Source organism: Rhizobium sp. 18065, from assembly GCF_902706095.1.
Taxonomy (GTDB): Bacteria; Pseudomonadota; Alphaproteobacteria; order Rhizobiales; family Rhizobiaceae; genus Allorhizobium.
On sequence record NZ_CACSJP010000009.1, the window covers coordinates 57429 to 113221 of the forward strand.

59 protein-coding genes and 4 pseudogenes (2 of these 63 cut by a window edge) are annotated in these 55793 nt (G+C 58.4%); 16 read left to right on the forward strand and 47 right to left on the reverse strand.

Annotated elements, in window-relative coordinates:
• Window positions 1-72, forward strand: partial view of a pseudouridine synthase gene (locus tag GVK95_RS19390; protein ID WP_244618824.1) — the final stretch only. 684 nt of this gene lie to the left of the window's left edge; the window shows 72 of its 756 coding nt (coding positions 685-756); the start codon falls outside the window, past its left edge; it ends in the stop codon at window positions 70-72.
• Between the two features lie 342 nt (window positions 73-414).
• Here the strand turns inward: GVK95_RS19390 and GVK95_RS19395 are convergent, their stop codons facing one another.
• Complete coding sequence (locus tag GVK95_RS19395; protein WP_159952344.1) at window positions 415-891, reverse strand: NUDIX hydrolase; 477 nt, start codon at window positions 889-891, stop codon at window positions 415-417.
• 639 nt (window positions 892-1530) lie between these two features.
• Between GVK95_RS19395 and GVK95_RS25375 the strand changes: the two genes are divergently transcribed.
• Window positions 1531-1653 (forward strand): hypothetical protein, encoded by a 123-nt coding sequence (locus GVK95_RS25375; RefSeq protein ID WP_280178083.1) that lies wholly within the window; start codon window positions 1531-1533, stop codon window positions 1651-1653.
• Between the two features lie 210 nt (window positions 1654-1863).
• Here the strand turns inward: GVK95_RS25375 and GVK95_RS19400 are convergent, their stop codons facing one another.
• From GVK95_RS19400 to rnk, 6 genes are all read right to left on the reverse strand, one after another.
• Window positions 1864-3105 (reverse strand): saccharopine dehydrogenase family protein, encoded by a 1242-nt coding sequence (locus GVK95_RS19400; RefSeq protein ID WP_159952345.1) that lies wholly within the window; start codon window positions 3103-3105, stop codon window positions 1864-1866.
• Between the two features lie 39 nt (window positions 3106-3144).
• A complete protein-coding gene (nspC, locus tag GVK95_RS19405; protein WP_159952346.1) occupies window positions 3145-4242 on the reverse strand; it encodes a carboxynorspermidine decarboxylase in 1098 nt (365 codons plus the stop codon).
• Window positions 4243-4334: 92 nt separating this feature from the next.
• The gene (locus GVK95_RS19410; protein WP_159952347.1) at window positions 4335-5162 is read right to left on the reverse strand and encodes a hypothetical protein; all 828 of its coding nucleotides are present in this window, start codon (window positions 5160-5162) and stop codon (window positions 4335-4337) included.
• A 358-nt stretch (window positions 5163-5520) separates the two neighbouring features.
• A complete protein-coding gene (gene gdhA / locus GVK95_RS19415; RefSeq protein WP_159952348.1) occupies window positions 5521-6870 on the reverse strand; it encodes an NADP-specific glutamate dehydrogenase in 1350 nt (449 codons plus the stop codon).
• Between the two features lie 192 nt (window positions 6871-7062).
• On the reverse strand, window positions 7063-7602 hold the full coding sequence (locus GVK95_RS19420) for a transcription elongation factor GreAB (protein WP_159952349.1): 540 nt from the start codon (window positions 7600-7602) through the stop codon (window positions 7063-7065).
• A gap of 226 nt (window positions 7603-7828) precedes the next feature.
• Window positions 7829-8386 carry a nucleoside diphosphate kinase regulator gene (rnk, locus tag GVK95_RS19425; RefSeq protein ID WP_244618825.1) on the reverse strand — a complete coding sequence of 186 codons (558 nt, stop codon included), beginning with the start codon at window positions 8384-8386 and terminating at the stop codon, window positions 7829-7831.
• Window positions 8387-9068: 682 nt separating this feature from the next.
• Between rnk and GVK95_RS19430 the strand changes: the two genes are divergently transcribed.
• Complete coding sequence (locus GVK95_RS19430; RefSeq protein ID WP_159952350.1) at window positions 9069-10727, forward strand: FMN-binding glutamate synthase family protein; 1659 nt, start codon at window positions 9069-9071, stop codon at window positions 10725-10727.
• 265 nt (window positions 10728-10992) lie between these two features.
• Here the strand turns inward: GVK95_RS19430 and GVK95_RS25380 are convergent, their stop codons facing one another.
• On the reverse strand, window positions 10993-11121 hold the full coding sequence (locus GVK95_RS25380) for a hypothetical protein (RefSeq protein WP_280178084.1): 129 nt from the start codon (window positions 11119-11121) through the stop codon (window positions 10993-10995).
• 504 nt (window positions 11122-11625) lie between these two features.
• Here GVK95_RS25380 and GVK95_RS19440 point away from each other — a divergent pair.
• Window positions 11626-12297 (forward strand): transcriptional regulator, encoded by a 672-nt coding sequence (locus GVK95_RS19440; protein ID WP_159952351.1) that lies wholly within the window; start codon window positions 11626-11628, stop codon window positions 12295-12297.
• A gap of 59 nt (window positions 12298-12356) precedes the next feature.
• On the opposite strand, the gene GVK95_RS25385 is transcribed toward GVK95_RS19440, so the two are convergent.
• From GVK95_RS25385 to traA, 6 genes are all read right to left on the reverse strand, one after another.
• Window positions 12357-12692, reverse strand: coding sequence for a hypothetical protein (locus GVK95_RS25385; RefSeq protein WP_280178085.1), 336 nt, complete (start codon window positions 12690-12692; stop codon window positions 12357-12359).
• Entirely contained in the window at window positions 12685-13053 is a 369-nt protein-coding gene (locus tag GVK95_RS25390; protein ID WP_280178086.1) for a DUF4143 domain-containing protein, read from the reverse strand. Before GVK95_RS25390 ends, GVK95_RS25385 begins: the two co-directional genes overlap by 8 nt.
• Window positions 13054-13277: 224 nt before the next feature.
• Window positions 13278-13886 carry a TraH family protein gene (locus GVK95_RS19450; protein WP_159952352.1) on the reverse strand — a complete coding sequence of 203 codons (609 nt, stop codon included), beginning with the start codon at window positions 13884-13886 and terminating at the stop codon, window positions 13278-13280.
• A 15-nt stretch (window positions 13887-13901) separates the two neighbouring features.
• Window positions 13902-15062 (reverse strand): conjugal transfer protein TraB, encoded by a 1161-nt coding sequence (locus GVK95_RS19455; RefSeq protein ID WP_159952353.1) that lies wholly within the window; start codon window positions 15060-15062, stop codon window positions 13902-13904.
• Window positions 15052-15618: a conjugative transfer signal peptidase TraF gene (traF, locus tag GVK95_RS19460; protein ID WP_159952354.1), complete on the reverse strand. Its 567-nt coding sequence runs from the start codon at window positions 15616-15618 to the stop codon at window positions 15052-15054. Before traF ends, GVK95_RS19455 begins: the two co-directional genes overlap by 11 nt.
• Window positions 15615-19208: a Ti-type conjugative transfer relaxase TraA gene (gene traA, locus GVK95_RS19465; RefSeq protein ID WP_159952355.1), complete on the reverse strand. Its 3594-nt coding sequence runs from the start codon at window positions 19206-19208 to the stop codon at window positions 15615-15617. The genes traF and traA overlap by 4 nt, the downstream gene beginning before the upstream one ends.
• A 255-nt stretch (window positions 19209-19463) precedes the next feature.
• On the opposite strand from traA, the gene traC reads away from it, so the two are divergent.
• Genes traC through traG form a run of 3 tightly spaced genes read left to right on the forward strand, consistent with a single transcriptional unit; the run spans window position 19464 to window position 21904 of the window.
• Window positions 19464-19760 (forward strand): conjugal transfer protein TraC, encoded by a 297-nt coding sequence (gene traC, locus GVK95_RS19470; RefSeq protein WP_159952356.1) that lies wholly within the window; start codon window positions 19464-19466, stop codon window positions 19758-19760.
• Between the two features lie 4 nt (window positions 19761-19764).
• Entirely contained in the window at window positions 19765-19980 is a 216-nt protein-coding gene (locus GVK95_RS19475; protein WP_159952357.1) for a type IV conjugative transfer system coupling protein TraD, read from the forward strand.
• Entirely contained in the window at window positions 19967-21904 is a 1938-nt protein-coding gene (traG, locus tag GVK95_RS19480; protein WP_159952358.1) for a Ti-type conjugative transfer system protein TraG, read from the forward strand. The genes GVK95_RS19475 and traG overlap by 14 nt, the downstream gene beginning before the upstream one ends.
• 156 nt (window positions 21905-22060) lie before the next feature.
• Here traG and GVK95_RS19485 read toward each other — a convergent pair.
• Window positions 22061-22297: pseudogene (locus GVK95_RS19485) on the reverse strand (hypothetical protein).
• Between the two features lie 206 nt (window positions 22298-22503).
• On the opposite strand from GVK95_RS19485, the gene GVK95_RS19490 reads away from it, so the two are divergent.
• Together GVK95_RS19490 and GVK95_RS19495 are read left to right on the forward strand one after the other, a co-directional pair.
• The gene (locus GVK95_RS19490) at window positions 22504-22773 is read left to right on the forward strand and encodes a WGR domain-containing protein (protein ID WP_159952359.1); all 270 of its coding nucleotides are present in this window, start codon (window positions 22504-22506) and stop codon (window positions 22771-22773) included.
• A 27-nt stretch (window positions 22774-22800) separates the two neighbouring features.
• Complete coding sequence (locus tag GVK95_RS19495; RefSeq protein ID WP_159952360.1) at window positions 22801-23292, forward strand: thermonuclease family protein; 492 nt, start codon at window positions 22801-22803, stop codon at window positions 23290-23292.
• A 40-nt stretch (window positions 23293-23332) separates the two neighbouring features.
• Here GVK95_RS19495 and GVK95_RS25080 read toward each other — a convergent pair whose 3' ends face one another.
• The 3 genes from GVK95_RS25080 to GVK95_RS19500 all read right to left on the reverse strand — a co-directional run bounded on the left by GVK95_RS25080 (window position 23333) and on the right by GVK95_RS19500 (window position 24576).
• The gene (locus GVK95_RS25080; protein ID WP_200844335.1) at window positions 23333-23506 is read right to left on the reverse strand and encodes a hypothetical protein; all 174 of its coding nucleotides are present in this window, start codon (window positions 23504-23506) and stop codon (window positions 23333-23335) included.
• 266 nt (window positions 23507-23772) lie between these two features.
• Entirely contained in the window at window positions 23773-23943 is a 171-nt protein-coding gene (locus GVK95_RS25085; protein ID WP_200844336.1) for a hypothetical protein, read from the reverse strand.
• A gap of 321 nt (window positions 23944-24264) precedes the next feature.
• Complete coding sequence (locus tag GVK95_RS19500) at window positions 24265-24576, reverse strand: DUF736 domain-containing protein (RefSeq protein ID WP_159952361.1); 312 nt, start codon at window positions 24574-24576, stop codon at window positions 24265-24267.
• Window positions 24577-25039: 463 nt separating this feature from the next.
• Here GVK95_RS19500 and GVK95_RS25090 point away from each other — a divergent pair, with 463 nt between their 5' ends.
• Window positions 25040-25216, forward strand: a complete 177-nt coding sequence (locus GVK95_RS25090) for a hypothetical protein (protein ID WP_200844337.1) — start codon at window positions 25040-25042, stop codon at window positions 25214-25216.
• Window positions 25217-25230: 14 nt separating this feature from the next.
• Here GVK95_RS25090 and GVK95_RS19505 read toward each other — a convergent pair whose 3' ends face one another.
• From GVK95_RS19505 to GVK95_RS19525, 5 genes are all read right to left on the reverse strand, one after another.
• Window positions 25231-26157, reverse strand: a complete 927-nt coding sequence (locus tag GVK95_RS19505) for a zincin-like metallopeptidase domain-containing protein (protein WP_159952362.1) — start codon at window positions 26155-26157, stop codon at window positions 25231-25233.
• 281 nt (window positions 26158-26438) lie between these two features.
• Window positions 26439-27026: a hypothetical protein gene (locus GVK95_RS19510; protein ID WP_159952363.1), complete on the reverse strand. Its 588-nt coding sequence runs from the start codon at window positions 27024-27026 to the stop codon at window positions 26439-26441.
• A gap of 391 nt (window positions 27027-27417) precedes the next feature.
• Complete coding sequence (locus GVK95_RS19515; RefSeq protein ID WP_159952364.1) at window positions 27418-27753, reverse strand: hypothetical protein; 336 nt, start codon at window positions 27751-27753, stop codon at window positions 27418-27420.
• Window positions 27750-28646: a hypothetical protein gene (locus GVK95_RS19520; RefSeq protein WP_159952365.1), complete on the reverse strand. Its 897-nt coding sequence runs from the start codon at window positions 28644-28646 to the stop codon at window positions 27750-27752. The genes GVK95_RS19515 and GVK95_RS19520 overlap by 4 nt, the downstream gene beginning before the upstream one ends.
• An 81-nt stretch (window positions 28647-28727) precedes the next feature.
• Window positions 28728-30506 carry a ParB/RepB/Spo0J family partition protein gene (locus GVK95_RS19525; protein WP_159952366.1) on the reverse strand — a complete coding sequence of 593 codons (1779 nt, stop codon included), beginning with the start codon at window positions 30504-30506 and terminating at the stop codon, window positions 28728-28730.
• A 384-nt stretch (window positions 30507-30890) separates the two neighbouring features.
• Here GVK95_RS19525 and GVK95_RS19530 point away from each other — a divergent pair, with 384 nt between their 5' ends.
• Window positions 30891-32012: a Fic family protein gene (locus GVK95_RS19530; protein ID WP_159952367.1), complete on the forward strand. Its 1122-nt coding sequence runs from the start codon at window positions 30891-30893 to the stop codon at window positions 32010-32012.
• Between the two features lie 22 nt (window positions 32013-32034).
• Here the strand turns inward: GVK95_RS19530 and GVK95_RS19535 are convergent, their stop codons facing one another.
• Window positions 32035-32277 (reverse strand): hypothetical protein, encoded by a 243-nt coding sequence (locus tag GVK95_RS19535; RefSeq protein ID WP_244618826.1) that lies wholly within the window; start codon window positions 32275-32277, stop codon window positions 32035-32037.
• Window positions 32278-32375: 98 nt separating this feature from the next.
• Here GVK95_RS19535 and GVK95_RS19540 point away from each other — a divergent pair, with 98 nt between their 5' ends.
• Window positions 32376-34559, forward strand: coding sequence for a hypothetical protein (locus GVK95_RS19540; protein ID WP_244618827.1), 2184 nt, complete (start codon window positions 32376-32378; stop codon window positions 34557-34559).
• A 255-nt stretch (window positions 34560-34814) separates the two neighbouring features.
• On the opposite strand, the gene GVK95_RS19545 is transcribed toward GVK95_RS19540, so the two are convergent.
• The 10 genes from GVK95_RS19545 to GVK95_RS19590 all read right to left on the reverse strand — a co-directional run bounded on the left by GVK95_RS19545 (window position 34815) and on the right by GVK95_RS19590 (window position 42559).
• Complete coding sequence (locus GVK95_RS19545; RefSeq protein WP_159952368.1) at window positions 34815-35453, reverse strand: ATP-binding cassette domain-containing protein; 639 nt, start codon at window positions 35451-35453, stop codon at window positions 34815-34817.
• A gap of 8 nt (window positions 35454-35461) precedes the next feature.
• The gene (locus GVK95_RS19550) at window positions 35462-36295 is read right to left on the reverse strand and encodes an ATP-binding cassette domain-containing protein (protein WP_081341774.1); all 834 of its coding nucleotides are present in this window, start codon (window positions 36293-36295) and stop codon (window positions 35462-35464) included.
• Window positions 36219-37064 (reverse strand): alpha-D-ribose 1-methylphosphonate 5-phosphate C-P-lyase PhnJ, encoded by an 846-nt coding sequence (locus tag GVK95_RS19555; RefSeq protein WP_062553581.1) that lies wholly within the window; start codon window positions 37062-37064, stop codon window positions 36219-36221. The genes GVK95_RS19550 and GVK95_RS19555 overlap by 77 nt, the downstream gene beginning before the upstream one ends.
• Window positions 37057-38118 (reverse strand): carbon-phosphorus lyase complex subunit PhnI, encoded by a 1062-nt coding sequence (locus GVK95_RS19560; protein ID WP_159952370.1) that lies wholly within the window; start codon window positions 38116-38118, stop codon window positions 37057-37059. The genes GVK95_RS19555 and GVK95_RS19560 overlap by 8 nt, the downstream gene beginning before the upstream one ends.
• Window positions 38102-38677, reverse strand: a complete 576-nt coding sequence (gene phnH, locus GVK95_RS19565) for a phosphonate C-P lyase system protein PhnH (protein ID WP_159952371.1) — start codon at window positions 38675-38677, stop codon at window positions 38102-38104. Before phnH ends, GVK95_RS19560 begins: the two co-directional genes overlap by 17 nt.
• A complete protein-coding gene (phnG, locus tag GVK95_RS19570; protein ID WP_070149867.1) occupies window positions 38674-39153 on the reverse strand; it encodes a phosphonate C-P lyase system protein PhnG in 480 nt (159 codons plus the stop codon). Before phnG ends, phnH begins: the two co-directional genes overlap by 4 nt.
• Window positions 39128-39643, reverse strand: a complete 516-nt coding sequence (locus tag GVK95_RS19575; protein ID WP_062553577.1) for a hypothetical protein — start codon at window positions 39641-39643, stop codon at window positions 39128-39130. Before GVK95_RS19575 ends, phnG begins: the two co-directional genes overlap by 26 nt.
• A 20-nt stretch (window positions 39644-39663) precedes the next feature.
• Window positions 39664-40416: an ABC transporter ATP-binding protein gene (locus tag GVK95_RS19580; protein ID WP_159952372.1), complete on the reverse strand. Its 753-nt coding sequence runs from the start codon at window positions 40414-40416 to the stop codon at window positions 39664-39666.
• Window positions 40413-41387, reverse strand: coding sequence for an iron ABC transporter permease (locus GVK95_RS19585; RefSeq protein WP_234614093.1), 975 nt, complete (start codon window positions 41385-41387; stop codon window positions 40413-40415). The genes GVK95_RS19580 and GVK95_RS19585 overlap by 4 nt, the downstream gene beginning before the upstream one ends.
• A 74-nt stretch (window positions 41388-41461) precedes the next feature.
• Window positions 41462-42559, reverse strand: coding sequence for an ABC transporter substrate-binding protein (locus GVK95_RS19590; protein ID WP_159952451.1), 1098 nt, complete (start codon window positions 42557-42559; stop codon window positions 41462-41464).
• A gap of 82 nt (window positions 42560-42641) precedes the next feature.
• On the opposite strand from GVK95_RS19590, the gene GVK95_RS19595 reads away from it, so the two are divergent.
• The gene (locus GVK95_RS19595) at window positions 42642-43589 is read left to right on the forward strand and encodes a LysR family transcriptional regulator (protein ID WP_210252961.1); all 948 of its coding nucleotides are present in this window, start codon (window positions 42642-42644) and stop codon (window positions 43587-43589) included.
• 111 nt (window positions 43590-43700) lie between these two features.
• On the opposite strand, the gene GVK95_RS19600 is transcribed toward GVK95_RS19595, so the two are convergent.
• The 6 genes from GVK95_RS19600 to GVK95_RS19625 all read right to left on the reverse strand — a co-directional run bounded on the left by GVK95_RS19600 (window position 43701) and on the right by GVK95_RS19625 (window position 48880).
• The gene (locus GVK95_RS19600) at window positions 43701-44552 is read right to left on the reverse strand and encodes a toll/interleukin-1 receptor domain-containing protein (protein WP_159952375.1); all 852 of its coding nucleotides are present in this window, start codon (window positions 44550-44552) and stop codon (window positions 43701-43703) included.
• Window positions 44553-44581: 29 nt separating this feature from the next.
• The gene (locus GVK95_RS19605; RefSeq protein ID WP_159952376.1) at window positions 44582-44803 is read right to left on the reverse strand and encodes a hypothetical protein; all 222 of its coding nucleotides are present in this window, start codon (window positions 44801-44803) and stop codon (window positions 44582-44584) included.
• Window positions 44800-45630: a hypothetical protein gene (locus tag GVK95_RS19610; protein ID WP_159952377.1), complete on the reverse strand. Its 831-nt coding sequence runs from the start codon at window positions 45628-45630 to the stop codon at window positions 44800-44802. Before GVK95_RS19610 ends, GVK95_RS19605 begins: the two co-directional genes overlap by 4 nt.
• Entirely contained in the window at window positions 45627-46484 is an 858-nt protein-coding gene (locus GVK95_RS19615; protein ID WP_244618828.1) for a nucleotidyl transferase AbiEii/AbiGii toxin family protein, read from the reverse strand. The genes GVK95_RS19610 and GVK95_RS19615 overlap by 4 nt, the downstream gene beginning before the upstream one ends.
• 13 nt (window positions 46485-46497) lie before the next feature.
• The gene (locus GVK95_RS19620; RefSeq protein WP_159952379.1) at window positions 46498-47118 is read right to left on the reverse strand and encodes an AbiEi antitoxin N-terminal domain-containing protein; all 621 of its coding nucleotides are present in this window, start codon (window positions 47116-47118) and stop codon (window positions 46498-46500) included.
• 631 nt (window positions 47119-47749) lie between these two features.
• The gene (locus GVK95_RS19625; RefSeq protein ID WP_200844339.1) at window positions 47750-48880 is read right to left on the reverse strand and encodes an RHE_PE00001 family protein; all 1131 of its coding nucleotides are present in this window, start codon (window positions 48878-48880) and stop codon (window positions 47750-47752) included.
• A gap of 189 nt (window positions 48881-49069) precedes the next feature.
• Between GVK95_RS19625 and GVK95_RS19630 the strand changes: the two genes are divergently transcribed.
• Entirely contained in the window at window positions 49070-50218 is a 1149-nt protein-coding gene (locus tag GVK95_RS19630; RefSeq protein ID WP_159952380.1) for a tyrosine-type recombinase/integrase, read from the forward strand.
• 81 nt (window positions 50219-50299) lie between these two features.
• Here GVK95_RS19630 and GVK95_RS19635 read toward each other — a convergent pair whose 3' ends face one another.
• The 5 genes and pseudogenes from GVK95_RS19635 to GVK95_RS19655 form a co-directional block, all read right to left on the reverse strand.
• The gene (locus tag GVK95_RS19635) at window positions 50300-50626 is read right to left on the reverse strand and encodes a helix-turn-helix transcriptional regulator (RefSeq protein ID WP_159952381.1); all 327 of its coding nucleotides are present in this window, start codon (window positions 50624-50626) and stop codon (window positions 50300-50302) included.
• A complete protein-coding gene (locus GVK95_RS19640) occupies window positions 50619-50984 on the reverse strand; it encodes a type II toxin-antitoxin system RelE/ParE family toxin (protein WP_159952382.1) in 366 nt (121 codons plus the stop codon). The genes GVK95_RS19635 and GVK95_RS19640 overlap by 8 nt, the downstream gene beginning before the upstream one ends.
• A 98-nt stretch (window positions 50985-51082) precedes the next feature.
• Window positions 51083-51301, reverse strand: a pseudogene (locus tag GVK95_RS19645) (LysR family transcriptional regulator); the annotation flags it as partial.
• 214 nt (window positions 51302-51515) lie between these two features.
• Window positions 51516-51946 (reverse strand): annotated as a pseudogene (locus tag GVK95_RS19650) (plasmid maintenance toxin (PemK-like)).
• On the reverse strand, window positions 51933-52211 hold the full coding sequence (locus tag GVK95_RS19655; RefSeq protein ID WP_159952383.1) for a type II toxin-antitoxin system Phd/YefM family antitoxin: 279 nt from the start codon (window positions 52209-52211) through the stop codon (window positions 51933-51935). The pseudogene GVK95_RS19650 and the gene GVK95_RS19655 overlap by 14 nt, the downstream one beginning before the upstream one ends.
• A 368-nt stretch (window positions 52212-52579) precedes the next feature.
• Between GVK95_RS19655 and GVK95_RS25295 the strand changes: the two are divergent.
• Together GVK95_RS25295 and GVK95_RS19660 are read left to right on the forward strand one after the other, a co-directional pair.
• Window positions 52580-53025: pseudogene (locus GVK95_RS25295) on the forward strand (tyrosine-type recombinase/integrase); the annotation flags it as partial.
• A gap of 359 nt (window positions 53026-53384) precedes the next feature.
• Window positions 53385-53903, forward strand: a complete 519-nt coding sequence (locus GVK95_RS19660) for a GNAT family N-acetyltransferase (RefSeq protein ID WP_159952384.1) — start codon at window positions 53385-53387, stop codon at window positions 53901-53903.
• A gap of 315 nt (window positions 53904-54218) precedes the next feature.
• Here the strand turns inward: GVK95_RS19660 and GVK95_RS19665 are convergent, their stop codons facing one another.
• Together GVK95_RS19665 and ggt are read right to left on the reverse strand one after the other, a co-directional pair.
• Window positions 54219-55199 (reverse strand): sensor domain-containing diguanylate cyclase, encoded by a 981-nt coding sequence (locus GVK95_RS19665; RefSeq protein WP_244618829.1) that lies wholly within the window; start codon window positions 55197-55199, stop codon window positions 54219-54221.
• Between the two features lie 429 nt (window positions 55200-55628).
• Window positions 55629-55793, reverse strand: partial view of a gamma-glutamyltransferase gene (gene ggt / locus GVK95_RS19670; RefSeq protein WP_159952454.1) — the 3' end only. 1593 nt of this gene lie beyond the right edge of the window; 165 of the gene's 1758 nt are visible here — the last part of the coding sequence; the start codon falls outside the window, past its right edge — the gene reads right to left on this strand; it ends in the stop codon at window positions 55629-55631.

Here is a 55793-nt window from a genome sequence, read left to right on the forward strand (position 1 = left end):
CAAAAAGGAGACAGCAGGCCTCTCACCACCTCTGAAATCGCCTCACTGCGCAAGCGCGCAGGGTTCGAATAGTCTATTGGGCATGTCACTTTTTGACGAGAAGCCGGCGCTTGTCGTCAATATAAAAAATGAAATCCCGCGTTCCTCCATCTCGAATATGCCAGACTATCACCGATCATTAGGTTCAGTTTTAGGCTGAAATTGCCTCGCTGCATTCGGCCTGAACTTATGAAGCAGTCCAACCTTTTATCCGCACCCCTATCCTGTGCTACCGGGTCAGTTCTCAGTGGCAATCAACAACTTGATGTAGACATTGCAGGCTCAGGGCGCGTACCGAGCAAATACGCTCGGTACGCGCCATACCAGCGAGATGCCCCACGGTTGGTTCCCCGCAAGCCGAATTGGATACGAACGCTACGCATTGAATATGCTCAGTTCCTCAGCAGCAGACTGCAATAATCGAGCGAAGTCCGGTTCAGATGCCTTCTCCACCGTTTCGCTCAATGACTGCCAACTGCGCGTCCGTTGGTGCTTCTCAGGCCATTGAAGCAGGGTTGCACGCACACGCAGTGCGAAGAGAGTGACCCGGAAAAGCGGCTTGCAGCCGTCTTCGAGATCGCGTCCATGTATGTAGCTTCCAATTGGGGCCGGATGCATATCGCCGAAGACGCCGGCCTCTTCAAACGCCTCTCGGGCAGCCGATTGCGCTGGAGTCCGGCCGTTGATGAGTGACCCTTTAGGAACGATCCAGCGACCACGCCTCCGGGACGTAATCATCAGAATTCTGACGTTACCTTGACGATCGCGGCGCCAGGGCAAAGCACCGAACTGATGCACCACTCCCGGTTGATCGAAGATGGCGGCACTTACGAACCCCTCATGTGCGTTCATGTCGTTGCCTCCCTGGTCGAGCGGTCAACACAAAATTGTCACGTGGGAAAGACACGTAGATCGACAAAAGCGCACAGCACCAAGGGCAGCGGTACGCCGCACGCGGGAGGGCGCGATTGCATGAGGGGCAGGGATTAATTTTCAACGGAGTGCTCACGGAGGGCTCCACTCACTGCAACGTCAGGAACGCCGCAAAAATGAACCGCATGAATTAAACTATCCCGGAGCAGAAGGCTTGGCGGTCTTCCAGTATCAAATCGAGTTACTGCTCCGGGCAAAGCGGCGTGCTTTACTCGTAAGCCTCGATAGTCTGATAAATGTTTCCATGCACATGTTCGTTATGTAGGAATTAGATTACGCTCTTTCAAGCCAATGAGCGAACGTCGTGCTAATTTTTGTTGTCTATCAAGAATTTGACTTTCCGCTAGAACTATCCCATGCTTCCTCAAATGATCAGTTTTGTGATTATAAGCGCTTTTCAGGTGCGGCTTCAAATTGGCCATTAGCCCTGGTTCGGACATGTTGCGATAGCGACGCCGGGCCAGGGGACCTTTCCCATTCGTGTAGTTCTCTGGAGCAGTCTCAGCCGCAGCGCGAATGGCGTCATGCGCCCTTATGGCTGCTGGAAAGGCAAAAAATATGGCCAAACGTATTGGTAACCGTGAAGTTCGCAAACCAAAGAAAATCACGGAAAAGAAGCAGGAGGCGATGTCCGTCGCAACACTAGGCGCAGGTGGTTCGAACCCCAAGAAGCGCAAATAGGTGAGACCAGGCGCCCTCACGCGATAAAATCGGAAGGACGTCTTGCGCCTAAACGCCGGCATATGCGGCATGAGGAATTGCCTGGGAAAAGCGACCGCGGGACGCCTTCAGGACGGAGCTGTAACCTGTAGATGTCCGCGATGTGGTACTTGACCACCGGTCTCCGACCGGTGGTCCTCATGTTGGAAAACCAAGCGTATCACGCGTGCTTTAGCGCGATGTCAAAGGACGGTCTCCATTGATATCTCTGATGCGTGTTGGGAGCCCCATACCGTTCAACAGTTCAAGAAGCGGGCGCGGGCGCAGTTCTTCGACATTCGCCATTCTTCCGATATCCCATTCTCCTGTTGCGACGAGCATTGCGGCTGCGACGGCCGGAACGCCAGCCGTATAGGAAATCCCTTGGGAGCCAACTTCCTCGAAAGCCTGCTTGTGATCGGCGACGTTATAGATGAACACCTCGCGCTCCACCCCATCCTTGATGCCCTTGACGAAATCGCCGATGCAGGTCTTGCCAACATAATCCGGGGCAAGGGACGTCGGGTCTGGCAACACCGCCTTGACGACCTTGATCGGCACGACCTCAAGTCCCTCCGCCGTTTTCACCGGCTGCTCGGAGAGAAGGCCGAGCGTGTTCAGCACCGTGAAGACGTTGATGTAGTGATCGCCGAACCCCATCCAGAAGCGTATATCCGCACCTTCCATATGCCTTGAGAGCGAGTGAACCTCATCATGGCCGGTCAAATAGGCCTTTTGCCTGCCGACGACAGGCAGATCGAATTCCTGACCAACCTCAAACATCGTGTTTGTCTGCCAGGCGCCTTTTTGCCAGGAATAGACTTTGCCGGTGAATTCGCGGAAATTGATTTCCGGGTCGAAGTTGGTGGAGAAATACCGGCCGTGGCTACCGGCATTGATATCGACGATATCGACGGCGGTGACCGTGTCGAAATACTCGTCCTTGGCGAGCCTCGCATAGGCGTTGACGACGCCTGGATCGAACCCGATGCCGAGAATGGCCGTTAGACCCTTGTGCTCGCACTCCTCGGCCCGTTTCCACTCGTAGTTTCCATACCACGGCGGTGTTTCGCAGATCTTTTTGGGGTCCTCGTGGATCGCCGTGTCCAGATAGGCCGCACCAGCGTCGATGCAGGCGCGCAGCACCGACATGTTGACGAAGGCGGAACCGACATTGATCACGATCTGGGAACCTGTTCTGGCAATAAGCGCCTTGGTCGCTTCCGGATCCATGGCGTCGAGCGTATGCGCCTCAAGCCTCACGTCCGTCTTCAGGCTGTTTTTCCCATGAATGGACTCCACGATCCTGTAGCATTTTTCGACAGTGCGGGATGCAATGTGAATGTCTCCCAATACATCGCTGTTCTGGGCGCACTTGTGTGCCACGACCTGAGCCACGCCACCGGCGCCAATGATGAGAACGTTCTTTTTCATTTCGGGGGATAACTCCTTGCAATACTAGAATGAATGGCCTCAGGAGAGGCTCTGCTTGTAGTCCGCATAGGTGAATTCACGGACCGTCCTGACGCTTCCGTCGAGATCCTTGATGGCGATCGCCGGCATCTTGACGCCGTTGAACCAGTTTTTCTTGACCATCGTGTAACCAGCGGCATCCTGAAAAGAGATGCGGTCGCCAACCTTCAACTCGGCCGCAAAGCGGAATTCCCCGAAAATGTCACCGGCAAGGCACGACTTGCCGCAGATCAGGGTGCTGTGTGGACCTTCGTTCGGCGAGACCTTGGCACTCTCGCGATAAATCAGAAGATCCAGCATATGGGCTTCGATTGAGCTGTCCACGATCGCCAGATGCTTGCCATTGTAAAGCGTATCGAGCACCGTCACTTCGAGGGTCGTACTGTGGGTAATCGTGGCTTCCCCCGGTTCAAGATAGACCTGCACGCCGTGGCGCTGCGCGAAAGCCAGCAGACGCGAGCAGAAAGCATCGATCGGGTAGCCGTCACCGGTAAAGTGGATGCCACCCCCAAGGCTGACCCATTCTACCCGTCTGAGCAGAGAACCGAACCTTTCCTCGATTTGGTTCAGCATCCTGTCAAAGAGGGCAAAGTTGGTGTTCTCGCAATTGTTGTGGATCATGAAGCCGCTAATCATGCTCATGATGGCTTCGACCTTGCCGGCATCCCATTCGCCGAGCCGGCTGAATGGGCGGGCAGGGTCTGCAAGGTCGAAGCTCGACGAACTGATTTGTGGATTGAGACGCAGGCCGCATGGCCGGCCGGCAGCTTTTGCGGCATACCGTTCCAGCTGGGAGATCGAGTTGAAGATGATCTTGTCGGCATGCGAGATTACGCCATCAATCTCGTCGTCGTCATAAGCGACACTGTAAGCATGTGTCTCTCCGCCGAACTGCTCGTGACCCAGGCGTGTCTCGAACAAAGACGACGATGTGGTTCCATCCATGTAGCCGCGCATGACGTCAAAGACCGACCATGTCGCGAAGCACTTCAACGCCAACAGGGCTTTGGCGCCGGATTTTTCTCTTACGTGGGCGATCTTCTCCAGATTCTGGATCAGCTTTGATGTGTCGATCAGGTAGTATGGGGTTTTCATCATGGATAGTCCGGCGTTGAGGGTGAAAAGGGGGAGGGTTCTCGGCAAACGGCGTCGGGTTGCGACGCCGTGTTTTTGAAATATGCATAAGAAAATCACCGAGGCAGCGCGGCACCCGGAATACTGACCCTGAGGCCAAGCGATCGTCGCTTCATAATGCGAGCAGCCAGGGATATGTTGATGGATATCTTGGTTCTGTAATTCGTCTCAAGCGTGGAAATCGCGGAGTTGGCCTGTTCGAAAACCGAGCTTGGTAAGCGGCGCTCTTTGCCGTTTTGAGGCGCTTGTGGCAGAAACGCTTCGCCGATGACCCGTCCGACCCAGACACGATCGTGACAAACTGATCGATTCAAACCAGCCAATTGCTGCAGGAATTCCTGCCGGGCGACGAAGTCGTGCGGATTTGCCAAAACGTGTCTTGATCGCTCGTCCAGATTTCTGGCTGTAACCAACGGCTCGATTTCTGGCCTTCGCCATAAAAGAAACCGCTCGTCGACAAGGTCCAGATACTCATCTGTCACCTGCACGGGTAGTGCGTCATCCGCAATTGTCTCGAAAAACCGGAAAGGATCGGAGCTCTCTTGGTTTTGCTGGAAATCGACGATTGCGGCCACCGAGGCGCCGATTTGCGGCCAGCTGAACACGACCTGAGCTGCGATTTCACTCGATACTCTCGCTTGTCTCCACAACGCGTGAGCGATCGCAAGATTGGCTCTCATGCCGGGGGAAAGGTCAAAGCAACGCGTGCTGCCTTTTTGTTCTTGCCGAACGAACTGGTTGAAGAATTGGCAATCCAGCAGTTCGCTGAGCGCCACTGCGTTTTCTCCCAAAGCTTCGGAAATCTGTAATTGGCTGAGCACGCCAGAGTGCCAGCCATCACCTTCGTGAAAGCATCCCATACGAACCTGCATTTCGGGCTTCATTGGCCTTCAATCGGCTGTGTCATCAGAAGGATATTCTAATCAGCCGCACTCATCTTGTCGTCACGCCGCAGCGTGCGATACGAAAAAGCGATACCCGGCCGAGGCGACCTCGTCCGGGCTAAATTCCCGCTTTGAGACGTAGAGGCTCCCGTCTCGGATGATGATTAAGTGGCATCATGGGTATATCGTAGATGGCGAAGGCTGGAAGTCAAGTTGTGTTTCAATGACCACAAATTGGAGATCCCTCCCGGTATGGGAAGGCGTCGAGATGGCCTAGCGAGCGCCGGCCATCGCTGATTTTCAACAGAGATTTTTGGTTGACGACGGTCTTGTAAATATACGACACCCAAAGCAGACTTCAGATCACGCCCAAAGCGTCCATTGCTTCTGCAACCCTGACGAAGCCGGCTACGTTGGCGCCCAGCACGTAATCGCCTGCAGCACCATATTCACTGGCTGTTTCGGCGCATCGGTCGTGGATATCACGCATGATCGTGGCGAGACGTTTCTCTGTCTGCTCGAATGTCCAGCTATAGCGAGACGCATTCTGCTGCATTTCCAGGGCAGAGGTCGCAACACCGCCGGCGTTTGCAGCTTTGCCCGGCGCAAACAGTACCCCGGCATCCTGAAAGATACGCACAGCGTCCGGTGTTGAAGGCATGTTGGCGCCTTCACCGACCGCGATGACACCATTCTTCACCAGCATTTTTGCGTCCTTGCCGGTGAGTTCGTTCTGCGTTGCAGAGGGCATGGCAATGTCACAAGGCACATCCCAGATGGAACCGTTCTCGATATAGTGGCTGCCGGTGCCCTTCAATCGCGCATACTCGGAGATCCGCGCCCGGCGGGTTTCCTTGATTTCCTTGATCAACTCCAGGTCCAGACCGTTCTCGTCAACGATGTATCCCCCTGAGTCCGAGCAGGCCATGATCCTGCCGCCGAACTCCGTGATCTTTTCCATGGTATAGATCGCGACGTTGCCCGAACCGGAAACGACCGCCCGCTTGCCTTCGAAGGTATGGTCTTTTGTTGCGAGCATTCTTTCGACGAAATATGTGGCGCCGTAACCGGTAGCTTCCTTGCGGGCGCGCGAGCCGCCATAAAACAGAGCCTTGCCGGTCAGGACGCCCGCTTCGTACCGGTTTGTGAGGCGTTTATATTGCCCGAACATATAGCCAATTTCACGCCCGCCAACGCCTATGTCACCGGCCGGAACGTCGGTATACTCGCCAATGTGGCGATAAAGCTCGTTCATGAACGATTGGCAAAACCGCATGATTTCGCCGTCCGAGCGGCCGCGCGGATTGAAATCGGATCCGCCCTTGCCGCCGCCGATCGGCATGCCGGTGAGGGCATTCTTGAATGTTTGTTCGAAACCGAGAAACTTGACGATCCCGACATTCACCGATGGGTGGAACCTTATGCCGCCCTTGTAGGGACCCAATGCGGAATTGAACTGGACACGGAAGCCCCGATTGATCTGCACCTGGCCTTTGTCATCGACCCAGGGAACGCGAAAGATGATCTGGCGCTCCGGCTCGCAGACCCGCTCGATTAGCGCATTGTCCATGTACTTGGGATGTTTGGCCACCACACGGCCCAAGCTTTCCAGTACCTCGCGGACTGCCTGATGAAATTCGAATTCACCGGCGTTGCGGCGGATAACCTCGTTGAGGATAGGTTCAAGTTTCTCGTCAATATGGACCAATCATTTTCTCCAATAGCATGCAAATATGCTCCAAAGACGAGCATCGCAGCGTTGTTAACGTATGTCCTAGGCAACGCCAGCGAAATGCTGACGGGCATCACGGGATATGTAAAAAGCAGAACGCTGCGAGACAGTTATCACCATCGCGACGGCGGCTTGCCACCTGCTCATCAGGTCTGGTCGCGCCTGTATTCAAGCCGCGAACGGGCCTGGGTCGTCGTCGTCAGGACCAGGTATGCGTGCAGCCCTCTGTTTCGGTTTAAAGGTCAATATCTGGGGAGATGGATCGACCACCGGTCGCAGCGCGCGGGAGGAAAGGGTGGCTTCCTGAAGCAACCGTGCGTTCGCCTCCGGCTGAAATTCGACAGCTTCGATATAAAGACTGTGGCGTTTGCCGCCCTCTTCAATCGTGGTCTTTTCCCCCTCTGCCAGTCCCAGCAGACTGAGCCCACGGATGGTATGGATTGAAACGGCATAATCCGGCAAATCCTCGCCTTGGCATTGGACCACTAAGTGGGGACCTTCAATCCGGCCGTTTATCCTGTAGGTGACGCGGCTGTTCAGCGTCACAGCGTCGCCGGGGATGTCGTCGCGAAAATAGATCGTTGCGTGGCTGAGCTTCTCGCGAAGAAGCGTCGCAAACGCGTCTGCCTGATCTTCGTATCTTTCCAGAATCGTGGTCAGAATGGAGACGTCTTTTGTGGTCAGTTGGGAAAAAAATTCTCTGGACAAGGGCAATCTCCCACGGGACTTCGCCGATACGGTTCCCGCGCAAAACAATAATCAGGCGTGGTGGATGTCATCCCCTGGCTCACTCTTTGAAGCCAGGGGCCACGCTCCTGCGATAACGCACCCGCCCGGAGTGGCGCCACCATAGTGCTGGCGGCGCGAACCCGTCGATGGGGAGGTCGCCCGGTGTTCGCTGTGAAGATCTGCAATCATGACGGTACCACCCTTGTTAGCTCATCGTCTCGACCACGTTAGAGACGGTGACGACCGTCAGCAGGTGCCGTCGACCGTCGCGCGCGGCCCATTCAATCGCTTGCCCTTCGGACAGCCCGATCAAGGCAGTACCGATCGGCGTGAGAATTGAGATTTTACCTTGGGCAATATCGGCATCACCCGGGTAAACCAGAGTAACCTGGCGTTTCTGGCTATCGTCAGAGGTGTATTCCAGGGTTGAGCCTATTTGAACGACCTTTTCGGGCATCAAATGATGCGGAATGATCTGGGCTCTCTCCAATTCAGCGAGAAGGTCGTCTGAAAGATCAGGCATCCGACTGGATACGGTCGCAGCAAGTCTACTCAGCCTGCTTTCATCAACATCGCTGATGACGATCACCGGTTTGTTCTGACGAGAATTGACTTCGTTGGCTGTCATTTGTGCGTTCCTGACACCACCCTGAGCCGCCGTGCGGTAAACGCCTGCGTCTACACCCGTGATGCGCGAGTGATTTGCGTCCAGCCGTTCAAATCCGGTCTGGAACAATAGATTCGTAGAATTCTTGATGGTCACGCCGCCCCCGCGCTCGGAGCGTTTATGCCGGGCCGGGGGCTACAGTCCTGCGATCGGGCAACCCCGATGGGCAAGGATGAGCAACATATGAGCGTGCGTCGGTTTCATTGCAACAGGGTGGCGTATTTCTACGCATTGTCAAGGCAGGTGCCGCAACGTGCTTCCTTCCTTGCTTGACTGATCTGGTGCTACTCAATTAAACGTAGTCAAATGAGATCCAGAATCGTGCCCCACACTTGGCGAGAGTCTAAACTCTCGAAAACCGGCTCCTAGCCCGAACGTTTGACAGGCCCTGGCTTGACGTTCGGGTTTGCCAGGAAGAATCCACAATCAATTTCACAGCTGTTTTGTGCCGATTGCAATCGACAAAGCTCGTTTCTGCAAAGCTCCAGCTGTCAGTTTTCCCGGACTTCATCACCGTGGTACCACAGGCATTTGACATAACGTGCCGCCTTGTAAGCATCTACCGAGCCCTAGCTCACATACAAACCGAGATCTTGTTGGTGAAGCTGGCGGGCGTGGAGTTCGAAGGCGAGGGCAGGCCGCTGGTCTTTAACCGCCCATAAAACTTTTGGTCATCGCGGGTCTCACAGGAGCAGGCGTGGTGTCCGCCATCGGGTTTCAAACACTTACAGATACGCCGGTATTCCTTGGATGCCGATGACTTTTAGGATTAGATCCAATGTTAAAGGTTCTTGCTTCCAATCAGCGCTACGCCGTGTTCCTAGGTGCTGGTGTGGCCGCGTTGGCGGCTCTTGGAGGTGGCCTATTCTATAGCAGCTGGCTGCTCGTTGTCGCTCTGATCTGCGGCGCGCTGTTTCTTCTCGGCATTCACGATCTGCATCAATACAAACACGCGATCCTGCGCAATTATCCGATCGTGGGGCATCTTCGTTTCCTCCTGGAAAGCATCCGGCCGGAGATCCGCCAGTATATTATCGAAAGTGATAACGATGCTGTTCCGTTCAACCGCCAGGATCGCGGCCTCGTGTACCAGCGTGCCAAGGGCGTGGAAGACAAGCGGCCCTTCGGCACCATCGAGAATGTCTACGGCTCAGGCTATGCCTGGCTCACCCATTCCGCCACACCGGTCACCATTGCCGATACGAACTTCCGGGTACGTGTCGGAGGCTCTGCCTGCAAGCAACCCTATGATGTCAGCCTTTATAATATCTCGGCAATGAGCTTCGGCTCGCTCTCAGCCAGCGCCATCCTCGCCCTCAACACCGGGGCCAGGAAGGGTGGTTTCGCCCATGACACGGGTGAGGGCAGCATCAGCCGTTACCATCGGCAAGGCGGCGGTGATCTGGTCTATCAGGTCGCGTCAGGTTATTTCGGCTGTCGTGGCGCGGATGGCGGGTTTTCTCCGGGGAAATTCGCTGCGCTTTCCGCAGATCCCCAGGTGAAGATGATTGAAATCAAGCTGAGCCAGGGTGCCAAGCCAGGCCATGGGGGCATGCTGCCGGCCTCGAAGATTTCGGCCGAGATCGCCGAAGCGCGTGGTATTCCGATGGGCGTAGATTGCACGTCGCCCGCCGCTCACAGTACGTTTTCGACGCCGATCGGCCTTATGGAGTTCGTCGGCCAGTTGCGTGAACTTTCCGGCGGCAAGCCGGTGGGTTTCAAATTGTGCATCGGGCATCGCCGGGAATTCATGAGCATGGTGAAAGCGATGCTGCTGACTGGAATCTTCCCCGATTTCATCGTGGTCGATGGCGCCGAGGGCGGGACAGGCGCTGCCCCGGTTGAATTCGCTAACCGGGTCGGCATGCCGATGCTTGAGGGGCTCACTTTCGTCCATAACACTTTACGCGGCGCGGGCATTCGCGACCAGATAAGGATCGGTGCTGCGGGAAAGATCGTGTCCGCTTTCGACATCGCCCGCACGCTGGCACTTGGTGCTGACTGGTGCAATGCTGCGCGAGGCTTCATGTTCGCCATCGGCTGCATTCAGGCGCAGTCATGTCACACCAACCGGTGCCCGGTAGGGATCGCCACACAGGACCCGGTACGCCAGCGCGCTATCGACCTCGACGATAAGAGCGACCGCGTTGCGCGATTTCACCGCAATACCATGCTGGCGCTGGGCGAAATCGCTGGTGCTGCCGGCCTGGCCAATCCCAGCAACTTCATGCCCTATCATTTCATGTTCCGACAGAAGGATAACGAATTCCTCGACGGCAACGAAGCCTTCCCCTATCTGCCAGAGGGATTCCTAGTGTGCGGCAAGGAAATCCCGGAACTCGCCACCTGGCACGACCGCTGGGACCGCGCCAGTGCCCAAACTTTCGCGCCACCCGAGATCCCGCACGGGCCATTCCGCAAGCGCATTTCGAAGTGAAGGTCTGAGGATTTCCCCCATGAGGATCTCCGTCAGGCTCTTATGCTGCAATGCATAATTTGAGTACCTGCGCCCGACTGAGCAGTGTGCTAAGGAAATTGTCATATATAGATCACCTCACAATGACTTGATTCCAAACTCGGAACACAGAATATATCACTACGTGCAGATACAGATCTGTCAGTTAACCAGGATGACCAAGCTATTGGGGAAGTTACTCTTTATCCGGCTTGATTGGGCCAGATCTGTGCGATGCTGAAGGCTCTCACAGCGTCGTTTTCCGTTGCTTCACCATCACCGCCCGATAGTTGGAAAACAAGATAATCCCACCTCCGAGGAAGACCCAAAGATCGATGGCTTCGGCGTAAGCGCAATAGCCGACGATGGCAGCCATTGGTGTTGAATTTCAGCAGAATTTGATCCGTTTTTCCACGTTGCGCCGCCCCACCTAAACCGGCGTGACCGTCTGCTTCTAAACAAATGTTTGGAGTTGAGCCGGGTCACGGCGCAATGAAAAACTGGATCAATGTCACCCGGGATAGACGGCCACCACTTTCCAAAATCACAGAATGTCGAGAAGGCGCGGAGTTCGAATCCTTGCCTTCTCTATCCGCTAGTTCCATAAATAGGCGCTATCCCAAGAAGTATTTCCTTTCAGGCACTTAAGCAGTCTGACCAATCTGTCGCCGGTTCGATTCCGTTCAACGCGCACGGCTCGAACCTCTGTGTGATGGTTATTCTGCTGCGTTTATGGAATCCATTGAAGGAAAATCCTGGATTCGGATGTGCCGAGGGCCGATACGGTGGTGATAGCTATGGACTGTTATCGAGGTAACCACTATTTGCGATGCTAAGCACGTCGCCGAGACCTCCTGTCTATACACCAAGGCCGCTTGAAATGAAAAAAATCCAACGCAGTTTTGCCGTCGAGTATAAATCCGGGCGGCGGAAGACCGGTTCCAAGTCCAACTCGATCTGGGGCAACGTGGACCTTAAGTCCGTTGCGCGCGACGTAGAGGAAGAGGTAACGTCATGTCTGTCGGGCGGCCCTCAGGAGCAGGAAGCTATCGGCGAAGTGCCTTTACCTGCAGCACAACAGGCCGGGCCATTGTTGACACTGCTGCACGGGCAGGAGTCAACTGCATCGGCTTTAAAGGAGATAATGATGGCCGACGAAACCGATTCGATGACCAATACCGATGCGACGGCCGTTGTCGAAGCCGAACTTGCGCCAAAGAAGCAGCGTAAACCCCGCGCCAAGAAGACAACCCCTGAAACGGTGCTTGTGGAGGTAACCGCGGAACATGCCGCAGCTTCGAGCGTAGCGGCTGGAAGTCAAAAGAGGGGACTCAAGGCCAAGTCGGGTGAAGCTGCGAGCAGTGCCAAACGCGCGCCTGCGAAACGCAAGACTACCCCCGCGCAAACAGTAACGATGGCCTCGACGGCGGCGGGCGATGAGATGGCGGATCTCCTGCAGTTGGAACAGGAAAACCAAAGTCTGCGCAAGCTGCTAGCCGAACAACTCCGTGCTGAGAATGCCGATCTGCGAAAGCGACTTAAGCTCGATTGATAATAGCCGGCCAATCGTAGCCGCATTTCCACGCTTATCGGGCTATGAATTTGCGGCCGTTACGGCTCTCGCCGAGGCCGGTCCTTGCAGCCTGCATACGGGAAAGAACGCGAGGTCGAATATTTGGCGTCTCCATGGTGTCCTTCTGACGCGTGAAGTGCCATGGCGTGGTTGTATGGAGCTGCAATGAGGAGAGCCGTCCACCTCTTCAAGCCAATGTTGGCCACTGGATCATGCAGGATCGCCCAGATGAATTGACTGTGGCGATGTTTGATTGGATCGAGAAATTGACGTAACCCGCGAAAATCATCGGCCTTGACGGTCGCAGACGCCTTCACTTCAATACCGATGATCCGACCACGCCTATCTTCAATCACGACATCGACCTCATCCATATCTTTCGTTCTGTAATGCGAAAACGACACGCGCCTCTCGGACCAGGACGCCAGATCGGGTCTTGTCATCGGATAGCCTAGCCAGTTCGTCTTCGCGTAGCGCCGCCAGAAGTCCTGTATCGATGAAATGGAGCTTTGCCATTTTGACAAGCCGGCTGAGCCGGTTGTTCGACCATGGCGCCAAGGTTTTGATAAGGAAGAGCCGCTCCAGGATGGCTATGTATTTCTGAGCGGTGACCCCGGACAATCCCCGCGCCGAACCGAAGCTGCTATTGTTGATCAATTGCCCGGCATGTTCCGCGAGGATGTTCAGGAGGCGCGGCAAACGGTCGAGCTTATCGATGTTGGCAATATCGCGCACGTCGCGGTCCAGGATCAGGCCGACATAGTCTTCGAGCCACGAGACACGTCGGGCCGACCTGTCCGCGAACATGCGCGCAAGCGTCGTTTTTCCCGCCTGCCTTGGCCCTGATATCAAGACGACACGGGTGTCAGTGAGAGCTGTCACCACAAGAGGCAACGCTTTGCGAGCGACGAGGGACTTCGTCCATTTTTAATCTATCGGACTTCCAATCTTGAGCACCATCACTTCTGGCCCCCGATCCTTGTGAGATCAATCCGGATACCAGCTTCATCGGGTTTGATCGGAGCTTCCTCCTTTTTCTCAGCAGTTCTGTCGTCTTCAACCTGGTCAGCATCGTCACTTTCCACAACTGACCGCTGCACCACCGCGCCACCGGGATCCTCCGCCTGAAACACACTCTCGCCCTCGAACTTTCCGGTTTGCCAGGCGTGCACCGCATCGTTGAAGAGCTGCGGGAACACCACCTCGCTCGTCGGACTTCCGTACCATTTCGCGACAATGCGAAGGATTTTGGCGAACATCGCCGTTCCCACACGCAGGTTGGCGCAGGGGTCTACGAGATCGGCCTTCAGTTCGGACGCGTCTTTCAGACCAATGCCGGCCGGGATCTGGGTGAGGCCGACCCGCACGACCGAGCCACCAATGTTCTCGCGAACCATCTCGATTGCTTCTTCTGGCGTTTTCGGTTTGGGAAAGAGGATCAGACGGCCACTGGACTTCACGGTGATGGCAAGCGGATCATCCGAGCCGACCGCCTGAACGAATTGTTCGACAATGGCCGGCTTTAACGAAGGGTCGGCACATTCCTTGATCAAGGCAGCATCCAGCATACGAACCCCCAAATCCTAAGTGTTGAACGAGATGACGAGTGGCACGTCGAACAGGCGGGCCCAGGCCTCGCTACTTGCCCGCTGAATGCCGATGATAGACGTACCTGTGGTCCACCAGCCGTTTCCGACTGCGACGATGGCGTCAGGGCGGTGGAATGCCGATTGCAACACTGGCCAGACAAGGAGCTGCTCGTAGCAGATCAGTGGCGCGACTTTTGCACTTCCGATCTCGACGACAGGGTTGGCGAAAAAATGTGCCCGCGCGCCGCCTTGAACGCCAATCCAATCCCGCCATGGCTGCCACATCGAGCCGGGAACCGGCATTCGTTCCCGGTAGAGAACCTCGTTCCCGTCGGCCGACAGTTTCACGAGCACATTGTCATAGCCCTTCGGCTCAACGATCGTCGCTCCTGCAATAACGGTGATGCCCGTTCCGGTGAGAGCTCGTTGCCAGACGCGACCAGCCGTCGGCGTCCAGAAGCCGAGAGCGCTTTCCGGCAGCACGATCGTCGTACCCGGCGGGTGACGGCGTAAAATATCGAACAGCTCCCTTTGGCGGTGGAGGCCTGCTTCGCGGCCGAGGGACGCACCCATTTTCAGATCGACACCGATCCACGACGCAGGTAACATCGGCTGCGTCCACTCAGCGGCGGACCAGAGCCATAGGCCTGTCATGGCTATGGTTGCAGCCGGCCGATATCGCGTCGTCAAGACCACCAGGCCGGCTGCCATCGCTGAAAGCCCAAACCATCCCCACCCTGGGAAGAGCACGCCTGCAGCAGTGATCGGATGCGCCCATCCGAAGATCCCGAGAGGCGGGATCGCCATGGCGCCACTAGCAGCCAGGTAGAGAAGCGGCTTCTGCCATCCCGCTCGGTTCGTCCAAAGCACTGAATGGACCGCCACGAACGCGGAGGAGGCCATCAGCCATAACAGAAGACCGGGCCAGATATCTTGTTCGTAAAAGTTTGCCACGCCCTGCGGCAATCCACGCGATGCGGAAAGAAAATAGACCGCAGAATGGGTCGCTGCCTGCAGGCGCGTCGTCGCCAGGGACCAGAGAAGCGGGAAAGCGACTGCTACCGGAAGAAGGAGCACATGACCGCTCCAACCGATCCATCCGGCGCTCATTGATAACGCGACTAGGACACCAGCTCGGAAGAGCTCACGGCTCATAGGTCCAGACCTCCTGCGCCAAACCGAGGATTACATTCATCGGAAGAGGGCCGAAATATCGGCTATCGAACGACCCCGGAAATTCGGAATGGAGAAAGACCGTGCCCGGCGGAACGCAACCACCGTGGTAGTGCTTCATCTCACGCCCCTGGCCGTCAGCACGGGCAACACGCGAGTGAGGAAGTGGCCGACCGTCGACGCGGACATCGTCTTGGATTTCGATCACCTGTCCGGAAGCTGCAACGACGGTCTTGATCAGTGGCGCCACGCGGCCGGCGCAAAGCCCGAAGCGTATGTATCCACGCGCGCGCGCCTCACGCATCTCGTCGGTCGCGGGTGGGCAGATAAAGATCAGATCGCCAACCAGGATCGGACGATCGGGTTTGACGATCCGCCAAATCCCGAGAGGTTCGCTCGGCGTAAGGTTGACCCTGAAGCCTGCCCCTCCGAGCAGCACAATGATGCCAAGCGTGAAGAGGCTGACGCTGCTGATCCGATAGAACCCGACAAGCCGGTTGAGGCGCCGATGGGTCTTTTGTCGATGGCGTATCTTCATTTGAGAGTGAGCCCCTGGGATCTCGTCTGACGCAGTGCTTCAGCCTGGTCGAGTGACGTCACACTGCGCTCATGGGCGGACAGCTGCTGCACCGTTCGCATCGTTTTCCAGGCCTGCTGGAGCTCGCTTTTCTGCGCGGCATTCATGCCAGACGTCACCCGCTGGAACGCCTCGCCACTGGCGTCCTTCGCTGCGAGGGGCAAGAAAGTCCTCTCTCCAAAACGTTCGGTGACCACCTTCGCGAAACCATCGAGTTCAGCCTTCACCATTTTGTCGGCGAGTGCATACTCAAGACCTGAGGGTAGGTCGTTCCTGTCGATGGCGTCACGCACCCGTTCCAGCACGTTTTTGGCATTGGCGGAGAGGGCAGGGATCTCCAGAGCGACTTTTCTACGAAAGGCAAGTTCCAGTGCATGATTGCGGCGTTCGGCCTCGCCGCGCTGACGCAGGTAGTCGCTGATACTGTCGGCCAGCGGCGTGACATTCTTCAGCGCCCGATCCCTGTCCAGTTTGTCGGCAAGGCTGGCGAGCAGACCGGTTTTACCCTTGAGAGCGCCAAAGGCTTCAGGCTCCGCGACCATGGTTGAGATTGTCCTTGTCGCGGTCTCCTGATCGCGCAACATCGCATCGACGTCGACAGCCTTGAAGGCGGCTTCCGGGTTGGCGAACACATGGTGAAAGCGCATCGATACTTCATCCCACTGCTTCCTCAAGGCAGGGTCGGCGGCAATCCTGTCTTCAACTGCCTGGTCGATTGATCTGGGGAAGGTGGTGATGCCTGATACCATCGGCTTTTCCTCCTTGGCTGTGTTCGGGATGGAGATGTTGCGGCTGCCACGCGCCAGGCCGACCCTCGCTGCGAGTGCCGCGAGCCGGTGGGCAAGGTCGACAAGCCGCTGCTTCTGCCGGACAGTCCAGGCGAGCCGGTCTCTGGAGATGGTGCGCGCGACATTCATCAGATGCAGACCACGCGCCTCTGCAAATCGGAGCGCGGCGCGATAGGACGATGCACGCTCATAGTCAAGGGTAGTTTCCTTCGATCCATCGCGGGCGAGCCGCTCCTTGAGCTCCTCCATCGCCAGTTCCGCGACGTGAATGACCTTCCAGGTATTGCGCTCGGCCGTCGTGCCATCCGGCAATGTGACAGTCTCCGATCCATCGTGCTTAAGACCGATGCGATCACCGATGTTCGGCTGAGCCTCCTCGATGGCACGCTTGAGATCGACACCCCAGATCGTGCGTTGCTGTCCGTCGCCATGCTCGAGCGTCACGAAATAGCTGTCGCGGTTCGCAAGCTTGTGTTCGTAGGGCGCGACACCATGTTCGACGAGTATACCGCCGCGCCGGTTGGTGAACTCCTCCATCCCGACATGGAGCTCGGCTGCCTCGCGATGACGCGTCATCGCAACATAGGTCAGATGACGGTCGAGTGTGCTGGATGCGAGGACCTTTACACGGTCGACAGTTGCGCCCTGGGACTTGTGGATCGTGGTCGCATAGCCGTGATCGACATTCGCGTAGAAACGCTGCTCGACGATGACCTGCGTGCAGCTCTCCCCGTCGCCGATCTCGACCACGATGCGACCAGGTGCTGCATCCACGACCTTAGCCAGCATGCCGTTCTTGACGCCAAGACTGCCTTCGTTCTTGAGGAAGACGATCTGGTCGCCGGCGGCAAAGCGACGTTGTCCATCTTCGGTGTTGAACGCAAAACCCTCGCCGACAATGCCGCGCTCCACGAGCCTGGCGCGCGCCAGCGCGTTCAGCTCACGAACGTCACGACGACGGTGTGCGAGGATGAGCGTGGTCTTGTCCGGATCAAAATCCCGGTTCCAGCTTTCGATCAGCCCTTCTATCGCGTCCTGCCGTGTCCAGCCGGTTTGCACCAACCCGGCCTGCTCATAGGCGTTCAGTGCGTTCGCCACGTTTCCACGCGCCAGATCGAGAGAAGCATCCCGCATCCACTGATCTTTCTGGCGATAAATCGTCTCCAGCTCCGCGTAACCGACGCGATCCGTGATGGCCCGGAATGCGGCACCTGCCTCGATCGGCTGCAGCTGATCGGGATCGCCGATCAGGACGAGTTTGGCGCCGGCCTTCACCACCGCTTCGACGAACAATGCAAGCTGGCGAGACGACACCATGCCAGCTTCGTCGATGACAAAAATCGTCTTGTCGTCGAGGTGATCCCACTCTCTCTCCCAGCGAAGCTCCCAGGATGAAAGCGTTCGGGAGACGATGCCGGCTTCCTTGTCCAAACCTTCTGCCGCCTTGGCGGCGAGTGCCCCACCGACCACACGATAGCCGGCCGCTTCCCAGACCTCTCGGGCGGCCCGCATCATCGTGGTCTTGCCAGCGCCAGCACGGCCGATCACAGCGGCGATCCGCTCACCACCGGCCACACGTTCGATGGCGGCTTTCTGCTCATCCGAAAGCCGTTCGTGGCGCGCGAAGGTCGCCTCGAGCAAGGCCTTGCGAACGCCGTGCGAGGGCCGGTGCGAGAGCCAGATTGCGCGATTGGCCATCTCGGCCTCGAGCCTGATCAGCTCGCGCGTCGTGTACTTTGCCGATATCCGGCCCCCTGTCGCAAAGTCCACCCGCTCACGATCTAGACGGAGGGTTTCTGGACTTATCAAGATGCGCGCCATCAAGCTTTGGAAGAGGCCCGCATCATCGATATAGCGATGCAGAATCCTGGCGAGATCGCGTTCGTCGAACACGCTCTTCTCTCGCGTGATCAGGTCGAGCACGATCTCCGGATTGCACTGGATCCGGCGGGCGTTCTCAGCTCGTCGCTCTTCCTGCAGCTCCAGGCGCTCGAGTGTAGCTTTCTCCTCCGCAGGTCCACTCCCACTGGCGGCTTTCCTCTCGATCGCCTTCGTGCCGACGCCGAGATGGATCGTCGGGGTCAGCTCGATACCCTGTTTCTCGAAGGACCGGCCATCGATCCTGATATCGAGACCGGCAAGTGCCAGATGCCGATTCTGGCAGGCAAACCATCCGTCACGAAACGCATTGAAGTCATCGAGGCCGCCGGCCCAAAGTTCGTAGACGATCTTGCCGCTATCATTGCGCAAGACTTTGCCGTCTGCTCCCGTGACCGCCACCTTCTTCGACCCGAAGCCGTCCTCCGTCAGCGGCCGCAAAGTGGTCATCAGATGGATATGCGGATTGCCCGGCGCGTCGTGGAAGACCCAGTCAGCCACCATGCCCTGATCTGTGATGTGGCGCGCCACAAAGTCCCTAACGAGCTCGATGTTCTGCTCGGCCGACAGTTCCACTGGAAGCGCGATTGTCACGTCCTTGGCAAGCTGAGCATCCGACCGTTTCTCGAAATCCTCGACCTTGTTCCAGAAGGCTTCCGAGGCCCCCGAGACGGACCGCTCAGCAATCAGAGATTGAAGCCATTCCGTGGCATCGGCCGGAATGACAAACTCTTCGTGCAGCAGGCCTTGCTTGCGGGTGTAGTCGATCGTCCGAGCTTCCCGCTCATAGTCCATCCTGGCGCAATGCCGGTACGCCGCCGACAGCACGGCACTGGCGCCTCTGCCGCGCGCAACGATGCTGACTGAGAAATGCGGGACCGCCATTGCCAGGAAAACTCCTTCGGTCGAACGAAATCAACGTGTTCTTGAGGAGCGGAGGGCCCCGCCAGGGCCCAGAAGCAAAACGTCGCAACAGCGACGTATAATTGCGCCCTTCGGATCCGTCCTTGCGAACGGTCGGGATGATGCTCAAAAGCGTAGGCTGCGCCTACTCGCATTTCTGTTAGTAGATCGGCACGCCGATCTGAACGACTCTGGCTGCCTGAGCAACGACATGCAGCGACAGAGGACAATCCAGAGATGAAGAAACCATCCTCCAAGATCCGCGAAGAAATCGCCAAGCTTCAGGAACAGCTCAAGCATGCGGAGACGAGAGAGGCCGAGCGCATCGGCCGAGTCGCGCTTCGGGCAGGCCTAGGCGAGATCGAAATAGAAGAAACGGAGCTTCAGGCGGCGTTCGAGGAACTGGCGATACGGTTTCGCGGAGGCAAGCCCGGCACGAGCGGAAGGAAAGGGGCAGGCGAAAGCAGCACGGGCGGCAGGCAGTCCGAAGCGGTCGCGCCTAGCGCGGCTTCGGGCGGCACAGCTGAGGCTTGAGCGCATGAGCAAAACCGTAACGTCCGATGCCCGGAAGAAGGATACGCGTGACAAGATCGAGCTTGGCGGCCTGATCGTCAAAGCCGGCCTCCGCTTCGAGAAGCGGGCGCTTCTGCTTGGCGCACTGACCGAACTGCGAGAGCGGTTGCAATCCGACGACAGTGAGCGCTCCAGATTGACAGCGATCGGGACGGAGGCGTTCAGAAATGAAGACGACTAGGATCGTTCTCGTTCTTCTACCGGTGGTCGCGATGTGTGCCGCCCTATTCGCGATGACCGGCATCGAGACTTGGCTTGCCGGGTTCGGGAAGACCGATTCGGCAAAGCTTGCGCTGGGACGAGCAGGGGTCGCAGCCCCGTATATGGCGGCGGCTGCCCTCGGCGTGATTTTCCTGTTCGCCTCGGCCGGATCGGCGAGCATTCGCTCCGCAGGTGTTGGCGCTACAATCGGAAGCACCACAGTCATCCTGATCGGTTGCGTGCGAGAAGGCGTGCGGCTTGCAGCGCTCTCCTCCCAGGTGCCAGCGGGAAAATCGACGCTATCCTATCTCGATCCGTCGACCATGATCGGTGCGGCCGCAGCCCTCATGTCCGGATGCTTTGCAATGCGCGTGGCGATGGTCGGAAACGCCGCCTTCGCGCGCACTGCGCCGAAACGCATCATCGGTAAACGGGCCCTGCATGGCGAAGCAGATTGGATGAAACTTGCCGAAGCTGACAAGCTGTTCCCGGGCACAGGCGGCATCGTGGTCGGCGAATGCTATCGCGTTGACCGCGACAGCGTTGCCGGGGTTTCGTTCCGTGCCGATAGCAAGGCTACATGGGGCGTCGGCGGCAAGCCCCGGCTCCTCTGCTTCGACGGTTCGTTCGGCTCCTCGCACGGCATCGTCTTTGCAGGATCGGGTGGCTTCAAGACCACATCGGTGACGATCCCGACTGCGCTGAAGTGGCGTGGACCGCTCATCGTGCTCGATCCATCGAACGAAGTGGCGCCCCTGGTGTCGAAACATCGTGAAGAGGCGGGCAGGCGCGTCAGGGTTCTCGATCCGCGCAAGCCCACAACAGGTTTCAATGCACTTGATTGGGTCGGCCAGTATGGCGGCACGAAGGAAGAGGATATCGCCTCTGTCGCCTCATGGATCATGAGCGATAGCGGTCGCGCGAGCGGAGTTCGCGACGACTTCTTCCGCGCCTCAGGCTTGCAGTTGCTGACGGCGATCATCGCCGATGTCTGCCTGTCCGGACACACGCCCAAGGAACAGCAAACGCTGCGTCAGGTGCGCAGCAATCTGGCTGAGCCGGAACCACAATTGCGCAAACGCCTCCAGGAAATCTTCGACAATTCGGAATCGGACTTCGTGAAGGAGAACGTCGCCGCCTTCGTCAACATGACACCGGAAACCTTCTCCGGTGTTTATGCTAATGCGATCAAGGAGACGCATTGGCTCTCGTACCAGAACTACGCGGCGCTGGTCTCGGGCTCGACATTCCGGACCGAGGATATCGCATCGGGTAAAACGGATGTGTTCATCAACATCGACCTCAAGACATTGGAGACCCAAGCCGGGCTGGCACGTGTCGTGATAGGCTCGTTTCTGAACGCGATCTACAATCGCGATGGTGCGATGGAGAGGCGCGCCCTGTTCCTCCTCGATGAAGTCGCCCGTCTCGGTTACATGCGCGTTCTGGAAACAGCGCGGGACGCCGGTCGCAAGTATGGCATCACCCTGACGATGATCTATCAGTCGATCGGCCAGTTGCGCGAAACCTATGGCGGGCGGGACGCGTCCAGCAAGTGGTTCGAAAGCGCAAGCTGGATCAGTTTCGCAGCCATCAACGATCCGGAAACCGCTGACTACATCTCCCGTCGCTGCGGTATGACCACCGTCGAGATCGACCAAGTCAGTCGTAGCTTCCAGCCCCGCGGTTCGTCGCGGACACGCTCGAAGCAGCTCGCCGCCCGCCCGCTCATCCAGCCGCACGAAGTGCTGCGCATGAGGGCGGACGAGCAGATCGTCTTTACGGCAGGCAACCCGCCACTTCGATGCGGACGTGCCATCTGGTTCCGGCGCGATGACATGAAATCCTGCGTCGGCAAGGGAAGATTCAGGCACGGCGAACATCCCGCCGGCAGAAAAAAATGAAGAGTATCGGAGAAGCCAGCATAGCGGCGACCGACAGGGCGGGCTTCGGGAATTCTCGACACGCCTCTCCCGGATACCGCGCAGCCGCAGGAGGCTTAGCATCGCGCCGCTTCAGCGGAAGCCGGGACCGCCTGCGCCCGGGAAGGGCGTTCCACTTCAGGAGCCAGCGTCGTCCTCGTTGACGCCTGCCATCAACCCGTCGAACACTTCCATCATGGCGCTGTTGATGGCTTGTCCCAGTGCATTGCCTGCCGCTCGTACATCATCATCATCGGTGCCCTCTCGAGCTGCTCGGGCAAGCTAGAAACCCTGATCCGCAACAATCGGCTTGGCGACTTCGATTGCCCAGAGGCCAAAGTCACCGCGGTTGTCGATCTGAATTGCCTCTTCCATCAGCCCCTCCCGAAGCTGGTCCGGCGGCTCCTTTCCATAAACATCGCGCTATGAGAAGCGCGAGGTACTGAAGGACACCAGGTTTTCATTTAGACGGATAGAGGCCTGCCGTTGCCCCCCGAGACATAACGAAATTGAATCGATTGCTTCCGAACGATTCAAAACTCTCGTTGGACGGGAAGTCTTAGAGACACGATCATACCGGCATGATCACCCAGCCCTACCGTCTCTACATCGAAAGATCGGACATCACAAAAAACATGGCCCGTTTCTATGCGATGGCCATCGAGCCCAACCTGTTTGGGGAAGCTTGCCTGATGCGGCGTTGGGGACGTATCGGAACGAAAGGCCAAACAATGAGCCATCATTTCGAAACGGAGCGAGAGGCCGTGGCTCTCTTCCTCGATCTCCTTCGGCAGAAGAAGCGCCGCGGCTATTCAGCAACTGTCCGTCAATCATGCACCGATATCTGGTAGACCACGCCGGATTTTTGAGGGACATGCATGGAAGACAAATCAGATGTTGTTGCTCATGGGAGAATGCCGGGCTTCATCAAATTGGTCCTCATCGTGATGGCCGCACTACCTTCAGCTGTCCATGTTTCGACTGTTCACGAAGCTCACGCGACCGACGCCAGGTCGAAGGTGACCGCGGCCTTCCAAAATTGTGCCAGCGGAACGCGCCAAGCATGCGTCTTAGACGGAGATACTATCTGGCTGAACGGCCAAAAGATCCGTATCGCGGATATCGACACGCCGGAGGTGAGCGAACCGAGATGCTCGACGGAGCTTGCCCTTGGCAATCGAGCCACGGACAGAATGCTTGAACTGATCAATGAGGGACCGTTCGAACTCGAAGGGTGGCCGGGACGTGACACCGACTGGTACGGGCGCAAGCTTCGAGTGCTGGTCCGCGAGGGTCGCAGTCTCGGCGATATTCTGGTCTCGGAAGGTCTCGCCAGGACGTGGAGCGGCCGGCGAGAACCATGGTGTTGAGCTGGAGATACCGGCCCGGCAAGCCAGGCCGGTATGGCGTTTAACGCCGTCGGTTCCAGTCGGTCTCGAAAATGATCTCGACCTCGACGAAGAACGGGATCTTGATCGCGAGCTTCAGCCCGAGCTTGCCCTTGCGGAGAAGGTGACAGATCACCTTGGCGAGGGTGCGAAGGCGGCGCCCGGTTGCAGTCAAGAATTTGGCGAGTTGTTGCATTTGATTTCTCCTGTCGATGGCGTTTCGTCGCGGGGATGAAATCCGGATCGGAAAGGAGTGCTGCACCGGTCACGGCCCGAGCGCAGCGGAGGAGCTGAGGGCGGCTGAATTTTGGTCCGCGAGGTGCCAGGGGCTAAGGAAAATTCAGCCGGCGTCAGGTTGCGGCGGGACGCACGATCCGCATCATTCCGTATGCCGATGGAACGGGATCACCAGGTAAAGAGGAACAGATCGACGTCTAAGCGGCGCGGGCAATAACGGCCACCTCAAAAAGGCGGCTCAGCCTCAGCAAGGCCAACCAGCTCGGCGAAAGCGACGGCCAATTCAGCCTGGGCCACTTCAAGCTCGGCCTCGATCTGGAGGCGCTCGGCGACATCGACAGCGTTGCGCAGCTCGGCCCGCAGTTCTTCGATTTGGATTTCGAGTTCGTAGGTCATCGTCGTCTCCCTGACGTTTGTGAAAGATGACCAGCCAGCCCGATAAGGGGATGGTGGGGTCAGGGATCGCGCGAGCGACCGGCAGAGCCGGGGAATGGGGGATCCGATTTACGCAGGCTGCCCATCGGGCGGGTGGAGTAAATTGGGGGGACCGCTCATCCTTGGGGCCGGCATGCCCGCTTGGTAAGATCGCTCGTTCTGAGCAGCTTCCTCGCTCACAGTATGCCACCAAAAAAGCCGGACCTGGCTCGATGCCAGATCCGGCTTTGGTCTCTCGGCAGGAGAGTGGGCTCCGCCGTTGGCGGAGCCTCGTGATCCTGCTCAATCGCGGTTCTGACGGGACCAGATGAGCTGGAGGCCGTCCTCGCCTTCGACTTCCGTGAGGGTTGCGTAGATCGGAGCCGGGAAGCTCGGGTCGTCCAGCTTGACCGAAAGGTAGTCGCGGTCGGTTTGCTCGGACCGCTTCTGCCAGGCGGCACCCAGCTCGACGGCGCCGGCGTAGATGCGGAACTGTGGGCCTTTGTCGGAGGGGTTCTCGACGCGGGCGATGCGGGCCTTGACGTTGAGAGCGAGGGTGCGGATCGAGCCTGTGAAGCCGGTTTCGGTAGCTGTGAAGGTGCCGATGGTTGCCATGGGGATGTTCCTTTTGCTTGTTCGAGCCGCGCCATTGCGGCCTCGATGGCAGTCGCAAAGACCGGTGACGATCGGACCGCACCTGATTAAGGCCGCAATGCAATGGAGGGCGGCAAGTCGCAGATTTGTTAGTCGGAGAGGAATGGAGGCACGGCCTCCAGGGGTCAAGAAATCTGCGGCTGCCGTTGCGGAAAAACGATCGAGGCGGAGCCGGTCTCCGGTCAGACATGCCCCATCGAGCCCGCAGATGGAGCACCGGAAACAGGGGGGGGAAGGGATATCGCTATGGCGGCCCTGCACGGTTGATCGACGGCTTGGGAAGCGGTGCGCAGGCATGATCGTCTGGAGAAACACGTTGATTGCAGCTCAGCCCCAGCCGAAACCCCGGTTTTTGAATGTCTCCCAGTTGCACCTAAGGACAGGCGCGCTATCGTTTGCCAGCGAATCGTCGCCCGGAGGATCCATGCGTCAGCAGACAAAGCCGTTCATTGTTGAGCGAAAGCCGTCCCGTAAACCCAAGGCCGATACCAGCAAGCCCTCAATCTGGGGAAAGCTGGATCTCACGCTGCAACAGGACCCGCAGGTTGAACGGGACCGGGTCGAGGCAACGGCGGCCGTCGGAGCCGACGACCGTCGCTGATCGTCTGGTTGGCCTCAAGCCGCCCTGGTTGCAGTCTCCGCTGCCGCTTGCAGGTCATGCAGAAAGCTCACAGCCCTCTGCGCATGGGCCGCCGCCTGGAAAATGGCACGCTTGTCTTCCGACAGGACGCGCAGCCAGGACTGCAGATAGGAGGCGTGATCGGGCCGCGGCTCCAGTTCCGGAACGATGCCTAGATCGGCGCAAAGAAAGCAGCTGCCAAGTTCGGCAATGAGCTCCTCGCGTGCACGATCGCTTTTATTCCTGGCGTAGCGGCTGAGATCGCGGTTGACACGGGACGGATGCGCCGTCCAGTGCGTGGCTTCATGGCTGAGCGTTGCCACGTAGCCGGAGGCATCCCGGAACGTCTCGAACGGTGGCATCTGGATATGGTCTGAGAGAGGGGAGTAATAAGCCTGGCTGCCACCATGCCGGATAAGTGCGCCCGTATTGCGGAAGAAGCAATCGGCATGCTCGATCCGCTTCACAGGGTCGCGAACTGGCGCCGGCTGCTCAAAATAGCGATCGGGAAGCCCATCGATCTGTTCAATGTTGAACACTGAATAGGCTTTGAGGAAGGGAATTTCCCGATCGACCTCGTTTCCGTTTCCATCGCTCTCGGATTTGGTGAAGCGGCTGGCGAAGACGACCGTCGACCCGGTCTCTCCCTTGCGCACCGTGGCGCTAAGCTCAAGGGCCTGTTTGAACGTCATCCACATCGGCGAAGAGAATCCTCGCGCTTTCCCCTCCGACCAGAGAAGCAGCACGTTCATGCCCGAATAGGGCAGGCCATTGTGCCGCAGCGGCCGGGTAATGCGTTCATCCGTGTTTGCCACATTCCAAGGCTTCATCCACGGGCGAACACCCCGTTCGAGATCGGCAACGATCCGATCGGTAATCCGGGAATAGATGTCGCTGCGGTCGCCGGCCGATTTTCTGTTCATCTTCATTTCTCCTTTTCAGAACCGCGCTGATCGCGGTCCCTCACGGAGGTCCGAAAGCAGGAGGCAAAGGCTGCTGGCGCACCCAAAGGGCCGGAACGAAGAGGAGGACGGCGAAGCCCTTGCGCGGGCGAGCCGGCTCCTGCAGGACCACCGGCCGGGACGGGCCGCAGATCTGCCGGGAACTCCCGTGGTTCTGCTCTCGACATAGAAAAAGGCCGGTCCCGAAAGGGACCGACCGATGCAGACGAGAGTGAGCGGGGCCGAAGCCCCGCATTAATCGCTCAGCCAAAGGCGTTCATCTGTGCCGCTGCGGCCTTGCGGTCCAGACTTGCGCCGGGGTTTTCGACCGGACGATCGAAGGGCTTCCAGGTTTCGCCAATGACCTGTTCGTAGGCCGCAATGGCTCCCTCGGCTGCCATTCTCAGCGAATGGGCCTGGATACCCATGTCGGCCGCGAACTCCCGCTTGCGTTGGGCGGCGCTGTCATAGCCGACCGGGCCGTCGAGATCCTCGTCGCGGGCATCGTTCGATGCCTTGGCAGTGGCGTCACGGGCCTCGGAAACCGCGCGGGAGTAGAACTGACCGGCGCCGTGCGCCGATCCGACGAAGGCGCCGACGATGCGCTGGAGATGGATCTGCATGGCTTTCTCGCCGAGACCTTCGCTGAGAGTTCCAGCGCTGGCGATGATCAGTTGTTCGTGCTCGTCGCGGATGCCATCGCTCTCGACGACGACGTTTCCGAAGCTTTCGGCGATCTTGAGGGCCTGCGCACTGTCGGGGCAGGTGAGGCGGACCATCTCGACGGTGGCACCCTTGCGGAGCTGGACAATGCGGGCCGACGAACGGTTGGAGGTCGCTTGCTTGGCCATGTCGGTTTCCTTGTTTCGGTTCTCCGAAGCGGTTCCGGCCCCGTGCCGGTCTGCCCTTCGGTGCGGTCAAAGGGAACCGGCGGAAGGCGGGCGCTTTCACAGGTCCGGGACAGCCAAGTGAGCAAATCCGGTTTGCGGCCAAGCGGGTGGCACACTTGCGAAGGACGCGGGCCTGATTTTTGAGCCGAGGCTGGTCCGGCCGCTCCGCGGCGCGCCAGCGGCCTTGAAACGACCGACCGCCGGTTCAGACCGCAACGAACACGAAGGGCAGGCCGGCACGGGCGCTCGACCAGCACCCGAACCGACCATGGAAACCGATGGCCGGCATCCGGATATGACCGTTCTCGCGCCGCATACAAAGGCGCCCCAGGGAACGCTCCAGGGGTCCGCTTCACGCCGCCCGCCGCAAACTAACCATGTCGAGCTTCAACCTGACAATCGCGATGGCGCGGTCCTGACGTTCGAGCTTGCGGACAAGCGCCTCGATCTCTGCGCGCCGTTTGAAGGCGAGGGTCTCGACATGGCTCTGAAACAGCATTTCATCGGACCGCGTCCAACGGGCACTGGTTCGCTTGTGGCTGCGATTGCTGGCCTTGGCCTTCTGGGTAACCGTCAGACGCTCGGCACGTGCCTCGATCTGCCGCTGTATACGATCGAGGTGATGCGCAGTCTCGCGCCGGCCAGCCTCCATACGCGCAAGCAGGTTTTGCGGGCAGGCGGCGCTCATGGTCCGGTCCTTCTCCGCTGCAAGCCGAGGAAGTCGGACGGACCATCATAGACGGCGTGCCGCTGTTCATCGATGACGAACCCGAAACGGCCGCGCGTTTCGTACTCCGCAGCTGGCACCATAAAGCGCCTCTCCTCGTCCTGGCTGGTACTGGAACCGTCGCGCCTTGCCACAACTTCCACCATGCCGGCGTGATGGCTGGACCGTATCGCGGAGGTCACCACCCAGTCGCCAATGTGCTCCTGCTCGAAAGCTGCCTTGTCCTTTGTCCAGGACGCACCCGGCTTCAGCGGGCGACCATGGATATGCTCCCATTCAAGCGGCCAAGTGTTGCGGATCGTCTCATCGGCGCATGTGCGCTCAGAGGTCGTGAACACATCTGGAAATATGAGGGCGACGATGGCCCACTCGGCGTCCTCCTCGTACCAGCCGGAGGATTTTCTCAAAGTCTCGAGGACTTTTACGTTGCGCTCGGGAGTAAGATGGAAACCGCCATGGCCTGAAGTTGAGTGGAACACGATGCCGTCGGCGTAGATCGTCGCATGCTGCGACGCGCCCCATGGCGTGCTGCAGGACATGCGGACCTGCTCGCGGCGGAGTGAGGCGAGTTGCGCCTTGTGCCGGGCCGTCTCGAAGACACGAGCACGAAACGCCGCCTCGCCGTCGAGACGTCCTTCATGCCCGAAGAAGTCCTGCCGCTTCAGATCTGACAAGGGTCGGGTCACACGCCACGCGCTGGCGAGAAAGGCGGCACTTCCGTCAGCCGTTGGTACCATGGCCAGGGTGGTATCGCCGATGCGTGCGACGGGAAAGCCGTCGGCACTGACACCGAAGGTGACATCGTATTTGTTGGCCTCTGCAGGTTTTTCAGGTTCGACGTGAGATGCGATCATCAGCGCTCTCCTTTCTTAAAACAGGAATGAAAACGCCGCCGGGGATGCCGGCGGCGTGGTTCGATCGGAATGGAGAGGCGATTACTCCGCAGCGATACCGTAGGCCGTTTCGTCCTCGGGACCGTGCTCATCACCCGGTTCGACAGCGTCGTTTTCTGGTGTTGACGGATCGTCGGGGGCGAACTCACCTGTGCTGTTTCCAAAAGCAGCGTCCTCAGCCGCATCGTCCGCACCGTCCGTCACAGCGCCATCAAGCCCGTCGTCCTCCAATCCATCGTTGTGCTCGGCGGCCTTGATGAGGCTCGCCACCTCGTCAGCGTCAGGTGCAAACAGAGCGCTCGAATGAATGAGATGCCCCTTTTCGAAATGGTCAACGAGGGCTGCACGCGTTTCGCGCACCCGCGCCCTTGGCTGCACATTCGCCTCCTTTGCCGTGGTTTCGAGCGACTGGCGGGAAAGGCACGACAGGAAATCCTCCGTTCCCATGTTCGGCAGGAAGGCGTCGGCGCCGATCGCCGCACCGGCAACGCGGGAAACCACGCCGCTGTTCGACATGCCGCGCCGGCAAGACAGGACGTCGATCAGGGCGGTGCGGACCGCAACCCGGACCGTGTTCATGTCGAAGGAGAGCCGCCCATTATCTGCAAACATGCGCGCCGCATGACGTTCGAACCGGCCCCGGCCGAAGACCTGATCGTTGGCGCCACTGTCGATCCGCACGTTGGAGCCGGCAAGTGAGAGCACGAGAAGCGCCATCAGCATGTCGTCCTCGATCGGTGCGCGTGAAAGTGCCTCATGCAGCGCATCGGTGCGAAAGTCGCCGATCATTTCCAGGCCCTTCTGAGTGACGTCGGGCCGTGCTTTCGACACGACCGCCATGTCATCGGGCTGTAATCCGTCTCCGGGTGCATCAGACTGGCCTTTGGCCGGTTTCGCTTCGGGCAAGCGATAGTGGATGGTCTGGACCTTGCCCTCGCGATCGAGGTACATGCCGGTGTGGTCGCCCTTGCCCGGCTTGCCATAGACCTGGCTTGCTTTCTTCGGCAGTTCCGGCTGGCCCCAGCTGTTGACCTCGACGATGGCGCCCTTCTTCGGCAAGTTGCTCGTCATCCATTCCTGCTGTGCGCCGAGAAAGGCTTCGACATCCGTCGTGTAGCGATTGTCCTGGTCGGCCGGTCCGAACAGATCTTCCGCCCATTCGATGCCATAAACCGTAGCGAGATCGTCGTCGAAGCTTGCATCCTTGGCATACATCCGCTTCCTGTTCAGCGCGTTGGCGACCGACCACCATTGCGCGGTATCGCCTTTCTTCGGCTTATGAGCCTTCCAAACCTCCTTTTGCTCGTCGAGCGAGGCGGCTGCGATCGTCCGGAGCTGTTGCTCGTTCGGCATGTCGCCCCTTGCCATCTGGTCTAGCATTGCCGGAAGGACATTCGCCAGAAGCCGGAGCTTGCGGATCTGACGAACCGGAAGGGCAAGCGCCACCGCGATGGCTTCCTCGGTCCATCCGAGTGCCACCAAGCGCTCGATGCCGCGCCACTGATCGACCGGATTGAGCGGCTCACGGGCGATGTTCTCGACCATCGAGCGCATGGCGCCGTTGTCGTTGGCGGCGTCTACGACGAGGACGTCGATTTCCTCCAGACCTGCAGCGATAGCCTGGCGCACGCGGCGATGGCCTGCCTGAATGATGTAGCCGTTTCCGCCGTCGAGTTCGGGCGAGATGACGGGCGGCTGGATGATGCCGACGGCTTTCACCGTTGCCAGCAGCAACGCGTCCGACTGCGGCGATGATTTCGAGCGGCGCGCGTCGTCGGGATTTTCTTTCAACGACCGCGGATCGACTTTGATGATGTGCATGACAAAACTCCTTTGAGGGGTTTGTGGGCCGGCCAGACACCAGCCCTTCCTGTCTTCATTCTTTTCGAAGACATCCCCCGAACCGCAGGGCGGACGGGCCGACGCAACTGTCACCGAGCGCCCCTGCCGTGACGCACGAGCGAGGCTCACAGCCCTGCGAGGACGAGTGGCCGGGATGCGCAGGTGACGGTTGAGCGCCAGCGGCGGTGGGAAGGCCAGCCTGCGAGAGGTTCTCTCTTTCGCCTTCTCTCTTTCCTTCCTTCCCTCTTTTCAAATCCGTTTTGAGCCGTTTCGCGGGCGGCCTTGCAACGATGAGCGAAACAAACCGCTTTTATCGCTCACTTAATGGCGGTATAGTGGGCGATAAATACGGAGTTATATTCTATGGCATGGAACTGGGAATTGGAGGCGTGGCCGGGTTTTGAATGGCATCCGGAGCATCTGCGTGCCAAAGAGCAGGCGTTCATCGAGAACGCGGCTATCGCCGTTGGCGCAATGCGCCATCTCGAGAGAAATGACCGCGAAGAGGTCGTGATCGAGCTGCTGAGCTCGGATGCTTTGAGCACGTCGGCAATTGAAGGGGAAGTCCTTGATCGCGACAGCGTGCAATCGTCTCTGCGGAAGCAATTGGGAATGTCCGCTACAGCTTTCCGCAGCAGACCAGCAGAAGCAGGCATTGCCGAAATGATGGCCGATCTCTACCGCCATCCACTTAACCCGATCACCGAGGCGCGGCTGTTCGAATGGCACCGGATGGTCATGAACGGCCGCCGCGACATCGCCGATATCGGAACCTATCGTCGCCACGACGAGCCGATGCAGATCGTGTCGGGGGCTTTTGGTCGCGTGCGTGTGCACTTCGAGGCGCCGCCCTCCGATCGCCTGGCGGTCGAGATGGGCAGGCTTCTCGAATGGCTTGAACGGACCTCGCCAGAAGGGTCGGAGCCGCTTGCCGCTCTCACCCGTGCCGGCATCGCCCATCTGTGGTTCGAGAGCATCCACCCGTTCGAAGATGGCAATGGCCGTATCGGCCGTGCGATCGCCGAAAGTGCGCTTGCTCGTGCAATCTCGACGCCAACCTTCAGTGCGTTGTCGAAATCGCTGCTGAGGCACCGCAAGGACTATTACGCCATGCTGGAGGCAGCGAGCAGCACGCTTGTGATCGATGGCTGGCTCTTATGGTTTGCGGACCGGGCACTCGAAGCCCAGAAATCCGCGGACGAACTGGTGCGCTTCCTGATCGAAAAAACGCGGCTCATGGACAGGCTCCGTGGCGCGCTGAACGAACGACAGGAGAAAGTGTTGCTGCGCATGCTGGCGGAGGGGCCGGAAGGTTTTACCGGAGGCTTGAGCGCCGGCAACTACGCAACAATGACCGGCGCCCCGCCTTCGACGGTCACCCGCGACCTTTCCGATCTGGTCGAGATGGGCGCGCTTCTGCGCACCGGCGAGCGCAAGGCGACGCGCTACCGGCTGAAGATCGCAACCGATGCAAAAGCGACGTGATCGGGAAGTTCTATCAGGAGGGTTACGCCGCGCGCCATGGCTCAGCGTCATCGCGAGCGGATTTCGTGAGCTCCTCGTCGACCTCACTTAACTTCTGGCGCATCTCCGCCAGTTCGTCGGAAAACGCAAAGCTACCACCTTCCCTTGACCGATAGGACGCCAGGCGCCGATGTGCTTCATCGAGCCGATGGTGATAGCGGTCGCGTTCCTCCGCAAAACCGCTGATCGCGTGCTCAAGACGGGAAATGGCGCCGAGCGGTGTCACGGTCACCGCCAGATCGATCTCGAAGTCTGGAAAGCATTCGGCCCTATCTCATAGGTCTTGTCATCCACCGCCGGCCACCACCAATCGTTAGTGGCCGTATGGATTGGGCGGCCATTGGCCAGGCATGCGGGATCGAAAACCAATTGACGGCCGAATTGAAGAAGGCGCTCCGTCCAGGTTTGGACGCGATTATCCGCTGGCTAGGAACGCCACCTGTCGCCGAGGACATCCTGTCGGCGAAACCACGTGCGAAATCGAAGAAAGCCCTTCCCCGTAAGTCGGAAACTGTGACGCGTTCCAGGCCGCAACAGATCCTCTCAGACGAGATCCCGACTCAATCTTCGTCAATGCCAAGTGGACCACAACCGAAACCGATTAGTCCTTTTCCTGAACCATTGTTCGAAGCAACCGATGATCCGGCCAGCTTCCACGATGCACTCGTTTATCAGATGCGCCGGTTCGGCGAGAGCTACTGGCAGCTTTACCGCGCCGTCGTTCGCTTGGGCGAGACTTTCGATGACAAGACCCTGCTGTCATGGGTTCAGGGCGAGCGCGTACCGCGATCTCTGACGAGCTTCGAGATCCTCTCCCGCATCGAACGGCGTTATCGACTGGGACAGGGGTATTTCAAAGCGAAGCTGCCGCACCAATCCCGCTCCCTATACGGCCATGACATGGGCGACATCAGCGCTGCGGAGCGGCGGCGACTTGCATGGCATCTTCCAGACGATTTCAGCAGCTTGCCGTTCTCCAAGCGGGAGGAAATCATCGAATGGGTGCGCCGGGTTATCATCTCGGGCTCAACCGACTATCGTCGCTACCAGGCGGCGGCAACCAAGCAGCGTTATGCAATTCGGTTTCCAGGCATCACCTATGGCGGAGGCACCCTGTCTCCACGACCACAAATGAACCCGGACAGCGCAAACCACAATCCCAAGGCCATTGAAGATCCTGATCTCATGTCCGGCGTCGTCGATGCGCCGCCGCGGTTGGCTATGGAGATGGCCGATCTGATCCGCTTCAAGACATCGACGCTGACCGCAATCGGCTTCCAACGAAATGGAGTGTGGGGAGAGGAAACCGCATCCCAGAAAGTCGAGCATCTCGGCCTCATGTTCGGTGCACTCGCTGCCTCACCCGCCAGCGTCGTCACAGGGCGCGGTGTACCGCTCAGCCAACTAACCTTTGGCCTGTTGATCTTCCCAGGCGTTTGGGATTGGTACCTCCAATGGCGGGAGCAGCGCCGCGGCTTCTATACCAAATGGGAAGAAGACATGCTGATGGTGGCCCAAGCTCTCACGCGGGCGGAGGTGGGCTGGATCCGCCAGCATCCGGAGCTTCTGAAGAAGGTTCAGCCAATCGAGGGGCTGATCGCGCCGGAGGAGATAGAATTCGCAGCGCGCGACTGGCACGGCGCCTGCGACGCATTCCACCGGCATGCTGCCAATCGCTCGAAGGAAATCCAGCGTGTCATGCGCGTGCACCGCGATCCGTTCGAGCCGATCATGGTGGTCCTTGAAGCAGACAGCCCACTGTTGGAATACCGCAAGATCACAGATGAGATCCTGAAGCGTATGCCGGATGAAAATCGCTATCCTCGGGCAGCAGCCGAAGCGGTCCGCTCTTTCCTTTTGCTACGCCTCGGCCTGCATCTTGGGCTTCGCCAAAAGAACCTCCGCCAGCTTCGGCTGTGCCCACGCGGGCATTGTCCGACTTCGGAGCGACGGCTGGAAGACATGAAATGCGGTGAATTGCGCTGGAGCGATCGGGAAAACGGATGGGAGGTCCTCATCCCATCAATCGCATTCAAGAACTCAGGCTCATCATTCTTCGGACAAAAGCCGTTTCGCCTGATCCTGCCGGATTTGCTCGACCTCTATAAATACCTCGAAGCCTATATCGATCGCCATCGCGGGGTGCTGCTCGGTCCAGCAAAAGATCCCGGTACTTTGTTCGTCAAGACGGTGAAGACGACCAGTCTGGACGCGGCATACGATTCCACCAAATTCTATGAAGCCTGGCGGACTGTGATCCAGCGCTATGGGATCTACAATCCCTACACCGGCCGCGGCGCCATCAAAGGACTGCTCCCGCACGGCCCTCATAATCTCAGGGATATTCTGGCAACGCATATCCTCAAGCAAACCGGATCGTATGAGCAGGCGAGTTACGCCATCCAGGACACGCCGGATGTCGTTCAGCAGCACTACGGTCGCTTCCTGCCGCAAGACAAAGCTGCACTTGCGGCGAAAATCCTCAATCAGGTTTGGGAGGCTGCATAGTCGCTCGGATCAATAGCTGATCCACATTGCCCATGCAGATGCAAACCAAGCCCCGCATCTGTATGGGCCCTGCCCGTCGTCTCCGCCTAGAAGGCTATCGAACCCTTGACGCGTAGTTTTCGAACCGCAACCTGCAGAAACTTCAGCGGATTAGTTGTCAACGTGTCGATGCGCAAGATCCCTAAATGTATCGAGCCCGCTCCCGATTTGCCGGAAATCAGGCTGATCCGTCGAATACTCACAAGACATGCCTGATCAATCAAGGGCGACCAGTGTTTCTGCCCCTGCTGTAGAGGAGCTTGCCTTATGGACCCCAATCAACATTGCGGAGCCTTCATCAGCCAAAGCCGATAGAACCGACCAAACTACAGGGTGCAGTGCTTCATCCAGGGCGGAGAACGGCTCGTCGAGCAAGATTAGTGCTGGGTTGCGAAGGGCAGCGAGCGCTATGTTCAGGCGCTGTTTCTCGCCGCCAGACCATGAAGACACCGGCAGGTTCCAGAGTCGTTGTGGCAAGGCCAATCGATCCAACAGCTCGGTGATATCGGCCGAACTTGTTTCTGCGTAAGCAGCTTCATTTGCGAGGTCTGCCGCCAATTTTCCGGGGATCGCCGGCAAAAATTGGGTACAGTAACCAATGGCCACGCTTCGAATTGAAACGAGTTCCGCGACCGATATGTCGAAGAGATCTCGCTGCCCGTCACCAACACACAAGAAGGCACTTCCTCGGCTCGCTCTTTTTGTCCCATACAGCACATCGAGCACCGTCGATTTTCCCGACCCTGAACCGCCGACGATCAATCCTATTTCACCGGCCCTCAATCTAAAGCTCACCGGACCGACGGCTCGTGCTTCGTAGTCCTTTTCCAGGTTCTCGACACGCAAGATGTCCATAGCCGTCCTCAAATCATTGCCGCGACGAGGTCGCGGGCCGCAGGATGACAAGGATCAGCGATGAGCCGGTCTGGTGGAGCCTCCTCGACGATCCTGCCTTCGTCGAGCACGATCACGCGGTGGGCGATCAGCCGGGCAATCCGGAGATCATGTGTCACAAGCAACATGGCGACGCCCGTTTGGCGCTGAAGCCCCGAAAGCAATGAAAGAAGACGGACCTGCACCGAGGTATCCAAACCAGTCGTCGGCTCGTCCAGACAGAGAACCTTCGGTCCGTGGACCAGCGCTCGCGCAATCTGCAAGCGCTGCTGCATGCCACCGGAAAACAAACTCGGCAGGTCGCCCATCCTTGCGACATCGAGATCGAGTGCAGCGAACCAGTGCTGCGCTGACGCCATCGCTCGGCCAAAATTGCGCTCGCCATTGTCGAACAGAGGCTGAACGATGTTCGCGGCGGCACTTTGTGCCATATCGAGGGTGTCACGAGCATTCTGAGCGACTATCCCGACGTTCCGACGTCGCTGTGAAACCAAAGCCTGCTCGGGAAGCTCATAGATCGAGATCGGGCCATCGGCGGATTGGTGTAGCACCCTCCCCTCGTGCGGACGCAAAAGCCCGCCCGCCATGCGCAGCAGCGTCGACTTTCCCGCTCCGGATTTCCCGACGAGACAAAGCACCTCTCCAGGATAGAGGACGAACGACGTGTCCGGCGCAATCCGCCTATCATATGAAACGCGACCAAGCGTCAGGACGGGAGAAGGTAGCCTAAGCACCGGCAACCTCCTTTGATCTTTGTTCGCAACATTCGGTATCGGAGCATACCCATTCGCTTGTCCCATCATCCTTCTGGAGAAGGTGGTCGAGATGACTGGTTGCGCATCCGCAAATGACACACTGCCGTCCGTCATCAGGATAGCCGGGGTCAAAAGGTATATCGTCGAATGCAAGGCTTTCGACATGGGTGTAGGGTGGCAATGCATAGAGCCGACGCTCTCGCGCCGCGCCGAATATCTGAATTGCCGGCGAACGGTGGAGACTAGCGTTATCTCGCTTCGGTATCGGTGACGGAGACATCAAATATCGCCCTTCGACCATAACCGGGTAGTCATACCCTGGCTGGACTGCACCACGACTACCGGTTCTTTCCTCGAACAGCCGAGCGTACACACGGCCGTAATCCGCGTGTGCGTGCATGCGAGAGGCCTCCTTGGCCGAGTTGACGAAGGCGCGCAAAGGGTCTGGTCTCGGCACCTGATAAACGACGATCTGCCCCTCCTGGAGCTTTGCCTCGGGGACACGCTGGCGGACCTGTATGAGTGTTGCCTCAGGCGTGCGGGTCGTGGTGGTTACGAAAGCCGTCCTCGTGAAGAAGGACCGAATGTTGACCGCATTCACCGTGTCGTCTGAGCCATGGTCGGTAACCTTCAGCAAGTCCTCCTCATTGATCAGGCTTGCCGTGACCACCATGCCCCCTACCCCCCAACCGTAGGCTATCGGCATTTCCGGTGCGACGAACGGCACCTGATAGCCCGGGATGGCCAGGGCCTTCAGGATTGTTCGTCTCACAGATCTTTTGCTGTCCTCATCGAGGTAGCCGAACGTTTCATTCATGCGTAGACCTCGCACGCCGGATCAGCTCCAGATCGGATTGAAAGTCGGAATAGTGAGGCAATTTAAGGTGCGATACGTAGCCGGCTGCTTCCACGCCGTCGCTATGGGAAAGCACCAGCTCAGGATCAAGCCCTGCTTTCAGTGCCTGATCCACGGTGGCCATAGCGACAGCTTTCCTCTCGTTCGTCCCGAACGCAACACCGAAGCCTGGCGAGAGATGGGATTGCTTGCCGTCCAGAACCGGCGCCACCATACGGCAGATAGTGATGTCTATATCCCCGATCGAAACGGTAAGCCCCAGATCCTCCAGCTCGACCAGGACCTCAACCTGACCTGCCGACAGCTCTTCCACATAGGGATGGGACGCGCCGGCAGTGCGCAGCCGTGTGTAGGCAAGACCAGTCAGAAACCCCTCTTCTCCACGAACCAGATGGCCGAGCGTCTCGGATGGTCCGTAAGGCGGGCGGACCGGGACACGAGTGATATCGACTGGTTCATAATCCCGGTTCCCGCTCGGCTCGCAGTCTGGGGAAACAAGCAAGTCCTGATAGGGTGATGTATGCAGTGCTAGCGCGGCAGAATCTTGGACGAAACCTCTTTCATCCTGCAACTCATCGTCAACCACCGCGCGATCAGCGCAGGAGCGCGCCTCTATCAAGGAAAAATCGAGAAGCCTATGGGTGTAGTCGTAGGTCGCTCCAAGGATCTGGCCGCCGGCGAGCTCTTTCGTGGTCGCGGAGATATGCCGATCGAGGCAAATATCCGTGAATTCTATGGGCTCGCAATGGCCCATGCGCCGAAGCGTGGCGCGGTGAGCCCGCAATAGGAAGGTCGCCTCCGACAGATCGCCTTGCGCCTGCTTCAGAGCGAGAGCCGCGAGGTCTCGATCGTAAAGGGCGCCTTCCGTCATCACCCGGTCCACTGCACCCCGCATCTGCTCCCTTATCTGGGCGACGGTCAATTCCGGCACATCGGGATCGCCACGCCGGGCACGCGCCAAGGCTTCGAGGCTCCTGGCAATGGCAACTTCTCCCCCCTTAGCCGGCACATACATCGGCGATCTCCAATCTGACGCTTCGGGGGAGACATGCGCACAGTTCACCCGCCGTAAAGATCACATCGACTCCGAGCGGGTAGAGCGCGTTATTCTGCGCCCATGCGGCAGGAAACATTTTCGGCAATCCAATCGGCGCCAGGCTAGCGCCGTTTGGCCCTACTCCCGGGCCGGCAAGCCGCCATGGCTCACCACCGGTGAGTGAAACGACTTCTATGAGCATGGTCGTGGAAAGGTGCGGGTCGACAAGCGTTCCGACGGGAAAGCCATCGAACCCGTTAAAGCGTTCTCCGCTACAGAGTGCGAAAACACAGTTTACCCGACTCGCACTCGGCAACTGTGCCTTGGTCGCATTCGCCTTGATTTCGGCGAAGCCTTCATCAATCCAGACCGGCGTCGTCGTATCCGCGAGTGTCATGAGGATAGCGGCATGGGCGAGGTGTCCTCCGCGCACACTCATCATCTTGCCCGGATAGGCGAATGCCTGAAGGAGGTTTCGATAGGCCTTTCGGTCCTCGTAAGCGTTCTGGGGTCCACGCTGATCGATCGCAATTTTCACGGCGTTTTACCCCCTCGCGCGGCGGTGAAAAAATGTGCCGCTGTCGCTTGAGCCGTATTTGCCCGGCGCTGCCGGCTCACCGAGATGGCGGACTCGGCCGGCTGCAGCAATTTCGGCCTGAGTTCGCCATACATCTGAGGATCCTGGAGCAGCGCATCGAAAACCGCCACAAGCTCAGCCCTTTCAAGATCGCTGCCCAGGACCACGCCATAACCACGCCGACCGGCCAGCTCTACAACGCAGCGCGATACGGTCGCTTCGCCGAGATGAAATGCGGTTTTCGTCACGGGTGTTTTCGCACGCAGCTGGATCAGACCAATCTCTGGCCCCACAAGCCGACGTACATCAGCGCACTGCGGACAGTCTTCAAAAGATGCCCGCAGCAGATCAATGGGCGCGCGGGCGAGCACAGCCATCCAATGGCGACGCTCGCTCTGGACGCAATCGGGATCAGGCGCGGCTGACTTTGGCGTCATAAACATCTTCCGGAGCGAGCGGAACGAGGCGATCGCCCATTTCGCGCTTCAGTGCGGCAAGGCGCACTTCATCGTCGGCGGTGCGATTTTCCTTGCGAGCAAGCTCAAGGAATTCGGGCCGCACATGACCTGGGCGGATCGTAACCTCGACTACCGTACCGCGGTATGTAAAACGGAAATAATACCGTCCCTTCGGGCTTTCCTCGATGCCGTCCCAACCCAGCGAACGGTCGACCACGTACCGACCGTCGGTCAGCCCTCTGGTAACAAATTCGAAGGCATCACGTCCACCAGGACCCGGAAACGCCGTATCGATACGGATTTCACGCCGTTCGACGGGACGTCCTTCATCCAGTAGCGGAAACGCCCGCTGCATGACCTTGAGGCCGTGCGCAACGCCACCGGGAAAACCGGGACCATGGTATTTGAGGAGTTCGGCAAAGCTCACGGTGAAGGCTTCGCCATTCTCGAGATAGGTAATCGTGTCCAATGTAGGCTCCTGTTCTTGGTTTAGGATGAAGAGACGGTTGCCCCAAAGATCGGGGAAACGATATCAGGTCGGCCAACAGCGCCGGTATTCCGCACGAAAGGCACCCCGTAGAGGCGGGCGAGCTCGCCATCCGTCATCATGTCGGCCGTGGGGCCATAGAGAACCTCGTCTCCGGCATGCATCATCAAAGCCCGATCGGCGAGGATCAAACCATGCTGTGGATGATGGGTGGTGAAAACGATCGTGTGGCTGCGAGCCTCCCTCAGCCGCATCAGGACACCGAGCAGCAGGTTTTGATTGGCAAGATCAAGGGAAGCTGCGGGTTCATCGAGCACGAGAACTTTGGCCTCTGTCGCCAATGCCCGCGCAAGCAGGACGATCTGCCGCTCGCCGCCGGAAAGGTGACCGAAAGAGCGTTCTGCAAATTGAGAGGCGCCTACTGTGGCCAACGCGGACAAGGCAGCGATCTCGTCAGCCTTTCCCGGCAGCCCGAAGAGCCCCAGGCGCCCGGCTCGCCCCATCATCACGATGTCAAGGCAACGATGCTGATCTCCGCCACCTTGTGACTGCGGTACATAACCGACAACGGCAGGCATCGTTCGGGTGCCTTCACTCAGCTCCAGGGATCCTAGCAAGGTGCGCAGAAGCGTGGTTTTACCGCGGCCATTACAGCCCAGGATCGCCAACACCTCACCATGCGGCAGATCAAAGCTGACATCGCGAAAAATCCAGCGCTGACCCCGCCTCATTCCTGCATTTGAGAGTGCGATCATTGGGTCGCCCCAATCCGCGCCTGCCTTGTGCAGAGGAGGTAGATGAAGACCGGTGCACCAATGACAGCCGTAAGAATGCCAAGCGGCAGCTCGGCGCTGATAATTGCTCGTGCAAGCGTGTCGATCACCACCATAAAACTCGCCCCAAGCAATGCGGCCGTGCCATGAAAGCGCCGATGCCCTTCCCCGACAAGGAGGCGCGCCGCGTGCGGAATGACGAGCCCCACCCAACCGATGACACCGGCCACGGCTACAGAACCGCCAATGATCACCGAGATTACGGAAAAGACGAGCCAACGCGAAAAGCCGACATTCACACCGAATGAACGCGCTTCTTCGTCACCCATCGACAGGACCGCAATCCGAAAGCGCAAACGATAAAGAATGATGATGGCAAGCAGGATCACCGGGCCATGTTCGCCGACCTTCCTCCAGCTTGCCGATGAGAAACTGCCCATCAGCCAGAAGACGATCGCAGGAAGCGAAGTTTCCGGATCAGCCACGTATTGCGTCAGCGAGATCATCGCTGAAAACAACGCATCAATGACTATACCTGCCAGCACGATCGAAAGGATCGTGCGCCCTGCTACACGTGAGATGACCGCAACCAGCACAAGCGCGAAAAGAGCCGAGCTGAAGGTAGCGGCAAACAACACGGTAGCGCCACCGCCGACCAGCAGCGTCAGCGCCCCACCGAGCGCCGCCCCCGATGAAACACCTAGCACACGCGGCGACACGAGTGGATTGCGGAACAGAGCCTGAAGTGCTGCACCGCATAGAGCAAGTCCTGCACCAACGATCGCCGCCAGCAAGATGCGTGGCACACGAACGTTGATGAGAATGCGCTCCTCCATAGTTTCTGGCGCAAGCGCGCCAGAAAGCCAACGAGCCGCGATGTTCAGGACATCAGCAAGCGGTATGCTGAACCGGCCAACTGATGCCGAGACAACGATCGCCACTACAAGAAGCAAGAGCAATGCCGACCAATGCATGACTGCGCGTGCGGTCGACTGATCCGGATGATCGGTTCCGGCAGGGGCCAGTGTCATTTGCGAGCGAACTGTTGATAGTTCGAAGCGCTGGCGTTGAGATCGAGCTTCAAGACAGCGTCGATTTCGTCTTCCGTGGGAGAATAGTTGTAGAGCCGTTCAAATCCCTTTTTCACCTCGGCGCGCAGATCGAAATGGAAGAGGTTCGGATGAGCAAGGTTTGCAAGCCACATCCAGGTAAACGGGCTTTCGTGGCTGGCGCTATCCCATACATATCCACCATTCGGTGTCTTGTAGACACGCCCGGTCTTGGCGGCGGTAGTCTGCGACAAAACTTCGTTCTCGAGTATCGTTTCGCGTCCGGCGTCAGTTTCCGCAGCTGTCAGCATGATAAGGTCGGGGTTCCACGCTGCAATTTGTTCTGCGTTGACTTCTGCCTGAACACCCAGGCCCTTGCCAACATTGTCGCCGCCAACCAGCGTGATGAAGAAGTTCTGGTAGCTCTTTTCCCCCGTCGCAGTGAATTTGCCTTTGGAGGAGCGCAGGTGAAGGATCTTCGGCTTGCGTTCCGCTGGGTGCGCCGCAAGCGTGGATTTGACGTCTGCAATGACTTCGTCACGCCACGCAAACAGAGCCCTCGCCTTTTCCGGTTTGCCAAGAATGTTTGCCACGAGGCTGATGTTTTCGCGGGCGAGCTCTTCCGTACCGCCATTGCCGCCTCCGACCATCAGCGCGACCGGAATACCGGCGTTCCGCAGTGGCGCCACGAGTTCGTCTCCTCGACCGCCCCATTGGATGACGAGATCGGGCCTGAGCGCCGCGATTGCTTCGACATTCGGCATCCAGCCATTGCCGCCCTCCGCGACGATACCGCTTTCAATGGACGCGGCATCTGGAAACATCTTCTTGAGTAGGCCGGTTTCGAATGCTTTGCGTGAGCCGGGGTTCATGCCGACGAGATGTTCCGACGTCCCATCAACCGCGATCACTGTCGCAGCACCCGGCTGCGGCAACGTTACGATACGCGTCGCAGGCTTCGGAAGAGTGACTTCAGCGCCAGTCACATCCTTGAATGTGATGGGGTCCGCATGCAAAGGCGCCGGCGCCAGAGCCAGGATAATTGCAGCGGAGGAGAGAAGAAACTTCGAAAACATCAGGCACCTCAGAATATGAGTGTTGCAGTCATATTTTTCGTATATAGGGAGAAGCGTCTTATCAAGTCGAACAAATCGGACAATGCGAGAAGAAATATCGAACAGACTTGCCTCCCTTTCCATCCGTGATCTGATGTTGGTTTTGGCCGTGCATCGGTGCGGAGGTTTTCGCGCGGCTGCCGAGGAGATGGGTATCAGCGCCTCAGGGCTATCGCATCAAGTGCGCAAAGCCGAGACAGTGTTGGGCACAACTGTATTCGAGCGCGGCGCCCGCAAGGTCACTCCGACTGACGCCGGTGGCGACATCCTCAGGCGTATCGGCATGCTCCTCCAGCAAGTTGCTGCGCTGGGTCATGAGACCAGCCGAAGGACGGGGGCATTCGGCGGGCGCCTCCGCGTCGGGATGATCTCGACAGTCGGCCCATTCCTCATTCCTCAAACAGTCGGGTTCGTTCAGAAACGCTATCCGCGTCTTGAACTCGCGTTCATGGAAGGGAAGCACGAAGGCCTCAGCCGGCGACTGAAAGAAGGCGAGATCGATCTCGTGATCACGGCGTGCCCTGTACTCGATGAGGCGTTCCAACAGGTCGAGCTTCTCAACGAGCCATTTCACCTCCTCACCAGCGTGGACAATCCGGTCATCCAACGTGATCAGATCGAACCAGCCGATCTCGCCAAACTCGATCTGTTGCCCTTGAGCGAAGACGACTTTCCCATGAGCATGGAGGATTCCACTCTACGGTTTGCCGACCGCTCGAATGGACCGATCTTGCGCTCTTACGGGCTCAGCATCGAAACCCGAATACGCCTCGTCAGGGAGCAGGGATACTCGTGCCTAGTTCCGTCTATTGCCTGTGGGCAATCCATCAACGGTACGCAATTTTCGTTGGCAGAAATTAAGGGGAAGCCCGTTCGTAGGCAAATCTTCGCTCTTTGGCGGCGTAGTTCACCATATCCGGTAGATCTTGAGAACTTTGCTAAGGAGCTTGTCATCCTTCTAAAGGAAGGCCAGCGATCCATAAGCTCTTGAGCGGAATCGAACTCTCGACACCATGTTTGTCTTCGCCACTTCGGACTCCTTGGCTTTCGAAGCGGACGACAGCCTATTCTCCAAGCGGAAGTTCAATTTCTTCGCGGTTGTTCAGCTATCGACGATCTTTTTGAGGCTCGCAACAATATCATCGACAGAGAGCGTAGCCGTGGTGAGCGCCATCGTTCCGATGAGGCTTGGAGTGTGCCTCAGGACATCGTCCTTAGTGATTTTGTGCCAGATCGGCAGAATTCGTGACTTACCGCTGTCTTCCAAGCCGAAAAGGCCGTCAAGTTCTCGGTTCGTCCAATGCTTTCGGAAAAACGCCTCAGAAAGGACCACTACTGCGTAGCGTGAGTTTGCAAGACCGTGGTCGATGCGTTTTCGAAGGTTGTCGCCCCACTGAATATTGTCATTGTCGTAAAAAACCTTCAAACCCGCAGCCTTCGCTTTGTCAGCCAACTCCTGAACCAAGTCATCCTTGTCCTCCGACGCGTGAGAAATGAACACGTCGAATGTCTCGGGAACATTCGCGACGAGCGCTGCAGTCGAGTGGCTTGTCGCCATTCCTGCAACAACTCGATTCTCTAATTCTTTTTGGCGCCTGAACTGATCAGTTTGCTGCTTCTGAATTTCTTTCGCGACCTTCGCGCGCTGGCTGTCCTCTTCTTTGGTAAGAGCGGTCTGAGCCTTCATGAGTTCAGCGGTCTTTTTGGCAATATCCTTTGCGATCGATGCCCTCTTGGAGGCCGCTGATGAGGCATCCTTTTGAGCACTTTCAGCCAACCTCAACTTCGACTGCACCGTCGAAATGGATTTTGATTTAGTGGCCTCGATGCTTGCTTTGTTCGCCTTTGCTAGGGCATCTGACTCCTTCTTTGCCTCTTGGGCGTCCTTCTTGCGATAGTCGGAGAGCTGGTTCTGAAGTCGAATGATAGCTTGTTGGCGGGACGAAATTGTCATTGAGCATCCGTGTATGAAGAAAGCTGGGGTTAGGTGGTTAAAGCCGCGGGGCTGAGGGCGCGCGATCGCTGTGATGGTTTCGAGATCGACCAGACGGGGAACGGCTCCGCGCCGGAGAGATATTGACCGACGCGGTGCTTCGCCTCGCCGCGCCAGAGTGAATAGTCGCTGCCGCGGTGGATCGCGGCGAACTCTCCAGCGATCCCGCGCAGGAAGGCTAACACGTCGAGGGCAGTGTCGGCTCTGCTCATTCGTCCCACGGCCCAAGTTTCACGTCGATGAAGCCGGCCGGGTAGCCCCGAGCCATGACGCCGAAATTGGGCTCGCCTTCGCTATGAACGGCGAGGACATGCTCAGGACCGAGCGGCTGATGCGTGTAGAGGTCGAACGCATGTTTGTCCGGCTGGCAGCCGAGCAACCGGCCATAAGTGGCAACCACGGCCTCAGCCGCCGAGTAACCATGGCGGGAATGGACGAGCGGGATGGCAATCTCCAGGACACGCGGCCGACCGATCTGCTTCAGCATGTCCTGAAGTGCCGCATCTCGCTGCCAGAAATAGGCTGACTCGCCGCCCCAGCTCTCGAGGAGCAATTCAACGCCGCCGTCTTCGATGTCGATGGGATGCGAGACCATCCAGAACTTGTCGGAGCGGGAGTCGAGCTGATCGCTTTGGTACGGGCTGTCGGCGAACAAGCGATCTGCGACCTCTTGACTGAATGCGCCAGCAGCAACTTGCGCCGCGAAGCGTGATCGGATGGTGTCGAGGCTAGATGGATAAATGCCGCCCTGTCGAAGCACATCGACTTCCGCGTCGGTCAAGCGGGTATAGTGCCAAGCGCGGATCGTGCGGACTTCCATCAGCCGCATGATATGCTCCTTCACCCACATGAACTCGCCCGCATAAGGATTCTCGGGATAGGGCATGGTGCGATCGGAGGCCTCACGCTCCAGCCATTGGCGGCGTGAGGTGAGCATGTAATCGCGGATGACATCGGTGTGGGCGTCGAGGTCGCCGCGCAACTCGCTGTCGAAGGTTCCGACGTCCCAGACGTCAATGATGGAGACGCCCTCGGTCATGCCTCATTCTCGCTTCTTGCTGCGATCCGCGCGCATGACGGACCGACCAACTCCCAAACCCCTTCGATGATCGATTCCAGCGAAACAGCGTCTAGTTCGAGGGACGCAGCGTAAGCACGCCATTGCCGTTGCTTCCCTTCGTCGCCAAACATTTCGACCGAGAGACCTGGTGGGCGCTCTTTCGGGATCGACGTCCGCCGGCGCTCGAACGTCGCGCGAATGGCCTCGTCCAGATCGTAAGCAGAAATGTCGATCGCGCGCGGTATCGCCCACAGGTCGTAATAGTCCTTCATGCGCCCGTTGAGGACGCCAAGCGCCACCATCGCCTGGAATTTCTCGGCGATCACCGTTGCGGGGGGATAGGAACGAACCTGCGGAGCGGGAAAATCCAGCAGGGCTGGATAGTCGAGCCGCTGCGTCGCGTCGGCCATAGCGTCTCCGAAGCCGATGTCGATTGTAACGGGGATGCGGGTCCTTTCGAGATAGGCTGCGGTCTTGAGACGAACGCCGCCATATTCCATTTCTTCCCGAATGACTGTTGCAGCGAGCGCATCGATGTCGAAGGCGAGTCCGTCGTCGCTCTCAGTCGCCATGATCTCCCCGAAGTCGGCGATCAGGCGGGCAGGGTCTGCGTCCCCATGTCCGAGAAAGTCCGCATCCCGCGTCACCCGATTATCGTCGGCCACCCAGACCGTTACCAACATACCGCCTTTCAGGACGAAGCGGTCCCGATGCGCTGAGATTGACAGGCGATACAGCAGCCGTTCGAGCGCGAACCGTACCAGCAAGACGTCGAAGGCGCGACCTTCTTTGCGGGCGATATTGAGCAGCCGATCCTTGACCGACTTCGCCATGTTCGCTGGTGCTTTAGCCATTGGAGGTGAGCGCCTCAAGATAGGGTTGCATGACCGTCCAGGCGCCGCCGGCCTTCGCGGCCTGGGCGATTGCGCTTGGAGTTGCCTTGCGTTGCTGGAGAGCAGCACGCAGGCCTTCTACAGCAACCGATCGGTCCACCAGTTTGGGGTTTCGGAACAGGTCAGCAAGGGTTTTCGGGATCGAATAGACCGGAACGTCAATGCCGGCGATTACTTGATATTCGATGCCCTGTCGCAGATATGGTTCCGTGAAGCGGACCATACGCAGCGGGGGATAGGACTGCACGGGCGCCCAATCGCTCCTCCCGATCGCTATCCAGACGCGCCGCGGCATCTGGTCGGTCAGTCCGTGGAAGGCGAGCGCCGACACCAGAGCGATGACGCCTTTGGGCGCACGCATGATGGCTTCAGCAAGGATCTGGTTCTCTTCGACTTCAGCGTCACGCCTCTGATAAACGCCGCGCGAGATACGCTCGATTTCACCGCCCTCGACGGCGCGCGCGATCGTTTGTGCGCTGATGCCAGCCTCGCGCAGTTCATGCGCATGCATCATGCTGCGCGCAGCGAGCAGGTTTCTGAGCTTTGCTTTTTGCGAATCTTGCGCCGATGGCATGTTACAAATCCTCTAATGGTTCGCGATCTTATCAGAGGTTTTGTCACGCACCATCCCTGCATGAGCAAATAATAGACGGCCAGCCTCCAACGAGCTCAGATTATCTGCCGGAATGTCTTTTCGATCCATTCGGCGCCAGCAGCGAAAGCCGAGAATTGCCCCGGCCCGGCATAAATGAAACGCAACTGGCCCACCGACGTTCGGTTTTCGCGAGTGTGACGCTGACGACGAAACGGCCGTCAGAGGGAAGCCCGTGAGGGTCCACAATTCCCCCCGATCCCGTTTTTCCTCTGTTTAAGCCCTCTACCTTCTTAGCTTTGTCCCGAGGGAGCCGCCCTGACCGAAGGGACACGCTCACGCCTCTTAAACCTTTAAGACATTTTCTGATGGCATCGTCTGTAGTCCCGTTATGCGTCGCGCGGACCTGACCGGAGGACGTTCATCCGTGAAACGCTGAAACCGTCGTGGGAGACCCGCTTCATAGTCTCATGCGACCAACCTGCGTCAGTTGTGAAGCGAACGAGTACGCCGGAACAAGTCTACTGCCTTGATGCGCCCATCTATTCGCGCCCGAGTAGTTCCAGCAGAAGACGGCGAGCTTTGTATCAAGCTCCGCCCCCTCCTTAGCTGCCTATATCACCCCCCACGCCCGAAACCTCCCCCTCCCCGTCATCTCGCGCAGCCCAAGCTCCAAAACGATCCGCCGCGCCGCCTGCGGCGTCATTTCCAGCGTCTTAGCCACCATCCCGGCCGAAACGAGCGGGCGCGCCATGACCAGCGCGACCAGCTCCGGTAGCTTTGACGATGTCCGACGCCCGTCAAGTTTCCGGTCCATCATCGTTTTCGCCAGCATCAGCCGGTCATGTTCCTTCAGCCCGATCTCGGCGGCTGCGATCAGCCCCTGGGCGATCGCCAGCAATCGTGTTTCCCTATTGCGATGCCGGCGCCGATCGACGGGAATGGTTTTCAGGCCGAGATTGATGGCGGCGAGATGGGCACCAGTGGTGATGCCCGCCTGGCGCAGGATAGACGCCGCCAACAGTCTGCCGAGCCAGGGCGCATGCTGCAGCACCGCCAGCTCGTTCCAGGCATCGAGAGTCACGATCGCCTGCAGCACCGCTGGCAAGTTTTCGGCCTGCCGCAACACGCCGCGCCATTCGTCGAGCCGGGCATCCTCGTCCCAGTCGAGATCATAGACCAGCGGATCGGCCGGAGCCCGGCCGGGCTTTTTGGCTCGTTCGATCGCGGCGTCAGAGCGCGCGAGGATCGCGTCGATCGCGGCATAGTCGACGCCGGGCAGATCTTTGACGTCGTCACCATCATCCCCCTCCCCTTCCGCGTCGATCGCGACCGCAGCCCGAATAACTCTGGCCGTTGGCGCCTCGTCCCCGCCGCCCGACCCGATCTCCGAGGTTTTCCGCAGCGAGCGGATGCCGTCGGCAGAGAGCGCCCAATCCGGGGATTGGCCGGCGACCCGCCGACGAGTGCGCAGGACGTCGCGGGCGATTGTCAGCTCATGGGTCGGTGTGCGAATATCTCTGACATCGTCGTGCAGGACGAGGTCCTCGAGATGCACCAGTTCGCCGTCGATCCACAGCGAGGCACAGGCGTCGGCGTACTGGGATCGTTCAATCCAGCCTGCGCCGACCGGCGAACGGGCCACCCGCTCATCGAGACGCGTAAGCGCGGTACCGGCGTCGAAGGCCGGCCGCATCAAGGCCGTCATGCTGATTTTCGCGAGATCATAAGCCATTGAAATCATGGTAAATGATTTGCTATAAAAACTCTATCTAAATGTTATGGTTCCTCACATGGTATGATTGTGGGTTGGCGCTATAACCTACGATAAGTAACCCTTATCGGAGGTGATTGATTTCGAGTCACAAATCAGCGAAAACCGTTGCAAGGCACGGTGCCAGCGCCGTCGAAACCGTCGATCCGGAGTTACTCTGTGGGGAAGCAATCTATTTCCAGGACCGGAGTCGATCGCCGCGCCGACGAACTCGACACCATTGCCAGCGTGCTGCCGATCGACCGTCGCGACGAACTGGCCGAACTGCTGACCGACCAGGATATCGAAACCCTGCGCCATCTGGTCAATGAGGGCATGGGCGAGAATACGCTGCGGGCGCTGACGTCCGACCTTGCCTATCTGCAGGCCTGGTCATTGGCCGCCACCGGCGGCTCCCTCCCCTGGCCAGCACCCGAGGCTTTGCTGCTCAAATTCGTCGCTCACCATCTCTGGCAGCCGGACCAGCGCGAGATCGATCCTCACCACGGAATGCCGTCTGCTGTCGAGCAGAGCCTGCGCGATCAACGCTTTCTTCGTTCGTCCGGGCCGCATGCGCCCGATACGGTGCGCCGGCGGCTTGCCAGCTGGTCGACGCTGACGAAATGGCGTGGGCTGACCGGCCACTTTTCCTCCCCCTCCCTGAAATCAGCGATACGGCTCGCTGTCCGCGCGACGCCGCGTCCGAGGAAACGCAAGAGCGCCAAGGCAGTGACTGGCGACGTCCTGGCAAAGCTGCTCGCCACCTGCAACACCGACAGCCTCCGCGATATCCGTGACCGGGCAATCCTGATGGTGGCCTTCGCCTCGGGCGGTCGCCGTCGCAGCGAGATCGCTGGTTTGCGCCGCGAACAGCTAACCGTCGAGCCGCCCATCACGGTCGAAAACGGCCCTCCCCTCCCCTCCCTCGCCATCCATCTCGGACGCACCAAGACGTCTGGCTCTGATCGCGACGAGGTGGTTTATCTGACGGGCCGGCCCGTGGATGCGCTCAATGTCTGGATAGCGGCTGCGAGGATCGAGGGCGGGAGCGTGTTTCGGAAGGTTGATCGCTGGGGCAATATTTCGAAGCGGGCACTTGAGCCATCTGCCGTCAATGCGATCGTCAAGCAGCGGGCGGCGCTGGCGGGGCTGGATCCTGGGGAGTTTTCCGCGCACGGGCTGCGATCGGGATACTTAACCGAGGCTGCGAATAGGGGTGTTCCGCTGCCAGAGGCCATGGAGCAGTCGTGCCATCGCTCAGTGCAACAGGCCTCAAGCTACTATAACAATGCAACACGTCGCAATGGTCGGGCTGCGAGATTGCTCTAGTTGCGGCTTTCTGACATGAACCTGCGCATGCGGCGAAGGCAATATGGGCTACAGGGCCCCTGCTTTGCGGACATAAACTGCTCAGACCTTTGAACCGTGCCGCGAGCGCTCGGCGATGCTCGAAAGATCGACCTTCTTGCCCGCGACATCAGCGACGATTTTCAACGTGCCACCGAGGGATTCGACATAATCGCGAAGCGTCGACAGCTTCATGTCGGCGCGCTTCTCCAGTCTTGAGACGTTGGTCTGCTTGAAACCGGTCGCAGCAGAAACGTCTTCCTGCGTCCGTCCAGCAAGTGCCCGCAATTCCCGTAGATTGTGCGCCGTGACGAGCGCGTCGGCACGCTTCGCAATGGCGCGCTGTTCATCCTCGGGCAGCGTCTGTATCAGCTTATCGAGATCATCCATGTCTCTTCTCCAACTCGCTCAAATGCTCGTCGTACCGTTTGTCCGCCAGATCGATCAGCCGTTTGTAGAAGAGCTTCTGGCTCACACCGCTCTTCGCACCACCGCAGAGAACCACAGCCTTTCGTTCCGGATCGAAGGCAAAGGCGAATCGCCATTGCACCTTCAAGACCTTGACGCGCAGCTCTTTCATGTTCGCGTGTCTGGAGCCTTCGAGGGTGTCGACCTCAGGTCGTCCCAGTCGAAAGCCCTTCTCGCGAAGCAGCACCAAATGCGCGAGCAACTCGACCCGGACATCGGCCGGAAGGTCTGTGATCTCGCCTTTGAAGCGGTCGTGAAACACGACCTTCCACTCCGTCATTTCATATCCTAAATGATATAGATACTTTGGGATATATAGTCCACTCCTTCGCTCGAGGCAATGCGTACTTCGTTCAGAAATCGGCTGAATGGTTTTTTGCCAAGGCTTCCAGCAAATCGCTCGGCCAACCGATCTCGTCGGAACGCATCGGTGACCAGGTCGACGAAGGCGCGCGTCTTGGCAGGTAGCAGGGTGCGCGAAGCGTAATAGAGCGAAATCGCCCCCGCATCGGAGTACAAATGCGGCAGCAGACGGACAAGGCTGCCGTCTTCCAGCGCCGGCAGGACATCAGGCACAGCAAGCATCGCAACACCGAGGATTTGCCTACCATCATTTACAACGGCCGCTGTTGGCGCATTCCGGCCAATCCGGAAGATTCCAATGATCCTAGCAGGCAATAAACTGTATCATCCCAAGGCGTTTGATTCCGCTAAATCAAGCGGATCGACAGCCTAAAGTCGTGGCAAATCACGGCGAAGATCACAGCTGGACGCACGGACATTGAGGGAGCACTACAAGATTATGAGCTTCTCAATCGCTTCGGATGGTGGCCTTGTGACGCTGGCCTCGGGCGAGCTCGACAAATCGGCGTTTTACCTCTTCGAACAGTGCAGGAGGCAGTGGCCCGTGATATCCGCTCTCGCTGTCAACGGGCCGCACGTCAGGCCCCGGCCAGACGAAGCGGTTGCTTTCGGTCAGCACAATCCAGGATCGCTCGTCATCGAGACCCAGGCGGCGCTTGGTGGCAGGCGGGATTTCGATTGCTTCAACGGGATCAGACGGCGGGGAATGCGTAATTGGCAGGATACGTACTGCAGGCGTCCCGTCCTCAAGCGTAGCAACAATGCCAGCACCAGAGCAGGGCGATCCTTGTCACCCTCCTCTCGTCCTTCCAGATGCTGCCAATGCCAGAGATAGGAATAGCGAAAGACCCAGCCGACCTTGGGTTCAGTCGGCAGCATTCTTGTCCATCAGCAGTTCGGCATTGAGATGATCCAGGCCAAGCTCCATCGTCGATGCCTCAATGTCGGCAAGCTCGTCGTCACTGATTGCAGCCGTCAGATCGACCCGACGGTCCCGCTTGGCCAGGCGCAGGTAATCTTCGTAGGCCATGAGCACCGTGCGCGGCCGGCCGTTCTTCGTGATGATCACCGGCTCTCGCACGGCCGCATCCTGGTAGGCGCCGAAATTTTTCGAAACTGCGGCGGCCGTAACTGTGGAGGTCATGTTAAAACTCCTTTTTACGGAATATACGGAAATTACGGAAGTTTTGCAATCTCGCGCGGCCGTCTTTCGTTACTTTGCCATGACATGTCAAACTGACGCTAGAGCCGCATCGCTTGGATATGGAGCGGTCATATCGGGTTAGAAAAAGAGAATGCGCATTTTGATCGATGTCGACGAAGCAACCGAAGGGTTGGAGGAGTTGATCGTGTTGGCAAGTCGCGGTGGCGAGATCCTGATCTGCCGTAGGGGAAAACCAGTTGCATAGTTAGCAGCGATTCAGAAAATCGCGGGTCCTTTGCATGACGTCTGGACCTCAGCGCCCGAAGGCCGTGTTTATATCCCGGCTAGCACAACATCGAACAATGACGATTCCAGTCGATAATGGTCCTTCCCTCCTCTCCCTTGCCATTCATCTCGGGCGCATAAAGACCTCAGGCGCCGACAGTGAAGATGTCATCTATCTGGCAGGAAGGCCGGTGGACGCACTGAATGTCTGGCTCGCGACAGCCAGGATCGACAAGGGCAGCGTGTTCCGGGCAATCGATCGCTGGGGCAATGTCTCGCGCCGAACCCTCCATCCGAAATCGGTCAACGATATCGTTAAGCACCGAGCGACGCTGCTGGCGTCGACCCGGAGGAATACTCGGCGCATGGGCTGCGATCGGGCTATCTCACTGAGGCTGCCAATCGCGGCATCCCCCTGCCAGAAGCGATGGAGCAGTCAAGGCATCGTTCACTGCAGCAGGCCTCAAGCTACTACTACAGCGCCAACCGTCGAAGCGGCCGGTCATCGAGATTGCTGGATAGCGATTGAATGTGAGGCTAGTTCTGTCCGAGATCAGCACCCAAAAGACAGAAAGCCAAGCCATCCAAGCCAGCACCATAGCCACGATTGTAGGGGTCAAATGAAAGTATGGGCATGAAAAGTTCTTTTAAGAATGGATATTTTTCAGCCTTTCAATTTCAGGAAATCCGACAGGAGCACACCAATAGCTCGATTACTTTCAAGCGGAAGCTTCGACCAACCACGATTGTCCATTTCGGCACTGTCTCGCAGCCACCCCAGCACCTTCTCCACCTCGCCTCACCGAACGAGCTGGCAGATTGTCAAAAAGACGTATTTCGACTACAGCTAATTTACGCTTTAGCAGAACTCGTGAGTAGGACGCAGAGGTGGAACAGCACGTGGAGATCTGCCCAGCCAGACCCGACGATTTCCCTGCCATTCGAGCCTTGTGCAACGGCTTCATCGACTGGTGCCGGTCGCGCTATGGCGAGAACGCTTGGTTCGTCGACCGCTACTACACGCCAGAAGCATGGGCCGCACTCCTGGACAGCCTGCCGAGGATCCACTCCGCCCCAAATGGGGAGATCCTTGTTGCCCGCCTCAACGGAAAGATAGTCGGCTGTGTGATGATGCAGCGGATCGACAAACACACATGCGAGATGAAGCGCATGTTCATCTGCCCGGAGGGCCGAGGCTTAGGGCTGGGCCGACGTCTCGCCGAGAACATCCTGCTCGTGGCCGCTGAGCGGGACTACGCCACCATGCGGCTAGATACCGGCCGCAACCACGATGAGGCGCTAAGCCTGTACCGTTCTCTGGGCTTCCAGGAGATCGCACCCTACTACGAAGCACCTCCTGAACTACGCAACCATCTCATTTTCATGGAAGCTGCCCTGGCGGGATAGCTCCGTCGCCCTCTCTAGATCAGCCCTCACCCCGGTGCAGCCGCGGAGCGCTGTCTTAGACGATCCCGAGTATGCTTCACGGTGGGCGTTTTCATGATAGCCCGCAGGCAAATCGGCAAGAGTATCTGGCAAGCCATACCACGCCAGCCTCTTGATCTTTGAATATTGATACATGGCCGGAGAGAACCTTGGCCATGAAGCCGCTAGGTAAAAATTGAGCACCGGGTTTTCAGCTTAGCGCTTCAGTTGAAATCAGGAGTTGGAAGCCACAACGGCGGTGCGTGTGAGCGGCGCTGCTGCTGACCTGACCGGCGTTTACAGAACCGATACTCGGTTGCGACCAGCCCGTTTCGATAGATACAACCCTTCGTCAGCGCGTTTGAGGACGTCGCTGGAAAAGCGATCCGGCTGACTGAATTCGCTAACGCCGCCGCTGATCGTCGCGTCGTACCGCAAGCTTTCCCTCAGGATAATCGGAACGTGCTCCCTCAGTAACTCTGCAATTTCCAGCGCATCGCCCCGATGGGTTTCGGGCATCACGATCACGAACTCATCGCCACCGAAACGGGCAATCACATCACTCTGGCGCAATCGCTGTCGACACAGGCGGGCTATTTCGATCAGGGCGGCATCGCCTGCCTGATGGCCCATCTCATCATTGAGCCGTTTGAAATTGTCGAGATCGAAAATAAGTACCGACGTCTGGGATTTTTCCCGTTCAAAAACCGCAAGCCGTTGATCCAGTGTCTCTATCAGCTTCCGCCGATTGTACAGCCCCGTCAGTGCATCTGTCTCACTCAGTTGGATTAGCTTTTGCTGAACCGCGTTCTTGTCAGTGATGTTGCTCGCGACCCAGACGACGGCGGCCTCGCCCTCCACCTCAAAATCAAGGGCCTGAACGCGGCCTTCAAACCAGATTGAGTAACTAGGGCCGTCACCGACGACTTTGACGTCACTTCCGCTGAGTTCGTATTCGACGATATGCAGCGCGCCGCCTTCCAACGCCTTTTCGATTTCGGCAGCGAACCACTGCGCCTTCTCCTCTTTCAGCACATCAAATATGTTGCGCCCGACAAGACCACTACCGTCATGATAATGCCTGAGGTCTTTCCCGCCAAATATCGCTGAGTATCGGCCACTGCGCGTCAGGATGAACGCAGGGTCAGGAAGGGCTGAGAGGATGGACGTCAATTGCTGCTGCGTAAACAAGGCATCACTTTCCCACATTGCCTGACGACGGGAGCCTGTTGGAAGAAACAACCGCATCTGCAACCGCGCAGACATGGATTTGATCAACAAACCGGCCACTTAGTGCCGGTAAAATTGCCACAACAGCATTTCATTTTTCTGAATGTGCAATTCACGCAGACGAGAATGGCGTCCTTGACTGAAAGCTTGATGTCACCTTGTGGGTGACTGGCGGTCGAAGCGGTGCCGCTTGAACAATGCACAGTCGTCGCCCGCAGCGGTGCCTCTACGTCGATTTGTCCTTCTGACCAAAGCGAGTTGTTGCCCATGCAGCCATGGATGTATTCGTGTTCATTACAACGGTCGAATGGCTTCGTTTCTCATCGAGGTTCTTTTTCCGAGCGCTCGTTCAAGCGACAAGCATTCTCGCAGTGCCATGACACACCGACCAGTGCCCCACTGTGAGATGGCCAGGAGACAATATCAATGCCTGCTGGAAACTCTTGCTATTTCGGCCAGGATGAACGGGATAGGCTCTCATTCTCCCACGGCAATACCTTCACGGCGTGGATCGGCGCTGCCGACGAGGCCATCTGCCTTTAGTTCGACTGCGTGCAGGCCGGAAGTCATTTCCGTCACATTCACTTCGTAACCGAGCGTCGTCAGCGGATCGGCAAGCGCCTCCGCTGTGGTACCCGCCTC

Coding starts and splice junctions, on each gene's coding strand:
- GVK95_RS19395 (WP_159952344.1), bottom strand. CDS start 891: ATGAACGCACATGAGGGGTTCGTAAGTGCCGCCATCTTCGATCAACCG.
- GVK95_RS25375 (WP_280178083.1), top strand. CDS start 1,531: ATGGCCAAACGTATTGGTAACCGTGAAGTTCGCAAACCAAAGAAAATC.
- GVK95_RS19400 (WP_159952345.1), bottom strand. CDS start 3,105: ATGAAAAAGAACGTTCTCATCATTGGCGCCGGTGGCGTGGCTCAGGTC.
- nspC (WP_159952346.1), bottom strand. CDS start 4,242: ATGATGAAAACCCCATACTACCTGATCGACACATCAAAGCTGATCCAG.
- GVK95_RS19410 (WP_159952347.1), bottom strand. CDS start 5,162: ATGAAGCCCGAAATGCAGGTTCGTATGGGATGCTTTCACGAAGGTGAT.
- GVK95_RS19430 (WP_159952350.1), top strand. CDS start 9,069: ATGTTAAAGGTTCTTGCTTCCAATCAGCGCTACGCCGTGTTCCTAGGT.
- GVK95_RS25380 (WP_280178084.1), bottom strand. CDS start 11,121: ATGGCTGCCATCGTCGGCTATTGCGCTTACGCCGAAGCCATCGATCTT.
- GVK95_RS19440 (WP_159952351.1), top strand. CDS start 11,626: ATGAAAAAAATCCAACGCAGTTTTGCCGTCGAGTATAAATCCGGGCGG.
- GVK95_RS25385 (WP_280178085.1), bottom strand. CDS start 12,692: ATGGATGAGGTCGATGTCGTGATTGAAGATAGGCGTGGTCGGATCATC.
- GVK95_RS19450 (WP_159952352.1), bottom strand. CDS start 13,886: ATGCTGGATGCTGCCTTGATCAAGGAATGTGCCGACCCTTCGTTAAAG.
- GVK95_RS19455 (WP_159952353.1), bottom strand. CDS start 15,062: ATGAGCCGTGAGCTCTTCCGAGCTGGTGTCCTAGTCGCGTTATCAATG.
- traF (WP_159952354.1), bottom strand. CDS start 15,618: ATGAAGATACGCCATCGACAAAAGACCCATCGGCGCCTCAACCGGCTT.
- traA (WP_159952355.1), bottom strand. CDS start 19,208: ATGGCGGTCCCGCATTTCTCAGTCAGCATCGTTGCGCGCGGCAGAGGC.
- traC (WP_159952356.1), top strand. CDS start 19,464: ATGAAGAAACCATCCTCCAAGATCCGCGAAGAAATCGCCAAGCTTCAG.
- GVK95_RS19475 (WP_159952357.1), top strand. CDS start 19,765: ATGAGCAAAACCGTAACGTCCGATGCCCGGAAGAAGGATACGCGTGAC.
- traG (WP_159952358.1), top strand. CDS start 19,967: ATGAAGACGACTAGGATCGTTCTCGTTCTTCTACCGGTGGTCGCGATG.
- GVK95_RS19490 (WP_159952359.1), top strand. CDS start 22,504: ATGATCACCCAGCCCTACCGTCTCTACATCGAAAGATCGGACATCACA.
- GVK95_RS19495 (WP_159952360.1), top strand. CDS start 22,801: ATGGAAGACAAATCAGATGTTGTTGCTCATGGGAGAATGCCGGGCTTC.
- GVK95_RS25080 (WP_200844335.1), bottom strand. CDS start 23,506: ATGCAACAACTCGCCAAATTCTTGACTGCAACCGGGCGCCGCCTTCGC.
- GVK95_RS25085 (WP_200844336.1), bottom strand. CDS start 23,943: ATGACCTACGAACTCGAAATCCAAATCGAAGAACTGCGGGCCGAGCTG.
- GVK95_RS19500 (WP_159952361.1), bottom strand. CDS start 24,576: ATGGCAACCATCGGCACCTTCACAGCTACCGAAACCGGCTTCACAGGC.
- GVK95_RS25090 (WP_200844337.1), top strand. CDS start 25,040: ATGCGTCAGCAGACAAAGCCGTTCATTGTTGAGCGAAAGCCGTCCCGT.
- GVK95_RS19505 (WP_159952362.1), bottom strand. CDS start 26,157: ATGAACAGAAAATCGGCCGGCGACCGCAGCGACATCTATTCCCGGATT.
- GVK95_RS19510 (WP_159952363.1), bottom strand. CDS start 27,026: ATGGCCAAGCAAGCGACCTCCAACCGTTCGTCGGCCCGCATTGTCCAG.
- GVK95_RS19515 (WP_159952364.1), bottom strand. CDS start 27,753: ATGAGCGCCGCCTGCCCGCAAAACCTGCTTGCGCGTATGGAGGCTGGC.
- GVK95_RS19520 (WP_159952365.1), bottom strand. CDS start 28,646: ATGATCGCATCTCACGTCGAACCTGAAAAACCTGCAGAGGCCAACAAA.
- GVK95_RS19525 (WP_159952366.1), bottom strand. CDS start 30,506: ATGCACATCATCAAAGTCGATCCGCGGTCGTTGAAAGAAAATCCCGAC.
- GVK95_RS19530 (WP_159952367.1), top strand. CDS start 30,891: ATGGCATGGAACTGGGAATTGGAGGCGTGGCCGGGTTTTGAATGGCAT.
- GVK95_RS19540 (WP_244618827.1), top strand. CDS start 32,376: ATGGATTGGGCGGCCATTGGCCAGGCATGCGGGATCGAAAACCAATTG.
- GVK95_RS19545 (WP_159952368.1), bottom strand. CDS start 35,453: ATGGACATCTTGCGTGTCGAGAACCTGGAAAAGGACTACGAAGCACGA.
- GVK95_RS19550 (WP_081341774.1), bottom strand. CDS start 36,295: ATGATGGGACAAGCGAATGGGTATGCTCCGATACCGAATGTTGCGAAC.
- GVK95_RS19555 (WP_062553581.1), bottom strand. CDS start 37,064: ATGAATGAAACGTTCGGCTACCTCGATGAGGACAGCAAAAGATCTGTG.
- GVK95_RS19560 (WP_159952370.1), bottom strand. CDS start 38,118: ATGTATGTGCCGGCTAAGGGGGGAGAAGTTGCCATTGCCAGGAGCCTC.
- phnG (WP_070149867.1), bottom strand. CDS start 39,153: ATGACGCCAAAGTCAGCCGCGCCTGATCCCGATTGCGTCCAGAGCGAG.
- GVK95_RS19580 (WP_159952372.1), bottom strand. CDS start 40,416: ATGATCGCACTCTCAAATGCAGGAATGAGGCGGGGTCAGCGCTGGATT.
- GVK95_RS19590 (WP_159952451.1), bottom strand. CDS start 42,559: ATGTTTTCGAAGTTTCTTCTCTCCTCCGCTGCAATTATCCTGGCTCTG.
- GVK95_RS19595 (WP_210252961.1), top strand. CDS start 42,642: ATGCGAGAAGAAATATCGAACAGACTTGCCTCCCTTTCCATCCGTGAT.
- GVK95_RS19600 (WP_159952375.1), bottom strand. CDS start 44,552: ATGACAATTTCGTCCCGCCAACAAGCTATCATTCGACTTCAGAACCAG.
- GVK95_RS19605 (WP_159952376.1), bottom strand. CDS start 44,803: ATGAGCAGAGCCGACACTGCCCTCGACGTGTTAGCCTTCCTGCGCGGG.
- GVK95_RS19610 (WP_159952377.1), bottom strand. CDS start 45,630: ATGACCGAGGGCGTCTCCATCATTGACGTCTGGGACGTCGGAACCTTC.
- GVK95_RS19615 (WP_244618828.1), bottom strand. CDS start 46,484: ATGGCGAAGTCGGTCAAGGATCGGCTGCTCAATATCGCCCGCAAAGAA.
- GVK95_RS19620 (WP_159952379.1), bottom strand. CDS start 47,118: ATGCCATCGGCGCAAGATTCGCAAAAAGCAAAGCTCAGAAACCTGCTC.
- GVK95_RS19625 (WP_200844339.1), bottom strand. CDS start 48,880: ATGATTTCAATGGCTTATGATCTCGCGAAAATCAGCATGACGGCCTTG.
- GVK95_RS19635 (WP_159952381.1), bottom strand. CDS start 50,626: ATGGATGATCTCGATAAGCTGATACAGACGCTGCCCGAGGATGAACAG.
- GVK95_RS19640 (WP_159952382.1), bottom strand. CDS start 50,984: ATGACGGAGTGGAAGGTCGTGTTTCACGACCGCTTCAAAGGCGAGATC.
- GVK95_RS19655 (WP_159952383.1), bottom strand. CDS start 52,211: ATGACCTCCACAGTTACGGCCGCCGCAGTTTCGAAAAATTTCGGCGCC.